General features: G+C 74.4%; 54 protein-coding genes (2 of these 54 only partly in view). 34 read left to right on the top strand and 20 right to left on the bottom strand.

What is annotated here, in order from left to right:
- A protein-coding gene (locus AB0D01_RS26305) for an EF-hand domain-containing protein (RefSeq protein WP_363059374.1) crosses the window boundary here: on the bottom strand, positions 1–431 show its 5' portion. It extends 109 nt beyond the left edge of the window; 431 of the gene's 540 nt are visible here — the first part of the coding sequence; the start codon lies at positions 429–431; the stop codon falls past the left edge of the window.
- A gap of 222 nt (positions 432–653) precedes the next feature.
- Here AB0D01_RS26305 and AB0D01_RS26300 point away from each other — a divergent pair, with 222 nt between their 5' ends.
- The 6 genes from AB0D01_RS26300 (at position 654) to AB0D01_RS26275 (ending at position 6,538) form a co-directional block, all read left to right on the top strand.
- The gene (locus AB0D01_RS26300; protein WP_363059372.1) at positions 654–1,226 is read left to right on the top strand and encodes a dihydrofolate reductase family protein; all 573 of its coding nucleotides are present in this window, start codon (positions 654–656) and stop codon (positions 1,224–1,226) included.
- A 172-nt stretch (positions 1,227–1,398) separates the two neighbouring features.
- Positions 1,399–3,372 carry a copper resistance protein CopC gene (locus AB0D01_RS26295; protein WP_363059370.1) on the top strand — a complete coding sequence of 658 codons (1,974 nt, stop codon included), beginning with the start codon at positions 1,399–1,401 and terminating at the stop codon, positions 3,370–3,372.
- A 279-nt stretch (positions 3,373–3,651) separates the two neighbouring features.
- On the top strand, positions 3,652–3,876 hold the full coding sequence (locus tag AB0D01_RS26290; protein ID WP_363059368.1) for a CbtB-domain containing protein: 225 nt from the start codon (positions 3,652–3,654) through the stop codon (positions 3,874–3,876).
- Positions 3,877–3,897: 21 nt separating this feature from the next.
- Positions 3,898–4,731: a CbtA family protein gene (locus tag AB0D01_RS26285; protein WP_363059366.1), complete on the top strand. Its 834-nt coding sequence runs from the start codon at positions 3,898–3,900 to the stop codon at positions 4,729–4,731.
- 269 nt (positions 4,732–5,000) lie between these two features.
- Complete coding sequence (locus tag AB0D01_RS26280; protein ID WP_363059364.1) at positions 5,001–5,684, top strand: hypothetical protein; 684 nt, start codon at positions 5,001–5,003, stop codon at positions 5,682–5,684.
- A 185-nt stretch (positions 5,685–5,869) separates the two neighbouring features.
- Positions 5,870–6,538, top strand: a complete 669-nt coding sequence (locus tag AB0D01_RS26275) for a thioredoxin domain-containing protein (RefSeq protein WP_363059404.1) — start codon at positions 5,870–5,872, stop codon at positions 6,536–6,538.
- Between the two features lie 154 nt (positions 6,539–6,692).
- Here AB0D01_RS26275 and AB0D01_RS26270 read toward each other — a convergent pair whose 3' ends face one another.
- Both AB0D01_RS26270 and AB0D01_RS26265 read right to left on the bottom strand, forming a co-directional pair.
- The gene (locus tag AB0D01_RS26270) at positions 6,693–7,529 is read right to left on the bottom strand and encodes a hypothetical protein (protein ID WP_363059362.1); all 837 of its coding nucleotides are present in this window, start codon (positions 7,527–7,529) and stop codon (positions 6,693–6,695) included.
- 100 nt (positions 7,530–7,629) lie between these two features.
- A complete protein-coding gene (locus AB0D01_RS26265) occupies positions 7,630–8,487 on the bottom strand; it encodes an alpha/beta hydrolase (protein WP_363059360.1) in 858 nt (285 codons plus the stop codon).
- 195 nt (positions 8,488–8,682) lie between these two features.
- Between AB0D01_RS26265 and AB0D01_RS26260 the strand changes: the two genes are divergently transcribed.
- The 3 genes from AB0D01_RS26260 (at position 8,683) to AB0D01_RS26250 (ending at position 11,786) form a co-directional block, all read left to right on the top strand.
- Positions 8,683–9,225 (top strand): putative immunity protein, encoded by a 543-nt coding sequence (locus AB0D01_RS26260; RefSeq protein WP_363059358.1) that lies wholly within the window; start codon positions 8,683–8,685, stop codon positions 9,223–9,225.
- 198 nt (positions 9,226–9,423) lie between these two features.
- Positions 9,424–10,221, top strand: a complete 798-nt coding sequence (locus tag AB0D01_RS26255) for an ABC transporter ATP-binding protein (RefSeq protein WP_363059356.1) — start codon at positions 9,424–9,426, stop codon at positions 10,219–10,221.
- Complete coding sequence (locus AB0D01_RS26250) at positions 10,197–11,786, top strand: transporter (RefSeq protein ID WP_363059354.1); 1,590 nt, start codon at positions 10,197–10,199, stop codon at positions 11,784–11,786. Before AB0D01_RS26255 ends, AB0D01_RS26250 begins: the two co-directional genes overlap by 25 nt.
- An 83-nt stretch (positions 11,787–11,869) precedes the next feature.
- On the opposite strand, the gene AB0D01_RS26245 is transcribed toward AB0D01_RS26250, so the two are convergent.
- Positions 11,870–12,190: a hypothetical protein gene (locus tag AB0D01_RS26245; protein ID WP_363059352.1), complete on the bottom strand. Its 321-nt coding sequence runs from the start codon at positions 12,188–12,190 to the stop codon at positions 11,870–11,872.
- 265 nt (positions 12,191–12,455) lie between these two features.
- On the opposite strand from AB0D01_RS26245, the gene AB0D01_RS26240 reads away from it, so the two are divergent.
- Positions 12,456–13,349, top strand: a complete 894-nt coding sequence (locus AB0D01_RS26240; RefSeq protein WP_363059350.1) for a helix-turn-helix domain-containing protein — start codon at positions 12,456–12,458, stop codon at positions 13,347–13,349.
- Positions 13,350–13,452: 103 nt separating this feature from the next.
- Here AB0D01_RS26240 and AB0D01_RS26235 read toward each other — a convergent pair whose 3' ends face one another.
- Both AB0D01_RS26235 and AB0D01_RS26230 read right to left on the bottom strand, forming a co-directional pair.
- Entirely contained in the window at positions 13,453–14,550 is a 1,098-nt protein-coding gene (locus AB0D01_RS26235) for a hypothetical protein (protein ID WP_363059348.1), read from the bottom strand.
- A gap of 180 nt (positions 14,551–14,730) precedes the next feature.
- A complete protein-coding gene (locus AB0D01_RS26230; RefSeq protein WP_363059346.1) occupies positions 14,731–15,330 on the bottom strand; it encodes a TetR family transcriptional regulator in 600 nt (199 codons plus the stop codon).
- An 88-nt stretch (positions 15,331–15,418) separates the two neighbouring features.
- Here AB0D01_RS26230 and AB0D01_RS26225 point away from each other — a divergent pair, with 88 nt between their 5' ends.
- The 7 genes from AB0D01_RS26225 (at position 15,419) to AB0D01_RS26195 (ending at position 22,470) form a co-directional block, all read left to right on the top strand.
- A complete protein-coding gene (locus AB0D01_RS26225) occupies positions 15,419–15,856 on the top strand; it encodes a nuclear transport factor 2 family protein (RefSeq protein WP_363059344.1) in 438 nt (145 codons plus the stop codon).
- Positions 15,853–16,797 carry an ergot alkaloid biosynthesis protein gene (locus tag AB0D01_RS26220; RefSeq protein ID WP_363059342.1) on the top strand — a complete coding sequence of 315 codons (945 nt, stop codon included), beginning with the start codon at positions 15,853–15,855 and terminating at the stop codon, positions 16,795–16,797. Before AB0D01_RS26225 ends, AB0D01_RS26220 begins: the two co-directional genes overlap by 4 nt.
- Before the next feature lie 274 nt (positions 16,798–17,071).
- On the top strand, positions 17,072–17,287 hold the full coding sequence (locus AB0D01_RS26215) for a hypothetical protein (protein WP_363059340.1): 216 nt from the start codon (positions 17,072–17,074) through the stop codon (positions 17,285–17,287).
- 69 nt (positions 17,288–17,356) lie between these two features.
- The gene (locus AB0D01_RS26210; RefSeq protein WP_363059338.1) at positions 17,357–19,819 is read left to right on the top strand and encodes a SpoIIE family protein phosphatase; all 2,463 of its coding nucleotides are present in this window, start codon (positions 17,357–17,359) and stop codon (positions 19,817–19,819) included.
- On the top strand, positions 19,816–21,147 hold the full coding sequence (locus AB0D01_RS26205; RefSeq protein WP_363059336.1) for a diacylglycerol kinase family protein: 1,332 nt from the start codon (positions 19,816–19,818) through the stop codon (positions 21,145–21,147). Before AB0D01_RS26210 ends, AB0D01_RS26205 begins: the two co-directional genes overlap by 4 nt.
- A gap of 64 nt (positions 21,148–21,211) precedes the next feature.
- Positions 21,212–21,430, top strand: coding sequence for a hypothetical protein (locus tag AB0D01_RS26200; RefSeq protein WP_363059334.1), 219 nt, complete (start codon positions 21,212–21,214; stop codon positions 21,428–21,430).
- The gene (locus AB0D01_RS26195; RefSeq protein ID WP_363059332.1) at positions 21,427–22,470 is read left to right on the top strand and encodes a TerC family protein; all 1,044 of its coding nucleotides are present in this window, start codon (positions 21,427–21,429) and stop codon (positions 22,468–22,470) included. Before AB0D01_RS26200 ends, AB0D01_RS26195 begins: the two co-directional genes overlap by 4 nt.
- A gap of 30 nt (positions 22,471–22,500) precedes the next feature.
- On the opposite strand, the gene AB0D01_RS26190 is transcribed toward AB0D01_RS26195, so the two are convergent.
- Together AB0D01_RS26190 and AB0D01_RS26185 are read right to left on the bottom strand one after the other, a co-directional pair.
- Positions 22,501–23,370, bottom strand: coding sequence for an alpha/beta hydrolase (locus AB0D01_RS26190; protein WP_363059330.1), 870 nt, complete (start codon positions 23,368–23,370; stop codon positions 22,501–22,503).
- 207 nt (positions 23,371–23,577) lie between these two features.
- Positions 23,578–23,973, bottom strand: coding sequence for a DUF4118 domain-containing protein (locus AB0D01_RS26185; RefSeq protein WP_363059328.1), 396 nt, complete (start codon positions 23,971–23,973; stop codon positions 23,578–23,580).
- A gap of 531 nt (positions 23,974–24,504) precedes the next feature.
- On the opposite strand from AB0D01_RS26185, the gene AB0D01_RS26180 reads away from it, so the two are divergent.
- The gene (locus AB0D01_RS26180) at positions 24,505–27,327 is read left to right on the top strand and encodes an AAA family ATPase (protein WP_363059326.1); all 2,823 of its coding nucleotides are present in this window, start codon (positions 24,505–24,507) and stop codon (positions 27,325–27,327) included.
- A gap of 13 nt (positions 27,328–27,340) precedes the next feature.
- Here AB0D01_RS26180 and AB0D01_RS26175 read toward each other — a convergent pair whose 3' ends face one another.
- The 4 genes from AB0D01_RS26175 to AB0D01_RS26160 all read right to left on the bottom strand — a co-directional run bounded on the left by AB0D01_RS26175 (position 27,341) and on the right by AB0D01_RS26160 (position 31,672).
- Positions 27,341–30,070 (bottom strand): AAA family ATPase, encoded by a 2,730-nt coding sequence (locus AB0D01_RS26175; RefSeq protein WP_363059324.1) that lies wholly within the window; start codon positions 30,068–30,070, stop codon positions 27,341–27,343.
- A 137-nt stretch (positions 30,071–30,207) separates the two neighbouring features.
- Positions 30,208–30,576 (bottom strand): peptidase inhibitor family I36 protein, encoded by a 369-nt coding sequence (locus tag AB0D01_RS26170; RefSeq protein ID WP_363059322.1) that lies wholly within the window; start codon positions 30,574–30,576, stop codon positions 30,208–30,210.
- Between the two features lie 106 nt (positions 30,577–30,682).
- Positions 30,683–31,120 carry a peptidase inhibitor family I36 protein gene (locus AB0D01_RS26165; RefSeq protein WP_363059320.1) on the bottom strand — a complete coding sequence of 146 codons (438 nt, stop codon included), beginning with the start codon at positions 31,118–31,120 and terminating at the stop codon, positions 30,683–30,685.
- Between the two features lie 108 nt (positions 31,121–31,228).
- The gene (locus tag AB0D01_RS26160) at positions 31,229–31,672 is read right to left on the bottom strand and encodes a peptidase inhibitor family I36 protein (RefSeq protein WP_363059318.1); all 444 of its coding nucleotides are present in this window, start codon (positions 31,670–31,672) and stop codon (positions 31,229–31,231) included.
- A 146-nt stretch (positions 31,673–31,818) separates the two neighbouring features.
- Between AB0D01_RS26160 and AB0D01_RS26155 the strand changes: the two genes are divergently transcribed.
- Positions 31,819–32,364, top strand: a complete 546-nt coding sequence (locus AB0D01_RS26155) for an aminoglycoside adenylyltransferase (RefSeq protein ID WP_363059316.1) — start codon at positions 31,819–31,821, stop codon at positions 32,362–32,364.
- A gap of 47 nt (positions 32,365–32,411) precedes the next feature.
- Here the strand turns inward: AB0D01_RS26155 and AB0D01_RS26150 are convergent, their stop codons facing one another.
- From AB0D01_RS26150 to AB0D01_RS26135, 4 genes are all read right to left on the bottom strand, one after another.
- Positions 32,412–33,092, bottom strand: coding sequence for a GAP family protein (locus AB0D01_RS26150; RefSeq protein WP_363059314.1), 681 nt, complete (start codon positions 33,090–33,092; stop codon positions 32,412–32,414).
- Between the two features lie 27 nt (positions 33,093–33,119).
- The gene (locus AB0D01_RS26145; RefSeq protein WP_363059312.1) at positions 33,120–34,982 is read right to left on the bottom strand and encodes a glycoside hydrolase family 15 protein; all 1,863 of its coding nucleotides are present in this window, start codon (positions 34,980–34,982) and stop codon (positions 33,120–33,122) included.
- Between the two features lie 79 nt (positions 34,983–35,061).
- Positions 35,062–35,895 (bottom strand): class II glutamine amidotransferase, encoded by an 834-nt coding sequence (locus AB0D01_RS26140; RefSeq protein WP_363059310.1) that lies wholly within the window; start codon positions 35,893–35,895, stop codon positions 35,062–35,064.
- A gap of 233 nt (positions 35,896–36,128) precedes the next feature.
- Positions 36,129–37,334 carry a lipase family protein gene (locus tag AB0D01_RS26135; protein WP_363059308.1) on the bottom strand — a complete coding sequence of 402 codons (1,206 nt, stop codon included), beginning with the start codon at positions 37,332–37,334 and terminating at the stop codon, positions 36,129–36,131.
- 281 nt (positions 37,335–37,615) lie between these two features.
- Between AB0D01_RS26135 and AB0D01_RS26130 the strand changes: the two genes are divergently transcribed.
- Positions 37,616–38,815 carry a helix-turn-helix domain-containing protein gene (locus AB0D01_RS26130; protein ID WP_363059306.1) on the top strand — a complete coding sequence of 400 codons (1,200 nt, stop codon included), beginning with the start codon at positions 37,616–37,618 and terminating at the stop codon, positions 38,813–38,815.
- 167 nt (positions 38,816–38,982) lie between these two features.
- Positions 38,983–40,494 carry a DHA2 family efflux MFS transporter permease subunit gene (locus AB0D01_RS26125; protein WP_363059304.1) on the top strand — a complete coding sequence of 504 codons (1,512 nt, stop codon included), beginning with the start codon at positions 38,983–38,985 and terminating at the stop codon, positions 40,492–40,494.
- Positions 40,495–40,561: 67 nt separating this feature from the next.
- Here AB0D01_RS26125 and AB0D01_RS26120 read toward each other — a convergent pair whose 3' ends face one another.
- Positions 40,562–41,722 (bottom strand): AI-2E family transporter, encoded by a 1,161-nt coding sequence (locus AB0D01_RS26120; protein ID WP_363059302.1) that lies wholly within the window; start codon positions 41,720–41,722, stop codon positions 40,562–40,564.
- Positions 41,723–42,172: 450 nt separating this feature from the next.
- On the opposite strand from AB0D01_RS26120, the gene AB0D01_RS26115 reads away from it, so the two are divergent.
- Positions 42,173–42,577 (top strand): PPOX class F420-dependent oxidoreductase, encoded by a 405-nt coding sequence (locus AB0D01_RS26115; protein ID WP_363059300.1) that lies wholly within the window; start codon positions 42,173–42,175, stop codon positions 42,575–42,577.
- A gap of 55 nt (positions 42,578–42,632) precedes the next feature.
- On the opposite strand, the gene AB0D01_RS26110 is transcribed toward AB0D01_RS26115, so the two are convergent.
- Positions 42,633–43,214, bottom strand: a complete 582-nt coding sequence (locus AB0D01_RS26110) for a hypothetical protein (protein WP_363059298.1) — start codon at positions 43,212–43,214, stop codon at positions 42,633–42,635.
- A gap of 142 nt (positions 43,215–43,356) precedes the next feature.
- Between AB0D01_RS26110 and AB0D01_RS26105 the strand changes: the two genes are divergently transcribed.
- The 6 genes from AB0D01_RS26105 to AB0D01_RS26080 all read left to right on the top strand — a co-directional run bounded on the left by AB0D01_RS26105 (position 43,357) and on the right by AB0D01_RS26080 (position 48,046).
- Positions 43,357–44,745, top strand: coding sequence for an MBL fold metallo-hydrolase (locus AB0D01_RS26105; protein WP_363059296.1), 1,389 nt, complete (start codon positions 43,357–43,359; stop codon positions 44,743–44,745).
- A gap of 61 nt (positions 44,746–44,806) precedes the next feature.
- Complete coding sequence (locus tag AB0D01_RS26100; RefSeq protein WP_363059294.1) at positions 44,807–45,166, top strand: rhodanese-like domain-containing protein; 360 nt, start codon at positions 44,807–44,809, stop codon at positions 45,164–45,166.
- Entirely contained in the window at positions 45,163–45,918 is a 756-nt protein-coding gene (locus AB0D01_RS26095; RefSeq protein WP_363059292.1) for a sulfite exporter TauE/SafE family protein, read from the top strand. The genes AB0D01_RS26100 and AB0D01_RS26095 overlap by 4 nt, the downstream gene beginning before the upstream one ends.
- A gap of 95 nt (positions 45,919–46,013) precedes the next feature.
- Positions 46,014–46,592: a rhodanese-like domain-containing protein gene (locus AB0D01_RS26090; protein WP_363059290.1), complete on the top strand. Its 579-nt coding sequence runs from the start codon at positions 46,014–46,016 to the stop codon at positions 46,590–46,592.
- A gap of 66 nt (positions 46,593–46,658) precedes the next feature.
- The gene (locus tag AB0D01_RS26085; RefSeq protein ID WP_030010943.1) at positions 46,659–46,925 is read left to right on the top strand and encodes a metal-sensitive transcriptional regulator; all 267 of its coding nucleotides are present in this window, start codon (positions 46,659–46,661) and stop codon (positions 46,923–46,925) included.
- Between the two features lie 329 nt (positions 46,926–47,254).
- Positions 47,255–48,046 carry a methyltransferase gene (locus AB0D01_RS26080; protein ID WP_363059288.1) on the top strand — a complete coding sequence of 264 codons (792 nt, stop codon included), beginning with the start codon at positions 47,255–47,257 and terminating at the stop codon, positions 48,044–48,046.
- An 18-nt stretch (positions 48,047–48,064) separates the two neighbouring features.
- Here the strand turns inward: AB0D01_RS26080 and AB0D01_RS26075 are convergent, their stop codons facing one another.
- On the bottom strand, positions 48,065–48,826 hold the full coding sequence (locus AB0D01_RS26075) for a helix-turn-helix transcriptional regulator (protein ID WP_363059286.1): 762 nt from the start codon (positions 48,824–48,826) through the stop codon (positions 48,065–48,067).
- Between the two features lie 82 nt (positions 48,827–48,908).
- On the opposite strand from AB0D01_RS26075, the gene AB0D01_RS26070 reads away from it, so the two are divergent.
- From AB0D01_RS26070 to AB0D01_RS26045, 6 genes are all read left to right on the top strand, one after another.
- Positions 48,909–49,715, top strand: a complete 807-nt coding sequence (locus tag AB0D01_RS26070) for a TSUP family transporter (protein WP_363059284.1) — start codon at positions 48,909–48,911, stop codon at positions 49,713–49,715.
- A 12-nt stretch (positions 49,716–49,727) separates the two neighbouring features.
- Positions 49,728–49,895: a hypothetical protein gene (locus tag AB0D01_RS26065; protein ID WP_363059282.1), complete on the top strand. Its 168-nt coding sequence runs from the start codon at positions 49,728–49,730 to the stop codon at positions 49,893–49,895.
- Positions 49,892–51,172 (top strand): amino acid permease, encoded by a 1,281-nt coding sequence (locus AB0D01_RS26060; RefSeq protein ID WP_363059280.1) that lies wholly within the window; start codon positions 49,892–49,894, stop codon positions 51,170–51,172. The genes AB0D01_RS26065 and AB0D01_RS26060 overlap by 4 nt, the downstream gene beginning before the upstream one ends.
- Before the next feature lie 165 nt (positions 51,173–51,337).
- Positions 51,338–53,635: an MMPL family transporter gene (locus AB0D01_RS26055; protein WP_363059278.1), complete on the top strand. Its 2,298-nt coding sequence runs from the start codon at positions 51,338–51,340 to the stop codon at positions 53,633–53,635.
- A 5-nt stretch (positions 53,636–53,640) separates the two neighbouring features.
- A complete protein-coding gene (locus AB0D01_RS26050; protein ID WP_363059276.1) occupies positions 53,641–54,822 on the top strand; it encodes a sensor histidine kinase in 1,182 nt (393 codons plus the stop codon).
- 1 nt (position 54,823) lies between these two features.
- Entirely contained in the window at positions 54,824–55,495 is a 672-nt protein-coding gene (locus AB0D01_RS26045; protein WP_363059274.1) for a response regulator transcription factor, read from the top strand.
- Positions 55,496–55,533: 38 nt separating this feature from the next.
- Here AB0D01_RS26045 and AB0D01_RS26040 read toward each other — a convergent pair whose 3' ends face one another.
- Positions 55,534–55,539 carry the 3' portion of a DUF4246 domain-containing protein gene (locus AB0D01_RS26040; RefSeq protein ID WP_363059272.1) on the bottom strand. Its footprint extends 1,491 nt past the window's final position, so the window shows 6 of its 1,497 coding nt (coding positions 1,492–1,497); its start codon lies off the right edge, out of view; the stop codon is at positions 55,534–55,536.

The raw sequence follows: 55,539 nt of genomic DNA, 5'->3' as shown, positions 1-55,539 counted from the left end.
ACGTCCAGCTCGTTGAACGCCTCGTCGAAGGTCTCCCGGGGCAGGCGGAACATGCCGTGGAGCAGGGAGGTGTACTCCTCGCGGGTCAGCATGCCGTCGCCGTCGCGGTCGGCGAGCTCGGTCCAGGCGTTGCTCATGTTCCTGATCCGCTGCCAGATCCGGTTCTGGTCCGAGACGATCCGCGCGCGGAACGCCGCCCGGAACTCCTGCCGGTCGACCTCTCCGTCGTCGTTCCTGTCCATCGCCTGGAAGACGGTGTCCCAGAGGTCCGCGAGCGAGTTCCGCAGTCCGGCCAGGGTGTCCGGGGTGTAGGCGTGCGACTCGGCGAGCCGGTCCGACAGGCCGATGACGTCCGACTTCCGCAGCCGTCCGTCACGGTCCGAGTCGAAGACGTCGAAGGCCCGCTCCAGCTTGATGTCCAGCACGCTCATGACGACATCCCTTCACTGTGGGTGGTGAGTTGATCACGCTCCGAAGCGGGCCCAGGAAACCACAGATCCGGCCGCGCGCGCAGGGAAGGGGCGGCCCGACTGGGCGTTCCGGGTGACGGTCGGCCCGCGCGCCGCGAACCGGAGCGCCGTCCACGGGCCCGTCGGCCCCCGCGGCGGCGGCCGGAGCCGTAGAGTCGGACCTCTCCCCGAGGAGGACTTCCGATGCGCGACGTGACGTACTCGATGGGCGTTTCACTCGACGGCTACATCGTCGGCCCCGACGGCGGCTTCGACTGGACGGGCCCCGATCCGGAGGTGTTCCGCTTCTGGATCGACGAGATCCGCGACGTCGGCGTCCACCTGCTGGGGCGCAAGCTGTACGAGACGATGCTCTACTGGGAGACGGCCGCCGAGGAAGGAACGCTCGACGAGGCCGAACGCGAATGGGTCGCGCTCTGGAACCCGCTCCCGAAGGTGGTGTTCTCGACGACCCTGACCACCGTACGGGGCAACGCGCGCCTGGCATCGGGCGATCCGGCCCGGGAGATCGAGCGCCTGCGGGCCGAACCGGGGGAGGGCGACATCGCGATCGGCGGCGCGCACCTCGCCGCCCAGGCCGCCGCGGCGGGCCTGATCGACGAGTACCGGGCCGTGGTCCACCCCGTGCTGGTCGGCGGTGGGATCCCCTTCTTCCCCCGGGAGGAACGCCGGGTCGACCTCGAACTCGTCGAGACGCGCACCTTCGGCGGGCAGTTCGTCTACCTCCGCCACCGCGTCACCCGCCGCGAATCCTAGGCTCAAGGCTCCTCCGGTCCTCCCATACAGCGAACGCGGGACGAGTCGAACCCTTTTCGCGGTCTTTAGCCGAAGTTGCCAATCGGCCGGTCCCGCCGGCCGACGGCAGTATCGTCCGGATCTCCCGGCGGCGGTGCCGCCGCTCGCGACTGCCGCTTCGGAGACCCTTCCCATGCCCAGTGGATCGCCTCCCGCGAGGAGGTCCTCGACCGTCCTCACCCCGATCGCCGCCCTCCTCGCCCTGTTCGCCGCACTCGCCCTGCTCGTCGGTGGAGCCGGCCCGGCCTCCGCGCACGCCGTCCTCAGCGGCTCCGACCCCGCCGACGGCGCCGTCCTGACGACTGCGCCCCGGCAGGTCACGCTCACCTTCACCGAGTCGGTCGGACTCTTCGACGACTCGCTGAGAGTGCTGTCACCGCGCAACGAGCGCGTCAACCCCCGCCCGGCGCGGCACGCGGACGGCAAGGACGACACCGCGCGGGTGGAACTCTCCGACGACCTGCCCCGGGGCACCTACACCGTGGCGTGGCGCGTCGTCTCCGCCGACGGCCACCCGATCTCCGGCGCGTTCGTCTTCTCCCTCGGCGAGCCGTCCGGGACCGCCGCGCCGGTGGCGACCGGAGCACCGGACGACACCGCGGCCGGGCTCCTCCACGGCGCCGCGCGCCACGTCGCCTACAGCGGTCTGGCCCTGCTCGTCGGCGTGGGCGCGTTCGTCCTCGTGTGCCTGCCCGCGGCGGTCGCGGCCCGCCCGTTGCGCAGGCTCTTCGCGGCAGGCTGGGTGGCACTGGCGGCCTCCACGGTGGCCCTGTTGCTGCTGCGCGGCCCCTACGAGACGGCCGCCCCGCTGCTGTCGGCGTTCGACCCGGCGCAACTGGGCCGGACCGTCACGTCGAGACCCGGGCTGGCGCTGATCGTACGGCTCCTGCTGCTTGCCCTCACCGCCCTGTCGGTCCGGCGGTGGGCCCCGGGCCTCCACGGCCTCGACGCCGCCTCGGCGCGGGAGGCCGGGGCCCGCGTCCGGTCGGCCCGCGTCCGGTCGGTCGCCGCCCTGCTCGCCGTGGGCCTGGCGGGCACGTGGGCCGCGGCGGAACACGCCTCCGCCGGCGTTCAGCCGGCACTGGCGATGCCCGTCGCCGTCCTGCACCTGCTGGCGATGGGGGTCTGGCTGGGCGGCCTGGCGACCCTCCTGCCGTTTCTGCGGCGCGGGGAGCGCGCCGGAGGCGACGTGCCCGCGTCCGCGGTCGCCCGCTTCTCGACGCTGGCCTTCGGCTCCGTCCTCGTCCTGGTCGGCACGGGGGTGTACCAGTCCTGGCGGCAGGTCGGCTCCTGGACGGCGCTGACCACCACCCCGTACGGCAGGACCCTGCTCGTGAAGGTCGCAGTCGTGGCGCTGGTGCTGGGGGTCGCCCGGTACTCCCGCCGCCGGACGGTCCTCCTCGTCCACGCCGCGCCGCCGGGCGCCCGGATGTCGAAGACCCCCGAACCTGCGCGGGTCGCGCAGCCCGTCGGCGTAGGTCCCTCCCCGTCCGGCACGGACCCCGACTCGCCGCCCGCCGGCCCGCCCGGGGAGGAGCCGGGCGACGGGACCGAAGGGGCCGACCGCACCGGGCCCGACGCGCACCGGCCCGACGCGCACCGGCCCGACGCGCACCGGCGCGCCCTGCGCCGCACGGTGACGGCCGAACTCGCCCTCGGCGCGGCCGTCCTGATGGTCACCACGCTCCTCACCGGCACCCAGCCCGGCCGCGCCGCCCACGAGGAGGCCCTCGCGGCCGGCGCCGCCGCCGAACCGCAGCTGAAGGAGGTCACGGTGCCCTTCGACATGGGGACGGCCAACCGCCGGGGCACGGTGCGCCTCACGTTCTCGCCGGGCCGCGTCGGCGAGAACGCGGTGGAAGCCGTCGTCCACACCGCCGACGGCGGCCTCGCCACCGTCCCCGAACTGCGCCTCGCGCTCACCCTGGAAGACGTCGAGATCGGTCCGCTGGACGCGGGACTCCAGAACCGGAAGGGGTACTGGGGCACCTCCGACCTCCGCCTGCCCATGCCGGGGGTGTGGACGTTGGACCTCACGGTGCGCACCACCGACATCGACCAGGTGACGGTGCGGGAGAGCGTGCGCATCGCGGCGGCGACGCGGTAGACGCCCCGGCGGGCCGCCCCTCCCACGTCGCCGAAACCCGGCTGTGACGGTTATCTCAGCAGGTGAGAGCACTTGGCGGGGTGGCATGTGCACGGTACGTTTCGCTGCGACAACAACGACGGCACGACGGAAGCCCGGTGAGATTCCGGCACGGTCGCGCCACTGTATAGCCGCGTCTGACGCCCTCCGGAGCGATCAGGGCCGGTCAGTCAGACCCGAGGGCCGTCGTCCGAGCTCCACCGTATTGGGACGCGCCGTTCCCAGGGAGGTCCTGCCGCCATGGCCCAGTCCACCGTTTCCGCTCCCGTCACCCCCGCCCTCGGGTCCGACGCCCCGCTGCCGGTTCGCGCCGTACTGCCCTGGGCCGTCTTCGTCGGCCTGCTCATGATCATCGCCCTCTACTTCGTCGGCGCCGAGCAGGGCGCCACGGCCCTCTTCGCCGGCGAGGGCGTGCACGAATGGGTGCACGACGGTCGCCACCTGCTCGGTTTCCCCTGCCACTGACCTCGTAGGGACACCGATCTCATGCACGCAGCAACCGTACGCAAGCTCCTCGTCCGCGGCATGATCGCGGGCCTCCTGGCCGGCCTGATGGCCTTCGCCGTCGCCTACGTCCTCGGCGAACCGTCCGTCCGTTCCTCCATCGCGCTGGAGGAGGCCGAGGCGGCCGCCGCACCGGCCGCCGGGCACGGCGGGCACGGCGCCGGCGACGCCGCGGCGGCCCCCGCGGCGGAGGAGGAAGAGGAGGAACTGGTCAGCCGACCGGTCCAGTCGACCTTCGGTCTCGCCACCGGCACGCTCGTCTACGGCGTCGCGCTCGGCGGCATCGCCGCCCTGGCCTTCGGCTTCGCCCTCAACCGGATCGGCCGGTTCAGCCCCCGGGCGACGGCGGCGTTCACCGCCGCCGGGGTCTTCACCACCGTCTACCTGGTGCCGTTCCTGAAGTACCCCGCGACCCCGCCGGCCGTCGGCAACCCCGACACCATCGGCAAGCGCACCACCCTGTTCTTCCTGATGATCCTGCTGAGCGTCCTGCTCGGCCTCGGGGCGGTCGTCGTGGGCCGCCGCCTGGCGCCGCGCCTGGGCAACTGGAACGCCACCGTCGTGGCCGGCCTCGGCTTCGCCGCGGCCGTCACGCTCGCGTTCGTGTTCCTCCCGGACAACGGCGACGCGGTCCGCGAGAGCTTCCCCGCCGCCCTGCTGTGGGAGTTCCGGATGGCCTCCCTCACCGTCCAGGCGGTGATGTGGGTCGCCTTCGGCCTGATCTTCGGGGCGCTCGCGACCCGGGTCCTGGAATCCCGGGCCGCCGCGCCCGAGAGCGGCACGGCGACCGAGCCGGTGGCCACGTCCGCGGTCTGAGCCAAGCGGTGGGGAAGGGGTTCGACGGCCGGCGCCGTCGGACCCCTTCCGCGTTCCCGTGGCCCGCGCGCGCCGGCCCCACCGGACGATCCCGGACCGGGTGCGAGGCCGATCGGGGCCCCGGGATACCCTGCGACGGTTCCTCGGGTGCGGTGCGCGAAGCGCGACGGGGCACGGGGCACGGGGCACCTCATGACCCGTTCCTGACCGCTCCCCTCGCACCCCGACGCCCACGACACCCACGACGCCTCCCGAAAGCGCAGCGCACCGTGCCCGCCACCTCCGCCCGGCCGCCGGCCCCGTCGCCGTCGCGCCCGGTGGTGCCCGGCCTGCGGGCCGCGGTCCTGGCGGCGTTGTGCGTACTGCTGCCGTGGGCCGGGCACCTCCTGGCACAGGGGCACCTGCCGCGTTGGGCGCCGCTGCCGGTCATGGCCGTCCTCGCGGTGCCCGTGATGGTGCCGGCGAGCCGCCGCGAACTCTCCGACACCCGGCTCACGGCCGCGCTCGCCGGCGCCCAACTGGCCTACCACGCCGCGTACGTCCTGCCGGGCGCCTGCGCCGCCGTGGCCGACGCGCGGGAGCCCGCCGGCATCCTCGCACACGTCTCGGCCGCCGGCGTCCCGCCGGAGGTCTTCTTCGCCGGGCACCTGGTCATGCTGGTGCTCGCCGCGCGCGTGCTCGGACCGACCGAACGCCTGGCGCGCTGCGGCAGGCCGGTGCTGGAAGCCCTACGTGCCGCGCTGACGTTCCTCCGGCCGCTTCCGCACCCCGACACCGGGCCGGGGACCACCCTGCGCACCACCGGGACGGACGCGATGCCGCCGTCCGCTCTCGTGGTACGGCTCAACCCGGGCCGGGCACCGCCGAGGTCCGGGCGCACCCCGCTGTGGTGCGCCCTCCTCCCCGCGCCGGGGCCGATGCCCGGCGGGGGCCCCTGCCCCGCGCACCCCTGAAGACGGGTACCGCCACCGGTTCCACGATGGTTCGGACGCGCGGGAACGGCGGGCCGGCGGCGACAGCCCCGTGCCGATCGCCGTGGCGACCCCTGCCCGCGCGCACGCGGACCCGGCGATCCTCCACGCCCGTGACGAGACCGATGGAGTCGACGCGACCCATGGAACCGAAGAAGAACACCCACATGACGAAGTCCCGGAAGAACCTGGCGGCGTTCGCCGCCGTCCTCGCGATACTGGCCGCCGCCTTCGGCACCTTCCTGCTGGTCAAGCCGGAGGATCCGGCCACGGCCGCGCCCCCGGCGCCGGCCGCCGGTGAGGCGCGGGTCGTACGCGACGACAGCCACCGGTTGACCGCACCGACGCGCAGCGAGCTGACCGTGGTGGAGTTCCTCGACTTCGAGTGCGAGGCGTGCGGAGCCGTCCACCCCACCGTCGAGCGGCTGCGCGAGGAGTACGGCGACCGCGTCACCTTCGTCGCCCGCTACTTCCCGATGCCCGGCCACCGCAACAGCCGCACCGCCGCCGTCGCCGTCGAAGCGGCGGCGCGGCAGGGAAGGTTCGAGGACATGTACGAGAAGATGTTCGCGACCCAGAAGGAATGGGGCGAGCTGCGGGACTCGCAGGCCGACGTGTTCCGCGGCTACGCCGGACAGCTCGGGCTCGACCTGGACCGCTACGACGCGGCGGTGCGGGACCCGGCGACCGAGGAACGGGTGAAGGCCGACCAGCGGGACGGCATGGGCCTGAACGTACAGGGCACGCCCACCTTCTTCCTCGACGGCGAGCGGATCCCGACCCCGCGCACCCACGAGGCGTTCAAGGCGCTCATCGACGCGAGGCTCGCCCGCTGACGCGACCGCGCGCGGGCCCGCCCGAGGGCGGGGGACCGACGCCGCGGCGCGCCGCCCCGGGATCCCCCGCCCGCCGGGAGGGGGTCCCGGGAAGCCCGCTCCGGGCCGTCGGGTGATCCGACGGGCGCGGCGCCGCGCGCTCGGGTCGGGCCGTTCAGACGCCGGCCGGGGCGTCCTCGGTGCTCGCGGTCGCCCCGGTTGCCCCGGTCGCTGCGGTCTCCTCGGCCGCCTCCCGTGCCACGGGGACGGCGGCCGGCTCAGGCACGGGCCAGGTGTAGAGCACGACGCCCTGGCGCCGGTCCCTTTCGAGGGCGGCCTTGGCGACGAGCCGTTCGAGGGCGCCGCGCACGACGGGTTCCGAGGTCTCGCGCTCGGGGTGGGCCGCCTGGAACTCGCTGTGGATCTCGCTGACCTTCAGGGGCTGACCGGGCTGCTTGGACAGCAGCTCCGCGAGGAGCCCGCCGAGCGCGGGGGCCGCCGGCTTCGCGACGACGGGCGTCGGCTCGGCGGCCTTCGGCTTGACGGCCTTCGGCGCGGCGGTCTTCGTCTCGACGACCTTCGGCTCGGCGGGTGCCTGCTCGGCGGGTGCCGTCTTCGCGGCGCTCTTCCTCGGCGCCGCGGGCTTCTTGGACGTGGTGCCCTTCCGGGACGCGGAGGCGGTCTTCGCCGGTGCCTTCCTGGCGGAGGGCCTGCGCACCGGGGTCGTGGCGGCCTTGGCCTTCTCCGCCCTCGGTTGCGGCACCGCCGCCTGCCGCTCGACCTCGGCCTCGACCGCGGGGGCCGCCGGGACGACCGCGTCAGCGGCGGACCGTTCCGCCACCGTCGCACGCGGCATGGACTCCAGCGCCTTGACGAGCCACTTCTCGTCCGCCTGGAGCCGGTTCAACTCGGTGACGAGATCTGCCTGCTCGGCCTGATTGGAAGCGAGGTCGGCGGCCAACTGCTCCGCGTACTTGTTCTGGATCGAGATGTTCACCGGCTCGTTGGCCACGACGGTCCACGCTCCTTACGGCGGATGTGTGTTGCTGCCGGATGCTACTCGTCGCAGGCCGGAAGCGGTTGGCGTATCCCCGGTCCGGCCTCGAAAAACATCAGGGAGCGTCGACCGCGCCGTCGGAGTCGTCGATCAGCCACGCGAGCAGCGCGGGGGTGGCGTCGAAGTGACCGGCGTGCCCGGCGTCGTCCTGCCTGACCAGGGTCGCGGTCGGTATCCGCGCGGCGAGCCACTCGCCGTGCGCGGGGGGCACCAGGGTGTCGAGCCCGCCGTGCCACATCCGGGTCGGGACCGTGATGTCCGCGGGGTCGAACCCCCACGCCGTGCCGAAGATGGCGGTGACGTCGTCCACCCAGCCGTCCAGCCCTGGTCGGACCGCCTCGGCGAACGCCGGGCCCATCATCGCGCCGACCTCCGGCCGGGACAGGACCGCCTGTTCGACCTCCGGCAACGGCGGGAACGAGGCCGTCCCGAGGTTGCCCAGGTGTTCCGCGACGGCGGCCCGGCCCCGCAACGCCACGGCGGCGCTGTGGCGGTTCCCCTCGCTCATGTCGGCGGTCCAGTCCAGGCCCGCGGCGTCACGCGGAGCGGGGCTCGCCAGCGTCCCCAGACGTGTCACTCGTTCGGGGTACCGGGCGGCGAAGGCGAGGGCGTGCGGGCCGCCCCCGGACACTCCGAACAGGGCGAAGCGGTGCAGACCGAGCGCGGTGGTCAGGGCGGCCACGTCTTCGGCGGCGTCGACGACGCGACGCCCCGGGTGCGCGGTGGAGCGACCGAAGCCGGGCCGGTCGTAGGTGAAGAGCCGTACGCCGAGCTCGTGGAACAGGGTGTCGTCCGGGTACCGGGCCAACCGGCTCATCGGACTGCCGTGCAGGTAGACGACCGGAGTTCCGGTGGGGTCGCCCCATTCCTCCACGGCCAACGTCCGACCGTCGTCGGTGATCATCTCGCGCATGGCGGCAAAGCTAGCCCCGCCACCGATCGACGGCCAAAGCTTTTCATCCACAGCGCAACACGGCCCCCTCACCGCCTCCCGCCACCGAACACCGGCCGGACGCACCAGGCTTCGCCCACGACGCACGTCCGCCCGCCGCGCACACCACGCGCGGGGCCGCCGCGCACCCCGCCGGCAGAGGTGCAGAATGGCTCCGTGACGGCGACACCCGGTGACTTCGAACTGACCATGGACGAGCTGCGCGTCGTCGCACGCTACGTCGTGGAGAGCGCACAGGAGGTCCTCCCGGTCTTCGAGGCCGGCAACCCCGACGACCCCCGTCCCCGTGCCGCCGTCGACGCGGCCCTCCGGTTCGCGGACGGGGCGCGGCGCACCGCACTCCAGCGCGTCACCTCCCTGGACGCCCACCGCGCGGCGAAGGAGGCGGCCACCGAGGCCGAACGGCTCGCCGCGCGCGCCGCCGGCGACGCCGCCGCGGCGGCCTACCTCCACCCCATCGCCCGGGCCACGCAGGTCGGACACATCCTGCGCGGCGCCGCGTGCGCGGCCCGCGTGGCCGAACTGGTCGCGGGCGACGACCCCGAGGTCGGACTCCGCAGCATCGAGGAAGCCCGCCGCCGCGCGACGCCGACACTCGTCGACGTCCTGAACCGCTACCCCCTCGCCCCCGCCGGCAAGAACCGCACCGCCCACCTCATGACCCTCCTGGACGCCTCCCTGCGCACCCCCGGCGCGTAGCGCCGCCGCCGGTACGGGCGCCCGCCGGACGCACCGCGAACCCCTGACATTCGTCACTTTCCCCTCCGCCCGACCGGCGCGAGTCTGGGAGAGGAAACCGGCGCGACGATGACGCACGGGGACAGCGGACGGCGCGAGCCGTCCCGGCACGACGCCGGCACGCGGCCGGCACACGAGAACATGAGAAGGCAGAGCACCATGCACCGACCCCCCGAAGGGGATTCCGTCCCGGCGGCCGTGGAGGCGCGCCGGCTCCGCAAGGAGTTCGACGGCAAGGTCGCCGTCGACGGAGTCGAACTCACCGTCCCCCGGGGCAGCTTCTACGGTCTGGTCGGCCCCAACGGCGCCGGCAAGACCACCAGCCTGTCGATGATCACCGGCCTGCTCCGGCCCGACGCGGGCACCGTACGCGTCGCCGGGTACGACGTCTGGCAGGACCCCTACGAGGCCAAGCACCGCATCGGCGTCCTGCCCGACGGCCTGCGCCTGTTCGAGCGGCTGTCGGGGCGGGAACTGCTGCGCTACACCGGACGGTTGCGGGAGCTGCCGCCCGCCGACACCGAGGGCCGCGCCGAGGAGCTGCTCGACGTCCTCGGACTCACCGGGGCCGCCGACAGGCTGGTCGTCGACTACTCCACCGGCATGCGCAAGAAGATCGGCCTCGCGGCGGCGCTGCTGCACAACCCGCCCGTCCTCTTCCTCGACGAACCCTTCGAGAGCGTCGACCCCGTGTCGGCCGAGACCATCCGCGAGGTGCTGCGCCAGTACACCGCGACCGGCTCGACGGTCGTCTTCTCCAGCCACGTCATGGAACTCGTGGCCGCGCTGTGCACCCACGTCGCCGTCCTGGCCGAGGGGCGCGTCGTCGCCGACGGCACGCTCGACGCGATACGGGCCGGCCGGAGCCTGAACGAACGGTTCATGGAGTTGGTCGGAGCCCCCGCCGGGAAGCCGAAGGGAGGCACCCTCGCATGGTTGGGGTCTTCGTCGCACTGAAACTCACCCTCCTGCGCAACAGCCTGCGCCGCAGCACCGCCCGCGCCATCGGTTTCGTCACCGTCACGGCCATCGGCCTGGTCGGCGCCTGCTCCGCGGCCGTCGGCCTGGCCCGGACCCAAGGGGACCCGCACGCCGCCGACTTCGCCGTCCTGACCTTCACCGCGCTGGCCGTCGCCTGGGCGGCGCTCCCGCTGTCCTTCGGCGCGGGCGGCGACGAGACCGCCGACCCCACCCGGCTCGCCCTCCTGCCCGTCCGCCCACGCCGGCTGATCGCCGGGGCCACCGCCTCCGCGCTCATCGGCCCCGGCCCGCTGTGCACCCTCGTCGTCGTCACCGGAGCGGTCGTCGGCGCCGCGGAGGGAGCCTTCGACAGCCTGGCCGGCGTCGCTGTCACCGCCCTCGCCGTACCGCTGACCCTGCTGCTGTGCGTGGTCGCCTCCCGAGCCCTCCTCGCGGCCTTCGCACGGGCGCTCACCGGCCGGCGCGGCAAGGACGTGGCCACCCTCGGCGGCCTGCTGACGGCGATCGGAGGCTACGCCGCCTACCTGCTGCTGAGCGCCCTCGGATCGGGCCCCGCCCTGCCGCCCGTCGTCGTACGGGTCCTGCGGTGGACCCCGCCGGGTTGGCCCGCCGACGCCGTCCGCGCCGCCGCCGACGGCCGCACCGCCGTCGCGCTGCTCGAACTGGCCGCCACCGCCGCCCTGATCGCCCTGCTCATGGTGGGGTGGCACCGCTCCCTGGCCCGGCTGATGACCACCGCCGACGCCTCCACGGCCGGAGCGGCCGAGGTCGGCTCCGGCCGGGCGACGGGCCGGCCGGACCGCCTCCTCGCCCGCCTCCTCTCGCGCAGCCGCACCCTGCTCGTCGCCCACCACCAGGCCACCGCCTTCGCCCGGTCGCCCCGCCACCGCATGACGATGATCGCGGCACTGGCGTACGCCCTGCTGTTCCCGGTCGTGATGGTGCCGGTCGGCATGCGCTCCCCGTACGCCGTCGTGGGCGGCGCCTGGGTCTTCGGACTGACCGTCCCCGGGGTGCTGTTCGCCCTCGACGGCTCCGCGATCTGGAGCAACGTCGCCACGCTGCGCACCGTGGCACAGGCCCGCGCCGAACTCGTCGGCCGGTTGCTGCCCCCACTCGTGCTCATCGTGCCCTGGCTCACCCTCGTCGGCGCCGGCATCGCCCTGGCCACCGGGAGCGCCGACCGGCTCGTGCCCGCCCTCGGGGTCGCCTTCGCGCTGCTCGGGGTGACGTGCTCGATGGGCATGGCCATCAGCGTCCACCACCCCTATCCGTACCCCGAGGACCGGTGGAGCGTGAGCGCTCCCGGCCAGAGCGGCGGCTACCACGTGGCGAACCTCTGCTGCGCGGTCCTCAGCGTGGTGGCGATCGCCCCGGTCATCGCGGTGGCGGTGCTCCTGGACGGCTCGGCGCTGTCGTGGCTCTCGCTGCCGCTGGGGACGGCGTACGGCCTGGCGGCCGTCCTGGTCACCCTTGCTTCCATGGGCCGACGGCTGTTCGACCGGGCACCCGAGATCCTCACCACGCTGCGCCTGTCCTGACCGGGCGCCCGGGCGCGCACGGGCGTCGCCCGGCACGGTGCGTGCCGGGCGACGGCGTGCGTGAGCGGGGACGGACGGGGGTGTCAGCAGGGCGCCGTCACGTTCCCGCAGTAGATCCAGCCCCAGCGCGGGGAGTTCAGCTCGTACCAGACGTTCCCCGCGCTGTTGGTCTCGACGTTGTACCACTCCAGGGCCTGCCCGGCGTAGGCCGTGCGCCAGAGCGGCGCGCAGCTCGCGCTGGGGCAGGACCTGACCGGAGCACCGGCCTTGATCGCCTCCGTCCATTCGGCCGCGGCGGCCGGGGCGGGAGCGGTCTCGGGCGCCGCCTGGGCCGGAGCGACGATCCCGCCGGCCAGGAGGGCGGCGCCGACGGTGACTCCCGCGAGAAGGGTGCGCATGCGCATGGTGATGTCTCCATCCGTATCGGTTGACCGGTGAGTGCTTCGCCCGCGGCGCCGGTGACGGCCGCGACGCTTCCGCACGCCGCACGGAAGCGACGTCCGCCCGAACGGCGTCCGCCGCGCGGTGGGGTGGGCCGGCTGCCGGTCCGCGGCCTGTTCTCGCCTTCACCGGCTGCGGTGTAGGCAACAGACTGCGGGAGAGGCCGTCCGGGCGTCTTGTACGAACGCGCACCCCGGGCGGACGCCGCTCACGGGGTGGGGGAGCGCGGTGGAGGGGTTCGAGGAGGGCGCGGCGACGGCCGAACGCCACGCGCGGCCGGCGCCCCACCGGCTGCGGGCGCACGTGGTGAAGTACGTCGGCTACCGGCTGCGCTCGGTGCCGCCGCAGCGCAGGCTCAGCGTGCCGGCGGCGACGGTCACGCTGTTCCTGGGGTGGGGCGAGCCCCTGCGCGTGGTGGGGCCGAGCGAGCGGCAACGGGACGCCGAGGACTGGTGGGCGATGGCGGTCGGCCTGCACTCCCGCGCGATGACCAGTGAGATCTCCGGGACCGCCCATGGCGTGCAGGTGGAGTTCACCCCGCTCGGGGCGTATTGCCTGCTCGGTCTGCCGCTGCGTCACCTCGCGGACAGGGTGGTCCATCCCGACGAGATCATGGGCCGGCGGTGGGTCGTACGACTCACCGAGCGGCTGGCCGCCACCCCGGACTGGGCCGGCCGCTGCGCCCTCCTCGACGAGGCGATCGCCGCGCGCCTCGCCGACGGGCGCAGGCCCTCACCGGTCGTCATGGAGGCGTGGCAGCGCCTGCGCGCGACCGGGGGCCGGGCGAGCATCGGTGAACTGGCCGAAGCGACCGGCCGCAGCCGACGCCGCCTGGAGATCCTCTTCGGTGAACAGATCGGTCTTCCCCCGAAGGTCCTGGCCCGGGTGCTGCGCTTCCAGAACGCCGTCACCCTGCCCCCGGTCCCCGGCCGCTCCCTCGCCGAGACGGCCGCCCTCTGCGGCTACTACGACCAGGCCCATTTCAACCGGGAGTTCCGCGCCCTGACGGGGCTGACGCCCACCCGGTTCGGCAGGCTCTCCGCGACCCTCCCCGAACCCGCCCACGGGCGCCTGACCTCGGTGCTCACGAGCCCGCCCGTGCGCGGACGCCCGGCGCGGTGACACCGTACGGACATGAGGACGGGGTCCGCGCGGGTGAGCGCGGACCCCGTCCTCATGGGGGTTCCACGGGTGCCACGGGTGCCGCCGGGGCTGCCGGGGCGGGTTACGCGGTGGGGCGGCGGCGCTTGCCGGTGCCCGCGATCAGGGCCGCGCCCATGGCGAGGGCCACGCCGGCGCCGCCGAGCGCCCAGCTGGTGGCCGCGTCGGTGCCGGTCTCGGCGAGCTCGCCGCCGGTCTGCGCGCCGGTCCCGCCGCCGTTGCCGGTCCCGCCGGTGGTGGTGTCGTCGATCGGCTTGGCGCCGCCGTTGGGGGTCGGGTCGTTGTCGCCGCCACCCGTGTTGCCGCCGGTGTTGCCGCCCGTGTTCCCACCGTTGCCGCCGCCGGTGTTCCCGCCGGTGGCCGCCTTGGTGATCTTCGACTCGTAGAACGAGGGCTCGGACTCGACGCTCGCCTCCTCGTCCATCGTGCCGCCGGCCGCGATGAACTGGATGTCGCCGGCCGGCGCGCTCTTGGTGAAGCGCAGGCGCAGGTCCAGGGTGAAGGTCTCGTTCGCGTCGACGGACTCGACCTGGAAGAGGCGGCCCGCGACGCCGAACCCGCCGGCCTCGCCGCCCATCGCGTCGGCGAAGGTGCTCGCGGGCACCCACTGGTCGCCGTCGAGGACCTCGACCTGGAGGTGCTTGTCCTTCAGCTTGCCGAACTCGTCCATGACGAGCAGTCCGAAGCCGTAGTCCGAAACGGTGGGGCGGCCGGAGTTGTCGACCTTGAACTTGATCCGCTGCCAGTCGCCGCCCGCCGCGAAGCCGGCCTTCGGCAGGCCGGAGACGGAGACCTTCGGGCCCTCGGCGGCGACGTACTCGTCGTCGAAGTCGTCGTGTTCGTGGCCGTCCGCGATCGGGGCGGGCGGCTGCGGCTTGCCCTTGTTCGACTGCGGGGCCGGCTTCGCGGCCGGCGCCGACGGCTCGGCGGCCGGGGCGGGCGCGGTCGCCGGGGTCTCGGCCACCGGCGGCGTCACGGAGGCCTCGTCGGCCGGAGCCGGGGTCTGGACGGCCGGGGTCTGCGCCGGCGCGGTGTCGTCCTTCGGCGCGGCGTCCGGGACGATCGCGGCGGGCTTCTCGTCGGCCATGGCGGGCGTGGCCATGAGGACCGTCGGGCCGACCACGGCGGCTGCGGCCACGACGGCCATGCGCTTGAGCTTCACGTGCTGTTCCCCTATGTGCGTTCCGGGCCCGAGACCCGACCCCACCCCGACATCAATGTTGTTCGAACATGATCAGGCTAATGGTGGGCAAAGATTCGGCCAACCCATTCAGGTCACAAGTTGACACCGGAGTCTGCGTGGTAAAGGGGCGAGCCGCGGTGCGGTGCGCCGCGCCCGGCCTCATCGCTCGGGGCGCGGATCCACCACCCTCTGCGCGAACCGTGCCAGTTGGGCCCGCAGTCGCTCGCGCGGTACGCCCTCCCGACCCGTCAGGCGCTCGACGAGGTCGGCCCGGGTGGCGGCGAGCAGGGCGTGCGCGGTGAAGTCGGCGTCCGTTGCGTCCGGATCGCGTTCCAGCGTGGAACGCAACAGGCCGTGCCAGTAGTCGTAGTGCCCGGCCCGGTACGGGCTACCGCTCCCGGTCTCCTCCAGGGCCAGTGCGAGGGCGCGGTTGTCGAGCTTGAAGCACAGGAGGGCGTCCAGCAGGGCGGGTACGCGCTCGCGGGGCGGCGCGGTGGGTCCCAGGGGCGCGGGGCCCGCCTCCACGGCCTCGCGGAGCGGTTCGAGCCGGGCCGCGTACAGCGCCCGGAGCAGGCCGGCGCGGTCGCCGAAGGCGCGGAACAGGGTCCCCTTGCCGACCCCGGCGGCAGCCGCGACGTCGGCCATCGTGAGGTCTTCGGGGCTCTCGGAGCCGGCGAAGAGGGCGTCGGCGGCGGCCAGGAGGGCCTCCTGGTTGCGGGCGGCGTCCTTGCGGCTGCGGCGCTCGGGCTGGGTGGGCAAGCGGTACCTCCGATTGAAAAACGGACCGGCGGTCCGTATTGTCGTTGAAGCGGACCCCGGGTCCGTATTCTTGAGAGGGAGGATACCCATGTCCGTACCCGTTTCGACCGCTCCGGCGGAGCTGTACCGCCACGGCCTGCGACTCCTGCTCGCCAAGGACGTGCCCGGCTGGGTCGACCTGTGGGCCGGGGACGGGGTGATGGAGTTCCCGTTCGCCCCGCCGGGATGGCCCCGGCGCCTGGAAGGCCGGGCGGAGATCGCGGCCTACATGGCGCCCTACCCCGACCGCGTCGACCTGCACGACTTCCCCGAGGCCGACCTGCGGATCCACGAGACGGCCGATCCGCGCACCCTCGTGGTCGAGATGCGCGGCGTCGGCAGGCTGCTGGACGGCGACCGCCCCTTCGACATGACGTACATCGCCGTGGTGACCGTCGAGGACGGCCGCTTCACCGCCTACCGCGACTACTGGAACCCCCTCGCCGCCCACGGGATCGACGCCGACTTTTCCGGGAGCGCCCGATGAACGCCACCGGGACCGCGACCACGCTCGTCATCGGCGCCACCGGTACCACCGGCAGCCGGACCTGCGCGCGCCTGGCGGCGGCCGGCCACGCGGTCCGGGCCGCCGCCCGCCGGGTTCCGTCCGCGACCTCGACGGCCTCGGGGGCGATCGGGGCAACCGGGGTGACCGGGGCGGCCGGGGCATCCGGGCCGGGAATCGAGCCGGTCGTCTTCGACTGGTACGACACCGACACCCACGGGCCCGCCCTGCGCGGAGTCGACCGCCTCTACGTGATCCCGCCCGTCGGCGATCCCGACCCCGCCCGGGTCGTCCTGCCCTTCCTGCGCCGGGCCCGGGCGGGCGGCGCACGGCGCGCGGTGCTGCTCAGCGCCTCCTCCATCCCGGAGGGCGGGCCGGCCGCGGGGCAGGTGCACCGGGCCCTGCCGCAGATCTTCGACGAATGGGCGGTGCTGCGGCCGTCCTGGTTCATGCAGAACTTCACCGGCGGCCACCTCCACGCGCGGAGCATCCGCGACGAGGGCGTCATCCGCACCGCCACCGGGACCGGCCGCGTCGGCTTCGTGGACGCCGAGGACATCGCGGCCGTCGCCGCGCGCGCCCTGACCGACGTGCGCGCCCCCGACACGGACCTCGTCCTGACCGGACCCGAGGCCCTCGGCTACGACGACGTCGCCGCCGTCGTCGCGGAGGTCACCGGTCGCCCCGTCGCCCACCGATCCCTCACCCGCGAGGAACTCCGCGTCCGGCTCGCCGCGCTGATGCCGGAAGAGTTCGCCGCGATCCTCGCCGACATGGACCGGGCCATCGCCGACGGGGCCGAGGACCGGGTCACCGATGCGGTCCTGCGCGTCACCGGCCGCCCCGCGCACGACTTCCGCTCCGTGATGCGGCGGGAGTGGGAGCGGGCGAGCAAGGCGGGGGCCGCGGCGACGGACGGCTGACGGCGGAGCCCGACGGATCCGGTCGGGCGGTCCCCCGGGGTGGTGGGCACCTGCACAGTGGGGGAGGGGCAGGTGCCCACCGGGCGGCCGAGGGCCGCTCACCGGCACGGCCGCCGCCTTCCAGCGTAGGCCGCCGCCCCGACCCCTGCCCCACTCCCCGCTTCCACCCGGAGAGCGCGGCGGGCACGCCACCCGTGTCGGCCCGCCTCCGGGGCCGCCGCACGTTCGAGCGCGGCGCGACGGGGTAGACGCCGGGCACGGATCGGAGCGCACCATGAGCGACACCCGGCACACGCAGCACACCCCGCACACCCCCCACACCCGGAACCCCGACCCCGCCGCGCCCCGGCACCGCGGCGACACCGAGAGCCCCTGGAGGGACTTCGCGGACGTGACCCGGCGGATGGAACGCCTCCTGGAGCGTGCGAGCGGTCGCTCCGACCCCGCCGAGGGCGCCGGAGAGCCGACGGCCGGCGGGGGAACCGCGTGACCCACCCCGGCGCGACGTCGGCCCGGTCACAACCGGTCCGACGGGCCCCGCACGTGGCATGCTCGACGCATGGAGGGCGATTTCGTGCTTCCCGACGCCCGTGTCGAGCAGGAGCCCGACGCGGGAGCGTCCCCCGAGGTGCTGGCGTTGGCCAAGGTCGTGTCCCGGCTGCGTGCCGAGGTCGTGGACCTCGAAGGCGTTGCCGCGATGACCGCCGTCCTGGAGCGCGCCAAGGGCGTCCTCATGGCCCGGGAGGGCCTGACACCGGACGCCGCCCACCAACTGTTGGTCCATCGCGCCGCCCGGCACGGCCGCACCCCCCTGGAGGAGTGCTGGATCACCCTGGGCCGGACCGGCAGGGACCCGGCGGGGCCGGCGCCCCGCCCCGCCGTCCCCCGTCCGGCGCCCACCGGGTCGACCGGACCGCCCGGTCCGGCCGGCTCGCCCTTCAGCGCGAGCCGCTACGTCGTCCCCGAAGGGGGCCGCCCGACGGGGCACCGTACGCTCCTCGCCGGTCTCGCCCGCGACCTCGCCGACGCCGGTACTCCGAAGGAGACCGCCCGACTGCTGCGGGCGGTCCTGGGCGAGGCGGCGGGCGTCGACGCGGTGATGATCTACGCCGTGGCCACCGCCGGGAACCTGAAGATGGTCGGCCACGACGGCATCAGCGACGCCATGGCCGAGCAGTGGAGCCACATCCCCCCGCTCAGCGGGGTCGCCGCCATGGAGGCCATCGCGGCCCGGGAGGCCGTGTGGCTCGAAGACCCCGAGTCGGACGCCGCCCGCTACCTCCTGATCGGCGACCCACCCGAACGGTGGCCCTCGCGCGCCTGGCTGCCCGTCCCCGGCGGCGGTGGGGTGACCGCCGTCGTCGGCTTCTTCCGCACCCGGCCGGGCCCCTTCGACGTACGCACCCGCACCCTGCTCCGGCGGGCCGTGCGCCTGTGCGGCGGCCTCCTCAGGGCGGACCGGGGTCCCCGCTGCGATGACCCGCCCGCCACGGACGTCGAGGCCGTCCAGACGGTCTTCGACACCCTGTCCGCCCCGGTCGTCCTGCTGACCCCCCTGCGCTCGCGGACCGGCGAGGTGGAGGACTACCGGATCGACGCGGCCTCGCCCGAGTCGCTGGACGTGGCTGGCCGCCACGGCCGGGACCTGATCGGCCGACGGGTGCTGGAGACCTATCCGACGGTGGCGGGAACCGCCCTGTGGGAGGGGTACCTGGACGCGCTGACGGTGGGGGAACCGTACGAGGGGGAGCCCTTCGTCTACGAGGAGGTGATCGCCGGCGTACCGAGGCGCTCCGTCTACTCGGTCCGCGCGTCCCGGCTGGGCGAGCGCCTGGTGGTGTCCTGGATCCGGCACGACACCACCGACCGCGAGACCCGCCGCCTGGACGACCTGCAACGCCTGGGCAACCTCGGCTGGGCGAGCTGGAACCTCGTCTCCGACACCATCACCTGGTCCGACCAGGTCTACGCCGTCTTCGACCGCGACCCCGCCCTCGGGCCCGTGCGGCTGGAGGAACTCCCCCGGCACCTGCTCCCGGAGGACCTGCCCGCGATGGGCGCGGCCGTCCGGCGGCTGCTGGGCGACGGCACCCCCGTCGACCAGCCCTTCCGCATCGCCACCCGGCACGGGGTGCGCCACCTGCGGATCGTCGCGGAGGCGGGGCGGGACGCGGACGGCGCCACCTTGGAGGTGCACGGCTTCTTCCAGGACCTGACCGAGCTGCGCGGCGCCGAACTCGCCCTGCTGGAGAGCGAACGCGCCAACCTCGTCCAACGCGGGATGCTCAAGGCCGAACAGGCCCTCGCCACCCGCCTCCAGGACACCCTCCTGCCGATCCCCGAACAGTCGGTGGAACTGGCCGGTCTCTGCGTCGACGTGGCCTACCTCCCCGCCGAGAGCGGCCTGAACGTCGGGGGCGACTGGTATTCGGCGATCGAACTCCCCGACAAGAGCGCGCTGTTCGTCGTCGGGGACGTGGCCGGCCACGGTCTGGCGGCCGTGGGCACGATGGCCCAGTTGCGCTTCACCGCCAAGGGCATGAGCATCACCGGCTCCCCGCTGCCCGACGTACTGGAGCGACTCAACACCCTCCTGCTGCACACCGCCGTCGACCACCAGGTCGCCACCGCCACCCTGGTCATGGGCCGCTACGACCCACGGGACCACCGACTGACCTGGGTGCGCGCCGGCCACCTGCCGCCCCTGCTGATCCGCGCGGGCGAGGCGAGCTACCTGCCGCAGCCCGAGGGAACCCTCCTCGGCGCCGCGTACGACTCCACGTACGGGCACCACGTGACCGACCTCCTCCCCGGCGACCACCTGCTCCTCTACACGGACGGCCTCGTGGAGGTCCCGGGCGAGGACATCGACGAGGGGCTCGCGCACCTCGCCGCGACGGCCGCCCGGCTCGTGCGCGAGGGCCGGGGCGGCCCGCTCGCCAAGACTCTGGCGGGACTTCGGCCGGGCAACCGCGACGACATCTGCGTCCTGGAGATCCGCGTGCCCGAGGAGCGCGCATGACGGGCGGGCGGCACGGGCGGGCGGCGGCCCGGCCCCTGGCGCGCCTGGCCGTGCTCGCGGCGATCGGCTCCGTGGTCGTGTTGGTGTTCTCGGTGGGGGAGGGAGGCCTGGCGATCATCGGCGCGGGGCTGCTCGGTCTGGTCCTGTGCGCGGCCGGCACGTGGTGGTTCCTGGCGCACCGGGGCGTGGTGCGCCTGTGCGGGGGCCTGGTCGCGGCCGCCGCGCCCGCCGCGGTCCTGGCCCTCTACGCGCACGACGGGCTGTGGCGGACCGCCCTGCTGTTGGCCCTGTGCTGGGGCGCGGCCCTCGCCTGCGGCAGGGCGGCCCTGCGCCGGGCCCGCCCCCGGAAGCCGAGTCGAGCGGTCGCCGCGCCGGGGCCGCGGCGGGCGTTCCTGGTCATGAACCCGAAGTCGGGAGGCGGGAAGGTCGGCCGGTTCGGACTGGTCGAGCGGGCGAGGGCGTCGGGCGCGGACGTGTTCCTGCTCGACCCGTCGGCCCCGGTCGACGTGGCCGCCCTGGCCCGCGAGGCGGTGGCGCGCGGCGCGGACCTGCTGGGGGTCGCCGGCGGGGACGGCACGCAGGCCCTGGTGGCGGCCGTGGCCGCCGACCACGACCTGCCGTTCCTCGTGATCCCCGCCGGCACCCGCAACCACTTCGCGATGGACCTCGGCCTCGACCGGTCCGATCCGGCGCGCTGCCTCGACGCGCTGACCGACGGCGAGGAACTGCGGATCGACCTCGGAGACGTCGCCGGCCGGCCCTTCGTCAACACCGTGTCCTTCGGCGTCTACGCGGACGTCGTGCAGCGTCCCGAGTACCGCGACGACAAGGCGGGCACCATCTTGACCCTCATGCCCGACCTGCTGATCGGCGAGGGCGTACGGCGGCTGGACGCGCGACTCGACGCCACCGCGCTCTCCTCCCGACAGGCCCTGCTGATCAGCAACAACGCCTACGTGTCTCCCGACGACATCGGCGGCGGTGGGCGCAGGCCCCGGCTGGACGACGGCGAGCTGGGCGTGCTCGCGATCCGGGTCGAGAGCGCCGCCGAGGCCGCGGACCTGGCCGTACGGGGCTCCCGCTCGGCGGCGCTGACGGTCGCGACGGCGCAGCGCGTCGAGGTGACCTCCGACGCGGACGAGATCCCGGTGGCGGTGGACGGCGAGGCGCTGCGGCTGGCCACCCCGGTCGTGTGCACGCTGCGGCGGGGCGCGCTGCGGGTGCGGGTGCCGCGCGAGCGGCCGGGCGTCGCGGATCCGGCGCCGCCCGTGGACTGGCGACGCCTGTTCGGCCTCGCGTTCGGCCGGGAGGGCCGCACCGGCGCCTGAGGAGGCGGGCCCCTTTCCTTCAAAGGGGCTTCAAATCCGGGCAAAGCGGACGTAAAGTCAGTACATGTACGAAGAAAAGCACCCCGCGGCGACTCGACCCGGACACGTCTGCCCGACCTGCAAGCAGCCGCTGCCGGCGACGGTGCGGCGGCACAAGACCATGGGCGTCTACGTCCCCCTCTACGACGACGCGCCCTGCGCGAACCCCTCCTGCCGTGAGAGCGGCCCCGCCGAGCGGCGGGCGAGCGAGCCCGACGCGTCCGGACGGAGCCCGGGCCCGTGACGCTCGACGTCCCGCTCTGGCTGTGGGGGGCGTTCGCCGTGACGGTGGTGGTGTCGCTGGCGGTCGACCTGCTGGCCCACCGCGACGTCCACGTCATCGGCTTCCGGGAGGCCGCGGCCTGGAGCGGCGTGTGGGTGGGCCTCGCCCTGACCTTCGGCCTGGTCGTGTTCCTCGTGCTCGGGGTGACCGCCGGCACGGAGTACACCACGGCCTGGCTGCTGGAGAAGAGCCTGTCCGTCGACAACCTCTTCGTCTTCGCGGTGATCTTCGCCTACTTCAAGGTGCCCCGCGCCTACCAACACCGGGTGCTCTTCTTCGGCGTCATCGGCGCCCTCGTCTTCCGCGGGATCTTCCTCTCCCTCGGCGTCGCCGTCGTGAACCGCTTCACCGCCGTGCTGTTCGTCTTCGCGGCCGTGTTGTTCTACAGCACCTACAAGCTCGTCCGGGACGAACAGGACAGCTTCGACCCCGGCCGCAGCCTCGCCGTACGCCTGCTGCGCAAGGTCGTCCCCGTCCGCGACGAGTACGCCGGAGCCAGGTTCTTCGTCAAGGAGGCCGGCAAGCGGGTGGCGACCCCGCTGCTCGCTGTGGTCGCCGCCATTGAGGCGGCCGACCTGATCTTCGCCGTCGACAGCGTGCCGGCCGTCCTCGCGGTCAGTGACGACGCCTTCATCGTCTACACCAGCAACGCCTTCGCCATCCTCGGACTGCGGGCCCTGTACTTCATGCTCGCGGGACTCCTGGACCGCTTCCACTACCTCAACCGGGGCCTGGCGATCATCCTCGGCTTCATCGGCGTCAAACTCGTCCTCCAGGCGTCCCACAAGCTGATCAGCCCCGCCGTCCCGGAGATCCCCTCCCCGGTCAGCCTGGCCGTCATCGTCGTCGTCCTGGCCGGATCGGTGGTGCTCAGCATCAGGAGGCCGGCTCCCACGGGCGGGGACGAGCCATCGCCCCCACCCGCCGAAGCCGCCACTGCCGAAGCCGCCGCCCCCGAAGCCTCCACCCCCGACCCCCCGGGCCCGCCCGAACGGGGCTGAGGGAGCGGCGGCGGCGGGCACCCGTCGGCGTCAGGCCAGCTCGGCCAACAGGTCGGCGAAGAGCCGCGGACGGCCGAACCAGCCGACGTGGGAGGCGGCCAGGGTGCGCACGTCGAACGGATTGTCCGGGGTCAACGCGTCCGCCGTGCGGATCATGTGGTCCTGGACGGCCGGGGCGATGCCCCGGTCCTCGGAGAGACGGACGTAGGTGTGCGGGACGCGCCCCCACCCGTCGGCCCGCACCAGCGCGGCCGGTTCCCACACCGCGTGGTTCTCGTCCGGATCCAGGCAGTCCAGCAACAGCCGGAACCGGTGGTCCGACGCATCGGCCATGACGGCCGCCTTCAACGCGGCGAACAGCTCCGGATCACCGTGCGCGGCACGCCAGTTCAGCCGGACGACACCGGGGTCGGGCAGGTCCGTCGGCACCACGATCCGGGCCGCCGCGTCGTTCAGCAGGTTGTCGTCGACCACGCCCCACGGCTCGGTGAGCATGGCCGGGTCGCCCAGGCACAGGGCGGAGAGGTGCACCACCCGCCGCAGCAGTTCCGGCGCGGCGTTGGCGACGGCGCTGATCGTCAGACCGCCGAGGCTGTGGCCGACCAGGACCACCGGACGGCGCGCGGCGACCCGGCGCACGATGCCCAGCACGTGCGTGACGTTGTCCCGCAACGTCACACCGCACATCGGGGAGGGCGCGGCGGCCAGGGCCACCGGATCCTGGGGCAGACGGTGGTAGGCGGCGGGGCCGTCGGCGTGTGCCCCGTGGCCGGGCAGGTCGACGGCGTACGAGAGGTGGCCCAGCAGGGCCAGTTCGTTCTGCAACGGTTCCCAGGTCCGGGCATTGCCGGAACCGCCGTGCACGAGCAGGAACAGGGGGCGGCGCGCGTCGGTGCGCATGGTGAGGATCCTCGTCATCCGGAGGCGAACGGTGGACGTGCGGGACCCGGTGCCGACCGCCAGGAGGGCGACACGGGGTCAGACGGCCGACCGGGGGCGCAGGGACTGCCGGTTGTGGATGACGGAACACATGACGCGGACGCTAACAGGCCGGGGCCGCACCGCTCCAACGGTTTTCGCGCCCCGGCGCGCACGACCTTCGCACCGTCACGGCGCCAGTCGGTGGTAGGCGGCGCGCGCGTGGGAGAGACGGGCCGCGGCCGTGCCGGTGGCGGCGGCCGTGAGCAGGCACGCGATGCGGGCGAGGTCGTGCGGGGCGGTCCAGGTGAGCTCACCGATGGGCGGGGCGCCGAAGGCGTTGAGGACGGCCCAGCACAGCAGGGCGGTGCCCGGCGCGGCGGCGAGGCGGGCGCCGGTGCTGGCCGCGGCGACCATCAGCGACAGGACCAGGAGGCCGGCCGTCGTCAGGCTCTGGTGTCCCAGGAGGTTGAAGGCGATCACGACGAGCAGGGCGGCCGCGGCCGCCGACGCCCACACGGAGACGGTCGCGGCGGGGTCGGGGACGGGGCGGCGCCCGGTGTCCAGGGGTTTCCACTCGAGCATCGCAGCCTCCTTCCACGGCGGCTTCCCCGTTGAAGCCCCCGTCATGGTGCACCACCGCACGGCGACCCTGTCCAGCCGTCCTTCTCTGGAGCGGGGATGATTCGGTACGAACGCCATGAGATGCCCCCACCGCTTTCGGCCCGATCCCGCCCGGGACCGCCGCCCGGGGCCGGCGCTCCCACGCCGGAGTCGTGAACGTGTTCCACGGGAGTGACGGCCGGTACCCGGAGATGACCGACAGCGGCACCGAGGTCTTCGCGGACGTGCTGACGCTCGCCGCCTCCGCACTCGCCCGCGACGGCCTCCTGCGTACGCCACCGGGTTCGGCCGCGCCGCCTGTTCTGCACGGCCGGGGCCTGAGGGGGACCGGCCAGGGTGCGGGGCCCGGGTACCGGCCAGGGCACGGGCCCGGGACGACCAGGGTTCGACACCGGCTCGACGGCGCCCGGGCCCGGGGATCGTGAGGGACGGACGCGCGGCCGTCGGAGCCGGCGCACGCCACGGGCGAGACCGGCGGGAGACAGGACGGGCATGGAACCGATCACCACGGCGATGGTGGGCCGCGAGCGCGAACAGGCGGAACTCGCGGCGTTCGTGAGGTCCGACACCGGCCGGGCCCTCGTCCTGCGGGGGGACGCCGGGGTCGGCAGGAGCGCGCTGCTGCGCCACGCCGCCGCGACGGCCGAACGCGAGGGACACCGCGTCCTGCGGGCGACCGGAGTCGAGGAGGAGTCCGCGCTGCCCTACGCCGGGCTGCACCAGCTCCTCCACCCGCTGCTCGCCGACACCGCGCGCCTGGACGAAGCGAGCCGGGCGGCCTTCGACGCCGTGTTCGGCGCGGCACCGGGAGACCAGCCCTCCGTCATGACCCTCGGCATCGCCGTCCTCGGCCTGCTGTCCCTCACCCGCGGCGGGACGCCCCTGCTGGTCCTCGACGACGCCCAGTGGCTCGACGACGCCTCCGCCGACGTCTGCGGCTTCGTCGGTCGGCGCCTGACCGGCGGCCCGGTGAAGCTGCTGGTCGCCGTACGCACCGACACCACGTCACGCTTCGACACCCCCGCACTGCCCGAACTGCCGGTCGCCGCCCTCACCGACGAGGACGCGGCGCACCTGCTGGACCGACGCCACCCGGACCTGGACCGACGGCTGCGCCGCGTCGTCCTCGAACAGGCCCGCGGCAACCCACTGGCCCTGCTGGAGCTGCCCGCCCACCTCGCCCACCTCACCGGCAGGCCGGACGCGCTCGCGGTCGACGACCTCGTCGACCGGCACGGCCTGCCGCTGCCCCGCAGGCTCCAACGCCTCTTCGGCGCCCGCGTCGAGGCCCTCGACGACCGCGTGCGGACCGAGCTGCTGATGGGCGCGCTCGACGGAGCGGGCACCACCGGCGCCGTCCCCACCGCCAGCTACGTCATGCGCGACGCCGACGCGGCCGTGGCCGCCGGGCTGCTCGACGTCGGGGCGGCCGGCGACGACCTCGTCTTCCGCCACCCCCTGGTGCGCTCCACCGTCGTGCAGATGGCCGCGCCGAGCCGGCGCCGCGCCGCCCACCTGGCCCTGGCGCGCTTCCATGCGGGCGACCTCGAACGGCGGGCGACCCACCTGGCCGCGGCCACCGTCGACCCCGACGAGGACATCGCCGCCGCCCTGGAGGCGGCGGCCGACCGCGCGACCCGGCGCGGCGGCGCCCTGGCCGCCGTGAGCCGGCTGACCCGCGCCGCCGAGCTCAGCGAGAGCCGAACCGACCGGTCGCGACGCCTGGCCGAGGCGGCCTTCGTCGCCGGCCACGCCGCCCGCCCCGGCCGGGCGCACCTGCTGGTCCGGGCGGACCCCGCGCCCGGCGCGGACCGGTCGCCGGCCGCGGTGCTGGCGACCGCGTACCAGGCGCTCTACCAGGACGGGGACGTCCGCTCCACCCACCCACAGGTCACCGCCGCGATCGAAGGGCTCCGGGACGGCGCACCGGGGGCCGCGCCCGACGACGCGCGCGACGCACCCGACGGACGCGAGGATCCCGACCGGCGGAACGGACGCGGCGAGGTGCTCGACCGGCTGGTGATTCTCCTCCTGGCCATCAGCCAGTACAGCGGCGACCGCGCCACGTGGGAGAGCACGCACGCCCTCCTCGCCTCCCTGGGCGGCCTCGTCGGCGAACGCGCGCGCATCTACAGCGGCACCTGGAGCGACGTGAACCGCCACGGCGCCCGGTGGGCCGAGCCGGTGCGCCGCGCCGCCGCCCACCTGCCAGACCTGGAGCCCTGGGACGTCACGCGGTTGGGCGTCGCCGCCTACCACCTCGACCTCCTGAACCGCTACCGCCCCCACCTCCAGCGCGTCGTGGAGCGGGAACTGGAGACCGGGGCCCTGGCCACCGGCATGGTGATGCTGCACCAGATCACGCTCGACCGGATGGCGGTCGGCGAGTGGGCCGAGGCCGAGGAGAGCGGCCGGCGCGGACTGGAGCTGGCCGTCGAACACGGCCACCACCTGTTCGCGCACCAGAGCCGCGCGTACCTGGCCCAACTCGCCGCGCTGCGCGGGGAGGTCGACCGCTCCCGGGACCTGCGGGCCGAGGTGGAGGCCTGGGCCCGCCCGCGCGGACTGGGATTCCTCACCCAGGTCGCCGCCTCCGCGGCGGCGACCGCCGCGCTCGGCCGCGGCGACCACGAGGAGGCGTACCGCCACGCCACCGGCATCACCCCGCCGGGCAGCTTCCGACCGTACGCGTACCAGGCGCCGCGCACCCTCCTCGACCTCGTCGAGGCCGCCCTGCACACCGGACGCGCCGCGCAGGCCCGGGCGCACGCCCTGGCCGCCCGGGACGCCGGTCTGCCGGCCGTCTCGCCCCGCCAGGACCTGATCACCCACGGCGCGCTGGCCATGACCGCCGGGGACGATCGGGAGGCCGCCGAGATGTTCGCGCGCGCCGCGTCCCACCCGGACGCGGACCGGTTCCCGTTCGAGTCGGCCCGGATCCGGTTCGCGTACGGACTGCGGGTACGTCGCGTCGAGGGCAGGGCGGCGGCGCGGCGCCACCTGCTGCCGGCGGCCGAGGCGTTCGAGCGTCTCGGCGCGGCCGGCTGGACCGACAGGGCCCGCGCCGCCCTGGGCGGGACCGGGACGCGGCCCCGTGCCTCGACCCCTGCCGCGCCCGCGCTGACCTGGCAGGAACGCCGCATCGCCGACCTGGCCGCGAGCGGCCTGACCAACAAGGAGATCGGCGAGCGGACGCACCTGTCGCCCCGCACCGTCGGCTCGCACCTGTACCGCGCCTTCCCCAAACTGGGCATCACCACCCGGGCGGGGCTGCGCGACGCGCTGAGCCGGACGGAGGAGGTCCACGAGGTCTGAGGAGGGCACGTGGTCAGCGCGCGGGGAGGGCGCCCTCGATCTCGCGACGCGAGGAGACCCCCAGCTTGGTGAAGACCTTGCGCAGGTGCCACTCGACCGTGCGCGGGCTGAGGAACAGCTGCGCCCCGATCTCCGCGTTCGGGTGCCCGGTCGCCGCGAGCCGGGCGATCCGGGCCTCCTGCGGGGTCAGGACCGGTGTGCCGGGCTTCCGTTCGCGGACGGTCTCACCGGTGGCGAGCAGCTCCCGCCGGGCCCGCTCGGCGTACGCCTCCATGCCCATCGCCGACGCCGCCCCGTGCGCGGCGCGCAGTTCGGCACGGGCCTCGGTGCGCCGGCCCCGACGCCGCAGCCATTCGCCGAGCAACAGCCGGGTCCGCGCCTCGAACACGCCGAGCCCGCCCCGGCCGAAGTGGTCGAGGGCCTCGCGGTAGCGGTCCTCGGTTCGCGCCGCACCCGAGGTCAGGGCGTCGGCGACCGCCGACGCGCCGAGGGCCCAGGGCGTACCCGCGCGCGCCCAGTCGGTCAGCCGCTCGCGGGCCCGTGCCGCCACGTCCGGATGCCCGGCCCGCGCCGCGGCCTCGACCAACTCGGCGCAGGTCCAGTGGTGCACGACCATGTCCCGGTACTCCCCGCCCCGCAGCGCCGCCTCCATGGCGCGCGGGTAGTCGCCCAGGCCGTTGTGGAGCACGGCCCGCGCACACGCCGCCATGCCGGTGAGCCGGCCGAGCCCCCGCTCCTCGCCCTCCCGTTCCATGGCCCCGATCCGCTCCAGGGCCGGTCGTTCCCGCCCTCGGTAGGCGCTGAGCAGGGCCGCCGAGACCATGCTCGTGGCCGCGCCCGCCGCCTCCTCGACGGCCGCGGCCTCGTCCAGCAGGTCCCAGGCCTCGTCGAAGCGCCCCGCGAAGCCCAGCGAGGCCGCCCGGTAGGGCAGCGCCGTCGAGAGGATCGACAGCGTCCCCGTCGTCCGGGCGAAGCGGACCGCCCGCCCGGTGATGTCCAGCCACGCCCGCAGGTCGCCCAGCTCCACGGCCGCGTTCGCGGCCGGCCACAGCACGGCCAGGTCCTCCTCGGCGGTGAGGGAGCGCACCGCCCGCGCCAGCAGCGGGAAGGCGGCGACCGGCCCGTCCGAGGTCCACGCCATCAGGGCCCGCAGGAAGACCCCCGCCGTCTCCTCTCCGGGCGGCAGGAGACGGGCCGCCTCCGCGGCCCGCCGCAGTCCGCTCGCGTCGTAGCGGCCGGCCCAGATGGCCGCGCCGAACGCCGCGAGGCAGGTCTCCCGCGCGGCGGCCGGATCGAGGCCCGCCAGCGGGCCCGCCGCGTCGAGCAACGGCTGTACCGCGCCGAGCCCCGGATGGGTCATGGCCGAGGCCTTGGCCCGCAGCCGACCCGCGTGGGCCGACTGCAACGGGTCCAGCGGTCCGAGCTCGGCGGCGGCCAGCAGATCGGGTACCCGGGCCGGTACGGCCGCCGCGAGGTGGGCGCCCGCGGCGGCCAGGGCCCGCCGGGCCCGTTCCCCCGGGTCGGGGGTGAGCGCGGCGGCGCGTTCGAGGAAGGAGGCGGCGGCCGCCCGCCCGCCGCGCGCCAGGGCGCGGTCGGCGGAGCGTTCCAGCGCGGCGGCGACCGGCTCGTGCGGGCCCACGGCGGCGTGTGCCTCGTGCCAGGCCCGACGGTCGGGGTCGCGGTCGGCGTCGGTGGCCTCGGCCAGCGCGCGGTGCGCCGCGCGCAGCGCCGGCGCGTCCGCGCCGCGCCAGACGGCCGAACGCACCAGCGGGTGGCGGAAACGCACCGGCGCCCCGAGGGTGATCAGGCCCGCAGCCTCGGCCGGCGCGGCGGCCTCGATGCCGATGCCGAGCAGGCGCAGCGCGTGCCACAGCACCGGCGCGTCCCCGACCGGTTCCAGCGCCGCGACCAGGAGCAGGGCGCGCGTATCGGCCGGCAACGCGTCGACGCGCCGCCGGAAGCCGTCCTCGACCCGGGTGGTCAGCGGGCCGGCGCCGGGGCCCGCGAAGCCGAAGGCCTGCTCCACCGGCGACAGGACCCGGGGCAACTCCATCAGGGCGAGCGGGTTCCCGCCGGTCTCGGCGATGATCCGGTCCCGCACGCGGGGGTCGACCGGCCCCGGCAGCACGCTGTCGAGCAGCGCCCGGGCGTCGGCGTCGGCCAGCCCGCGCAGGGTGAGGTGCGGCAGCCCGGCGAAGGCCTCCCCGGCCTCCCCCTCCTCGCCGTCGGTGGTCCGCTCGGCGAACACCAACGCCACCGACTCGGCGTCCAACCGGCGCCCGACGAACGCCAGGATCCGCCGGGACATGAGGTCCAGGCACTGGGCGTCGTCGACCAGGCACACCAGCGGGGAATCGGTGGCGGCCTCGGCGAAGAGCCCGAGGACCGCGATCCCGAGCAGCAACATCTCGGGCGGACGCCCCGCGCTCAGACCGAACGCGACGCGCAGGGCGTCCTGTTGCACCGCCGGCAGCCGATCGAGGTGCGACAGCAGCGGGGCGCACAGGCGTTGCAGGGCCGAGTAGGCGAAGTCGGACTCCGCCTCGACGCCGGCCGCGTACACGGTGCGCGCCGGCGCGGCCCGCTCCGCCAGCCGGTCGAGCAGGGCCGACTTGCCGACGCCGGCCTCGCCGCGCACCACCAGCACCCGACTGCGGCCCTCGCGGACGTCGCGCAGCAGCCGCTCCAGTGCCTCCAGTTCCCGGTTCCGTCCGAGCAACCGGCGAGGGGGGTGGTGCGGCATGTGACCTCCGGGACAGGTGCCTCCCGGAGGAGCTGCACCCATCCTACGAAGATCCGCGCCCGCTGACCTGCATGGATTCGGTCAACGCCGGCCGCCGGACGCTCCGCTCCCGCGAAGCGTCCGGCGGTGCGGCCCGCTCAGCAGAACGTGAAGGAGCTGATCCTGTCGTTGATCCACGAGGGGACGGAGAACCACTTCTCCCACGGCCCGATCCTGAACTGCGCGCCGCCGTAGTTGTTGTGCTCGTAGAAGCACACGGCGGCGCCGGTGTTGTTCAGCACGGACGACGTGACGTCCTGCATGCCCGTCCACAGGGCTCCGTCCTTCTTCAACTTCCCCATGTCGGTGACGTTCTGGTCCGAGGCGATCGCACCGAACTTGTGCCCGCTGGAGGGTCTGACGAAGTCGTTGTCGGACCACAGGCACACGTGGTTGGCGGGGCACGCTCCGGCGCCCTGCCCGATGCCCAGGATCACGTTGGCGCTCGCGGACGTCGCCGCGGTCATGAGCAATCCGGTGACGGCGACGGCACACAGTCCGATCCTCGCCCTTTTCCTGCCGGCCATTGCGGTTACCATCCGTTCGGTTCGAGAAGAGGTCAGTGATTGGTGGTCAGCAGCGCTTGAAGGAGCTGATCTTGTCGTTGATCCACGAGGGGACGGAGGGCCAGTGCTCCCGGGGGCCGATCCTGAACTCCATGCCGCCGTAGTTGTTGTGCTCGTAGAAGCAGACGGCGCTGCCCGTGTTGTTCAGCACGGACGAGGTGACGTCCTGCATCCCCTTGTCGCCGGCCGAGTCCCGACCGAGCTTGCCCATGTCGCCGACGTTCTGGTTCGACGCGACGGAGGAGTACTTGTGGTCGTTGGCGAACGACCTCTCGATGAAGTTGCCCTCCGGCCACAGGCAGACGTGGTTGTCGGGGCACGACCCGGCCCCGTGGCCGATGTTGAAGACGTTGGCGGCGCTCGCCGACGAAGCCAGCGTCATGACCAGCGTGGTCGCGGCGGCGGCGCACAGTCCGAGCCTCGTCGTCCTGCTCTTCGCGAACATGGTCCCTCTCTCGCGGATCCGGGCGGATGCGCCGGTCCTGTGGTGTCGGTGGGGTGTGGGTGGGGTGGGTGGGATCCCGCGGTCCGGGGAGGACCGGGCGGGGCCCGCTCAGCAGAACTTGAAGGAGCTGATCCTGTCGTTGATCCACGACGGGACGGAGGCCCACTTCTCCCCGGCCCCGATCCTGAACTCCAGCCCGCCGTAGTTGGTGTGCTCGTAGAAACAGACGCCGCCGCGGGTGTTGTTCACGACCGAGGAGGTGGCGTCCGGCATGCCCTTCCAGCGCCAGTACTTGGAGTCGAAGGCGAACTTGCCCATGTCCGCCTGGTTCTCGTCGGAACCGACGGCGCCGAAGTCGAAGCCGTTCCCGGCGGCGCCCTTGATGAAGTTGTTCTCGCTCCACAGGCACACCCAGTTGGCGGGGCACTTGCCGGACCCGGTCTGGATGTCGGTCAGGATGGCGGCGTTCGCGCTCGTCGTCGTCGCGACGACCACCGTCGTCAGCGTGGCGGCGCCCACCGCGATCCTCGAAACCGTTCTGCGCAGGTCCATCGGGAGACTCCTCTGTCCTCGTGTGCCACGGGTGTCGCTCCGACTGCCCTGTGCGCCGGAGCAAGCCCACTGTGCCGCCGAGGACGCACGCGGGACATCAGTCATTCGACTGCTCCCTCGACCCGCGTCGCGTAGCCTGCCTCGCCGTGGACACAGAACGCGCCGACCGACAACTGCGCCTGATTGCCGAGACCCTGGGCATCGCCGAAGCGCTGGGGGTTCCCCTGTGGCTCCGCGGCGGGTGGGCCATGGACTTCTTCCTCGGCGAGGTCACGCGCGACCACGAGGACGTCGACTGGTTCGCCCGGTCACACGACGCCGAGGCCCTGGCGAAGGCCCTCCCGGACCACGGCTGGCGACCGGTGCCGGGACCGCCGCCCGACCTGCAACTCGACTTCGCCAAGCAAGGGCTCGACAGCAGCTTCACCCTCCTGGACCGGGACGCCGCCGGCCGCGTGGTGGTCGCCGGGGGCCCGTGGGCCGGCGCGCCCTGGCCCGAGGGCATGCTCGATGCCGCCGGGCCCGGCCGCATCGGCGGACTGCGCTGCGCGATCGTCGCTCCGCGGGCCCAGATCGAGATCAAGCGGATGATGCCGGTCTGGGACCCCTCCCGACCCCGACGCGCCAAGGACGCCGAGGACATCGCCCGACTGGAGGCGGCCCTCGGCGCGCAGGGGCACGGTTCGGGCTGAGGGCTGAGGGCTGAGGGCTGAGGTCCGGGGGGCGCGCGGCGGAGGGGTCAGCCGGTCAGTTGGTACAGGCTCCTACCCACGAGCCACAGCCCCAGCAGGAGGCAGACGAGGATGATCGCCGGCTCCTTGTGGCCCTCCAGCCACCCGCGCAGGCGCAGCAGAGAGCGCTGCGCCCGCTCGGGCGAGAACACCATGTACAGCTCCATGGCCAACAGGGTGGAGGTGGCCAGGAAGCAGAAGCCCATGAGGGACAGGAACGAGGCGGCGTGCGAGAGGTCCGCCCGTACGACGGTCGCCGCCGCCGCGCCGACCATCCCCCACGGTTGCAGGAGCACCGCGAGGACCGCCGCCGACCAGGCGCTGATGTCGTCCGTCCGGGAGCGCCGGGGGCGCTTGCGCACGGTGGCCCCCGTGGCGCCGGACTCTGTGGCGGGGGAGGCGTGCCGGCCGCGGCGGCGCCTGTACTCGCCGTAGGCGACCAGGCAGACACCGATGACCAGGGTGGCCGAGAGCGCCGCGACGGACGGCGGTGAGCGGGGCGGCGGTGGCTGCCCGTCGGTGAGGAGCAGGACGACCGCCATCACGGCCACGAGGCACGCCAGCCAGGCGAGGACGAACGCCAGGCCCTTGCGGGCCCCGTGGGGCGAGGAGACGACCAGGACGAAGGCCATGACGGGCAGCGGGAACAGCGTGACCGCCAGGCCGATGAGCAGCAGGTCGAGCACCATGGCGCGCACTCCCTCGAAGGGCAGCCGTCAGGCGGCGCCCGCGGCCCCGTCGAGTTCGGTGTCGAGGGCGAGCGCCGCGGTGATCAGGGCAAGGTGGGTGAAGGCCTGGGGGAAGTTGCCGAGCTGTTCGCCGGTCAGGCCGATCTCCTCGGCGAACAGCCCCACGTGGTTGGCGTACGTGAGCATCTTGTCGAAGGCGTAGCGGGCCTGGTGGCCACGGCCGGCCCGGGCGAGGGCGTACACGTACAGGAACGTGCACAGCGAGAAGGTGCCCTCGGAGCCCCGCAGACCGTCCGGGGAGGCCGCCGGGTCGTAGCGGTGGACGAGGCTGTCGGACACGAGGTCGCACTCCATGGCGTCGAGGGTGGACAGCCAGCGCGGGTCCTTGGGCGCGAGGAAGCCGACCAGGGGCATGAGCAGCAGGGAGGCGTCCAGCACCTCGCTGTCGTACTCCTGGACGAACGCCCGGCGTTCCGCGCTCCAGCCGAGGTCCATCACCTGTTCGAGGATCGCGTTCCGCGCGGCGGTCCAACGGGGGAGGTCGCCGGGCCGGGCGGTGGCCGTGGCCTGGCGGATCCCCCGGTCCAGGGCGACCCAGCACATGAGTCGGCTGTAGGTGAAGTCCTTGCGCCCGCCCCGGGTCTCCCATATGCCCTCGTCGGGGCGGTCCCAGTGCTCGCACAACCAGTCCAGCAGGGCGGCGCAGTGCCGCCAGTCGTCGAAGCCCACCAGGTCGCCGACCTGGCCGACCTGGGAGAGCCCGTAGACGGCCTCCCCGTAGATGTCCATCTGAAGCTGGTCCGCCGCGCCGTTGCCCACGCGCACCGGGGCGGATCCCCGCCACCCCTCCAGGTGGTCGAGCACCTCCTCGTCCAGGTACGGGTCCCCGTCGACCCGGTACATGATCTGCAGGGGTTCGCCGTTCGGGGCCCCGCCGTCCCTCAGCCGCCGGATCAGCCAGTCGCGGAAGGCGTGCGCCTCCTCGGTGAAGCCGAGGTCGCGCATGGCGCGCACGGCGAGGGAGGCGTCACGGATCCAGGTGTAGCGGTAGTCCCAGTTGCGCTCGCCGCCCTCCTGCTCGGGCAGGCCCGCGGTGGCGGCGGCGATGGGCGCGCCGGTCGGGGCGTAGGTCATGAGCTTGAGGGTGATCGCCGAGCGGTTGACCATCTCCTGCCAGCGTCCCCGGTAGGTGCAGCGGGCGATCCAGCCGTGCCAGTACGCGCGCACGGCGTCGAAGGCCCGCAGTACGTCGTCCGCGCTCACGGGCGGTGGGTCCTCGCCGTCCGCGTCGCAGACGGTCAGCACGACGGCCGCGCGTCCGCCCTCGGCCAGGGTGACCTCCGCCCGTACGTCCGTCCCGTCGGCCTCGAAGACGACGGGGCCCAGGGCCTGGAGGTGCGCGGTGACGCCGGGGCCCTCGAAGCGGGCGGAGGTACCGTCGCAGCCGAGTTCGTGCGGCGCCCGGCCGTAGTCGAAGCGCGGCCGGCACTCCAGGAGCAGGCGCGCGGTGCCGCGCACCACCCGCATGACGCGTACCACCACGTGCCGGTCGGTGGCGGTGTGCGGGGAGTCGACGGGCATGAAGTCGATGACCTCGCAGACGCCCTCCGGGGTCAGGGAACGGGTGATGAGCACCGCGGTGTCGGCCAGGTAGAGCTGGCGGGTGACGACGTCGCGGGGGTGCCCGGCCCCGTCCCGATCGGCGCTCGTGGTGTCCGCGGTGATGGCGAACCAGCCGCCGCGGTCGGCGTCGAGCAGGCTCGCGAAGATGCTGGGGGAGTCGAAGCGCGGTGAACAGAACCAGTCGATGACCCCCTCGGACGAGACGAGGGCGCAGGTCTGGAGGTCCCCGATCAGACCGTGCTCGGCGATGGGAGGGTAGGGGCGCATCGGCTCTCCACCGGGAGGTCGGGGAAACCGCCGCCCGGCCGGGCGGCGGCCGAGGGACGTCGCGGTCCCGGGCCGGCCCTCACGGGGCGACCGGCGCGAAGGGGAACAGCTCGTCGGCACCCGACTGCACGACGCCGTAACTGCTCTCCGGTACCTCGTGCCACGCCCCGGGCAGATCACCGAGGGGTTCGGACACGATGAGGCGGGTCTCCTCGCCGATGTCGCGCAGGAACGCCACGTCGGGGTGCAGCCGGCGCAGGGTGTCCACCCGACTGCTGTAGAACAACGACCGGGACGCCCGCGCGCTGGAGTAGCGGAAGGCCCAGACGCGCTCGCCGTCGGTGATCGCGAGCGTCATCTGGAGCGGGAGTTCCACCCCGTGCTCGTGCCCGACGCGCTCCACCACTCCCGCCATCCGGGCCACGGCGGCCGGCGGGTCCGCGTCCAGGCCGAAGGTGAGGGCCAGGTGGAACATGACCTCGGAGTCGGTCGTGCCCTCGATGTGCGGGTACAGCGCCGGGTCGACGAGCAGGGTGAGGTCCCGGCGCATCAGGTGGAAGTCGGCGATGGCGCCGTTGTGCATGAACATCCAGCGGCCGTGCCGGAAGGGGTGGCAGTTCGACTGTTGCACCGCGGTGCCGGTCGAGGCGCGGATGTGGGCGAAGAACAGGTGCGAGCGGACGTGGTCGGCCATCTCCCGCAGGTTGCGGTTGTTCCAGGCCGGGCCGACGTCCCGCAGGAGCGCCGGCGTGGGGTTGTCGTCCGAGTACCAGCCGACGCCGAACCCGTCGCCGTTCGTGGTCTCCACGCCGAGCTTGGAGTGCAGGCTCTGGTCGATCAGGGAGTGGGCGGGCCGGTAGAGGATGGTGTCGAGCAGCAGGGGTGTCCCCGAGTAGGCGAGCCATCGGCACATCTGCGATCACCTGGGTCCTTTGCGCGTCCGGGGAGGGAGGCGCGCCCCCGGCGTGCCCCGCGCACCGCCGCACCCGCCGCTCCGGGCGGGCCGGGGCGGTCCGGGCGGGCGCCTCGTGCGGGCGGGCGCCTCGTTCCGGGCGGGCGGCCCCGTCACCCGTACGGCCCCATCCCATTCTCGGCCGCCCCTCGGGGCCGCGCCACACGGGGCCGCGCCGGGGCGGGCCCCGCGGCTCAACAGTCGTTCTCCACCGGCCGGCCCTCGATGCGGTCCGCCAACCACCCGACGGTCGCCGGGGCGGCGGCGTAGAAGGCGGCGATGTGGGTCGGCACCAGGTACGTGTCCCAGTCGACGGACGCGCCGAGCCCGCACAGGCGGTCCTTGAGCCCGGTGCCCACCCGGTAGGGGATCACGTCGTCCAGGCGCGAGTGGTACAGCCGCACCGGCACCGCCGGGCGTTGCCGCCCGGCCCGCTGCTCGTCGAGCCGGCCGCGCCAGTCAGCCCGCGCGAACGGGTCCTCGGTCGTCAACCTGTCCCAGCGGTGCATCCCGTACTTCGTGGCGATCTCCAGCGTGCAGTCGTCGGCGATGTCGGCCAGCAGCGCGCGGCCGTGGTCGGTGAACAGCTCGTCCAGCGGCAGCTCCGGGTAGGCGTGCCCGAGGCCCACCGCGGCCGTCAGGCCGAAACCGAAGGCCGGGCTGCCGTCCACCCCCCGGGCCACCGCGAGGAGGTCCGCGGCCGGCGCTCCGACCGAGGCGCCGCGCAGCCTCAACTCCGGCGCGTACGAGGGGTGCAGCTCGGCGGCCCAACTCGCCGCCTGGCCGCCCTGCGAGTAGCCGGCGACGACGACCGGCGCGTCGGCGGCGAGCCCCGCCTCGGGCAGCCGCTGGGCGGCGCGCACCGAGTCCAGCACGGCCTGGCCCTCGGCCCGCCCGTTGACGTAGCTGTGGCCGCCGGGGGTGCCGAGCCCCTGGTAGTCCGTGGCGACCACGGCCCAGCCGCGCTCCAGCATGGCCTTGATGACGACGCCCTCGTACTGGGTGCCCTCGGCCAGCGCCCGCGAGGGGGCGCACCGGTCGCCCAGGCCGTGGGTGCCGATGGCGTGCGCGACCACGGGGCGCGGGCCGGGTCCGTCGTACGGTGCCTCGGGGACGAGCACCGTGCCGGAGACGGCGATCGGGCGGCCGTCGACGTCGAGGGAGCCGTAGAGCACCTGCCAGGAGCGGACGCGCTGGTCGAGCAGGCCCGTCGGTTCGACGCGGAACGCGGCGGCGCGGCGCCGGATCACCTCGCCCGGTCGGGCGGTGATCTCGCCGGGCGGGGGTGCGTAGAAGGCGTCGTGGAGGTCACCGTTTTCCACGGCGGCGGCCGGGGTGGTGGTCACGAGGGCGGTCAGCAGTGCGGCGAGCGCGGGTAGGGCGGCGCGCGGGAATCGCATGAGTGTCCCTGGAGATCGGTGGGGGCGCGGAGGGGGTCGCCGGGGCCCGGCGGGGGGGCGGCGGAGGTTCGCCCGGTGTCCGGCAAGGCTCGGCGGGGGTCGGCAAGGGTCGGCAGAGGTCCGGCGGTTTCCTGCGGAGCCGAGAAGCTCCTGCACGATGATCTGCGGGACGGTGCGCGCCCGGTGAGGGAGCGTCGGACAGGATCCGCGGCCGGATCGTGTGATCGACGACAATGACATATGTCGTTCGACAATGTCGGACACGTCGTTAAGATGCGGCCATGCCCGACCACCCCGCCACCCTCCACGCGACGGATCGGCGCATCGGCTTACTGGCCACCGCCCTCAACGGGCGACTGACCGACCTGAGCGAACGCGCCGCCGACCGGATCCTCGCCCCCTCCGGCGCCGCCGCCTACCGCCGGCTGGTTCCCGTCGACGAGCTGCGGGGCTCCTGCCGCGCCCACCTGACCTTCGCCCTGCGCGCCCTCGCCGGTCTCTACAGCCCCGCCCCGGCCACCGCCACCGCACGGCGACGCGCCGGCCAGGGCGTCCCGCTGCCCGCGCTGATCGCCGCCTACCACGCGGGGGGACGGTTGCTCCTGGAGGAGCTGACCGACGAGGCGCGCGGAGCCGGCCCCGACGCGCTCGCCGCCCTGCCCGACGGCGCCGCCCGCCTCCTCGCGCTGATCGAGACGGGCGCCCACGAGATCACCGCCGCCTACCGCAACGCGACGACCGCGGCCGACGAACCCGACGGCCCCCGGGCCCCGGCCCTCACCGAACTCCTCGACGGCACCGCCCGCACCACGGAGGCCCTCTGGCGGGCCGCCGACACCCTGCGCCTGCCCTACGACGGCCCGTTCGTGGTGCTCGTCGCCGACCCGCCGGCCGGACCGGCGCCCGAGCTCGGCAACCGGCTCGCCGCCCACGGCATCGCCTCCGCCTGGAGCCGCACCGCCGGCCTCCTGGCCGGGCTGGTGGCGGTCCGCGACCGCTCCACCCCGGACCGGATGTCGGACGTGCTCCAGCGGTCGGCCGCCCTCCGCTTCGGGGCGAGCCCCGTGTTCACGAGCCTCGCCGACTGCGCCACCGGCCTGCGACTGGCCCGTCTCGCCCTGGCCACCGCCGACCCCGCCGGCCCCCCGGTCGCCACCTTCGACGACGGCCCGCTCGCCGGACTCGTGGCGCACTCCCCGGACGTCGCCGCCCGCATGGCCCGCTCGGTCCTCGGCACGCTCCTCGACCTCCCCGACGGGCAGCGCACCGTACTCATCGGCACGCTCACCGCCTGGTACGCGGCCTCCGGCTCCACCGAAGGGGCCGCACGGGCCCTGCACTGCCACGGCAACACCGTGCGTCAGCGCCTGCGCCGGATCGGTGAGCTCACCGGGCGCACCGTCGCCGATCCCGTCGGCGCGGCCGAACTGTACGCCGCCCTCCAGGCCGTCCGCGCGCTGCCGTACTCCGTCCTGCGCTGACGGCTCGCCCGCGAGCCCTTCCCCGCCGGGCGCGGAGCGGCAAAATGGTTTGAGCCCGGGCGGCGGCACCGACAGGATCGGGGGGATACCGATGAGTTCTTCCCGGCGCCGAGGTCTGTCAGTGTGACCCGCCGAGCGCGGAGGACACTCACACGACGGAAGGCACCATGCCCGCACCACAGGCAACACCCACACCAGCCCCCACCACCTCACCCGCCCGCGTCACCGCCGTGCTGCGGATCCTCGTGCTGTCCACGTTCGTCGTCCTCCTCAACGAGACGATCATGGTCAACGCGATCCCGCGGCTCATGCGCGAGTTCGAGGTCACCGCCGCCGCCGCGGGATGGCTGTCCACGGCCTTCATGCTCACCATGGCCGTGGTCATCCCCGTGACGGGATGGTTCCTCCAGCGCGTGACGACCCGGACCGCCTTCAGCCTGGCCATGGCCCTGTTCCTGGCCGGCACGACCCTGGCGGCCGTCGCGCCCGCCTTCCCCGTGCTGCTGGTCGCCCGCGTCGTCCAGGCCTGCGGCACCGCCGTCATGGTGCCCCTGCTCATGACCACGCTGATGACCCTCGTGCCGCCACAGGACCGCGGCCGCGTCATGGGCAACATCACCCTGGTCATCTCCGTCGCGCCCGCCCTCGGCCCGGCGGTCTCCGGGGTGCTGCTCCAGCTGGGCACATGGCGCCTGCTGTTCCTGGCCGTGCTGCCCATCGCCGCGGCCATGGCCATATTCGGGCGGCGCAAACTGGTCAACGTCGGCGAACCGCAGGCCGCCCCCATCGACTGGCTGTCCGTACCCCTCGCGGCCCTGGGCTTCGGAGCCCTCGTCTACGGCCTGAGCGGCCTCGGCGCCGGCGAGGCGGACCGGGCCCCCGTCCCCCCGGAGATCACGACCCCGGTCGGCGCCCTGCTGGTGGCCCTGTTCGTCTGGCGACAGCTGGCACTGCAGCGCTCGTCCACCCCGCTGCTGGACCTGCGCACCCTGACGTTCCGGCACTTCTCCGTCGCGCTGGGCCTGATGTGCCTGTCCTTCATGGCCCTCATGGGGGCCTTCATCGTGCTGCCGATCTACCTCCAGGAGGTGTGCGGCCTCACCTCGCTCCAGACCGGCCTGCTCCTCATCCCCGGCGGCCTGACCATGGGCCTGCTCGGACCCCAGGTCGGCAAGCTCTACGACCGGATCGGCGCACCGCGCCTGGTCGTGCCGGGAGCCGTCCTGACGGCCCTGTGCCTGGGCCTGTTCGCCCTCACGGGCGAGGAGACCTCCCCGTGGCTGGTGCTCGCGCTCCACGTGGCGCTCAGCGCCGGCATGGCGTTCGTCTTCACCCCGGTCTTCACCTCGGGCCTCGCGGTCCTGCCGCCGCACCTCTACCCGCACGGCTCCGCCATCCTGGGCTCGCTCCAGCAGGTCGCGGCCGCCGCCGGTACCGCCCTGGTCATCAGCGTCATGACGGGACGCGCCGCCACGGCGGCGGCCGACGGGGCGGACGCCACCGCCGCCCTGGCCTCCGGCATCCGGTGGGGGTTCGGCGTCGGGGCCATGCTCGCGGTCCTGGCCGTGCTGGTGGCCCTGCTGGTCCGCACCCCGCCGGTGCCGCAGCAGCCCGCCGCACCGCAGGACCGGGACGACGAGGCCGCCACGGCCGACAAGAGCGCCCACACGTCCACGTGACGTCCCGGCCGCCCGCCGCCCGCCGCTCCCGCACCTCGGCGGGGTCGGCGGGCGGTCCGTCGCCCGGTCAGGACAGGGCCGGTACCGGGGCGAGGTCGTCGGCCGGGCCTTCGGGTCCTTCCGGATCGGCGGGGCCGTCGGCGCCCTCGGCGGTCGGGTCCGGGCTCTCCTCGGTGAGCTGTTCGCGCAGGTAGTTCCAGAACACCGCGATGATCGCGGCCAGCGGGACGGCGAGCAGGCTGCCCACGATCCCGGCCAGGCTGCCGCCCAGCGTCACCGCCAGCAGGACGACGGCCGCGTGCAGCCCGAGTCCACGGCTCTGGATCATGGGCTGGAAGACGTTCCCCTCCAACTGCTGCACCACGACGATGATCGCCAGGACGATCAGCGCGTCCGTCAGGCCGTTGGAGACGAGCGCGATGAGCACCGCGACCAGACCGGCGAACAGCGCGCCCACGATCGGCACGAACGCCGAGACGAAGGTCAGCACCGCCAGGGGGAGCACCAGGGGGACGTCCAGGAACCACAGACCCAGGCCGATGAGCACGGCGTCCAGCAGCCCGACGAAGGCCTGACTGCGCACGAAGGCGCTCAGGGTGTCCCAGCTGCGCTCCGCCACGATCGGGACGTCGACGGCGAACCGTCCGGGCAGCTGGCGGGCGAGCCACGGCACGAACCGGGGGCCGTCCTTCAGGAAGAAGAACATCAGGAACAGGGCGAGGAACGCCGTGACCACGCCGTTGAACACCGTGCCCACACCGGTCGCGACCGCGGTGACCATGCTGCCGACGCTGTCCTGCACCCGGGCCATCGCCTTGTCGAAGGCGCCCGAGATCTCGTCGGCGCCGATGTTCAGCGGCGGCCCGGCGGCCCACTCGCGCAGGCGCTGGATCCCCTCGACCACGCCCCGGGAGAGCTCCCCGGACTGGGAGGCGACCGGCACCGCGATGAGGGCCACGATCCCGGCGACCACCAGCATGAACGAGACCGTGACAACCCCCGCCGCCAGGGCCGGCGGCCAGCCGTGCCGCCGCAGGAAGCGCGTCAGCGGCCACGTCAGCGTCGTGAGCAACAGCCCGACGATCAGCGGCCAGACGACCGACCACATGTGACCGACGATCCACAGGGACACGCCGGCTATCAGCAGGACCAACAACGACTCGGCGGACACGCGGGCCGCTGTGCGCAGCGCGGCGGCGGCCTTCGTGGAACTCAACGTGGCAGACATGGGCCTCACCCTATGGACCGCCGGTCCGCGCCCGGGGCCCGCCCCCACCGTCGGGCCGACGCTTCCGGTCCCGGCGTCGACGTCCCGTCAGGAGGGGCCGGCGGGCCGGGTGTACGAGGCCACCGGGTGGACCGCGGTCAAGGCGCGGGCCGCCCTTCATCCGGACGAGGATTCGGCGACGGGGCCGCGGCCGGCTCGACTACGGTGAAACCGGGCAGGGGGTGGAACCAGTCGGAGATCTCAGGCCCCGGCGGGTGACGGCCCCGAACCGTCACCCGCCCCCGTGGCCCCGGCGACACGGCCGGGGCCACCCGTGCGTCGCGGGTCGTCCGCCTCGCGGGCGGGGTCCGGGCGGGTGCGGCTGGGGCTCCCGGCCGTTTCGGTGCGGCGCGGTGGCCGGTGCGGTGCGGTAGAGATGGGGCGTTACGTCACTGTTCGGAGGGATTCCCCATGTCTGCTCACCTCAGCGAGGGCCTGAAGTCACTGCTGGACACCCCGGTGTTCGTGTCCGTCGCGACGATCCAGCCCGACGGCAGCCCGCAGGTATCCCCGGTCTGGGTCAAGCGGGACGGCGACGACGTGCTGATCTCCACCACCGTGGGACGGCAGAAGGAGAAGAACCTGCGCCGTGACCCCCGGGTGACCGTGCTCCTCCAGCCGTTCGACGCCCCGTACACGTACGCGGAGATCCGCGGCACGGCGGAGATGACGACCGAGGGCGGACAGGAGCTGATCGACGAGCTCTCGGTCAAGTACACGGGCAAGAAGTACGCGGAGTTCAACCCCGCGTCGGACCAGGACAGCCCCCGCGTCGTCGTGCGCATCTCCGCGCGCAAGGTCGTCGGCCGGATCTGAGCCGCGCCGGGTTCGCGCGAGCGGGCGTCCGCCCGCGCCCGCCCGCACCCGACCGTCAGCCGACGATCTGGTCCCCGTCCGGTACGTCCTCCACCGTCACGAGGTCGCGGGGCTGTCCGAGCCCCCGGGCCACGGCGTCGGCGAGTCCCTCGGGGTCGGGGTGCGCGGGGTACGGCGGCTGCTCCCCGTCCCCGTAGGCCTCGATCGCCTTCACGAAGTAGCTCGGGTGCCAGGCGCCCACGGCCCCCATGACCCGCACCTCGCTCACCGGGCGGTCCCCGACGAGCTGCCCCAGCCGGGCGAGGATCTCGTCCGATCGCAGTTCGCCCGGCACGCGGAACAGACTGGCGTGGGCGCCGACGAGGCCGCCTTCCCGCAGCCGTACGGTCACCGTCAGGCAACTGGTGACGCTCGGGTAGGTGAGCACGCCGCCGGGCGCCACCTCCCGTACCTGCCCTTCCGTGACGGTCGCCCTGTCGCCGTTCGCCCTGTCGTGGGCCACCGGGGCGCCGGCCGCGTGCGCCGCCGCACGGTCGGGCCCGCGGTCGGCGGCGGCTGCCGCGGCGGGTGAGGTGAGGGCCGCGCCGCCCACGAGGGCGACGGCGAGGACGGCGATGGCGCGCTTGAGTTCGATCACAACCCCGAATTGTCCGTCATGATCCACGGTCCGGTGCTTCCGGTGCCTCGACCGTGCCTCGAAAAATACCCCCGGGGGTACCCGTGCTAGTCTCGAAAATACCCCCGGGGGTACCCGGGTCGGCGACGAAAGGAACAGCCACGTGTTCTTCATCGACACCATCGAGACCGAAGGCCTGGGAAACCGCAGCTACCTGGCGGGCGGCGCCACCACCGCCGTGGCCGTCGACCCGCCCCGCGACATCGACCGCATCCTCGCGGCGGCGGCCGTACGCGGCGTGCGCATCTCCCACGTGGTGGAGACCCACCTCCACAACGACTACGTCACCGGCGGCCTGGACCTGGCCCGACTGACCGGCGCCGCCTACCTGGTGCCGGCCGCCGCCCGGGTCGCCTTCGCCCGTACACCGGTGGCCGACGGCGACACGGTCGACGTCGACGCCGCGGACGCCCTGACGCTGCGGGCGCTCGCCACCCCCGGCCACACCCCCCACCACACCTCCTACGTCCTGGAGGAGCGCGGCCGGCCCGCGGCGGTCTTCACCGGCGGTTCGCTGCTGATCGGCTCGGTCGGCCGCCCCGACCTGGTCGAACCGCGCCTGACCGAGGCGCTGGCCCGCGCCCAGCACGCCTCCGCCCACCGTCTGGCCGCGGAACTCCCCGACGCGACACCGGTGCTGCCCACCCACGGCTTCGGCAGCTTCTGCTCCTCGTCCCCGGCCGAGGGGGAGGCCACCACCATCGGCAGGGAGAAGGCGGCCAACGAGGCCCTGGTCAAGGACGTCGACTCCTTCGTCGCCGCCCTGTTGGCCGGTCTGGAGGACGTGCCCGCCTACTACGCCCACATGGGCCCGGCCAACGCCGCGGGCCCCGACCCCGTGGACCTGAGCACACCGCCCCTGACCGACGCCGCCGACATCGCCGCGCGGCTGGCCGCCGGGGAATGGGTGGTCGACCTGCGCAACCGGATCGCGTTCGCCCAGGGGCACGTGGCCGGCTCCTTCAACTTCGAGGCGGAGGGGAAGATCGCCACCCACCTCGCCTGGATGATCCCCCGGGGCAAGCCCGTCACCCTCCTCGCCGACTCGCCGGAGCAACTCGCCGCCGCCCGGCGCGAACTGGTCCGCGTCGGCATCGACCACCCCGCCGCGGCGGCCACCGGCACCCCCGCCGACTGGATACCCGACGGCGAGAGCCCGCGCTCCTTCCCCCGCGCCGGCTTCGCCGAGCTCGCCGGGCGGACCTCGCGCGCCCCGCGGTCCACCGACGCCCCGACCGTCGTCCTGGACGTACGCCGGGCCTCCGAGCGCGCCGGGGGCGCGATCGCCGGATCCGTCCACATCCCCCTGCACGAACTGCACCGCCGACTGGCCGACGTGCCCGCCGGAACCGTGTGGGTGCACTGCGCCGGCGGCATGCGCGCCGCGATCGCGGCCTCCCTCCTGGACGCCGCCGGCCGTGACGTCGTCGCCGTCGACGACTCCTTCGAGGCCGCCTCCCGGGCCGGCCTGACCGTGACCACCGGCAGCTGAGCACAGCACTGTCCGCGGCCACCGCGGTCACCCCGACACCGAGACCCCGAAGGAAAGACGCATGTTCCTCTTCCGTCGCGGCACCGCCCGCGTCACCCCCGCCCAGGCCCGACGGCGCACCACCGAAGGCGAAGCGGTCCTCCTCGACGTGCGCGAGCGGTCCGAGTGGGACGCCGGCCACGCCCCCGGCGCCGTCCACCTCCCCCTCTCCCGCCTCCTCGCCGGCGCCGACCTGCCCCCGGCCGCCCGGCGCGGGCCCTTGGTGGTGATCTGTCGGTCCGGGCGCCGCTCCCGACAGGCCACCGAACTGCTCACGGCCCGCGGAGTGGAGGCCGTCGACGTCAAGGGCGGCATGAGCGCCTGGGCGGCGGCCGGACTGCCGGTCCTCGACGCGCGCGGCGACGGCGGCCGGACGGCGTGAGCGCGCTCGTCCTCGCCCTCGCGGCCGGGGCCGTCACCGGCGTGACCCTCGGGGCGCTGGGCGGCGGCGGCAGCGTCCTGGCCGTCCCCGCCCTGATCTACCTGCTCGGCTTCACCCCGGCCGCCGCGACCACCGCCTCCCTGATCATCGTCACCGTCACCTCCGCCGCCGCCCTGCGCCCCCACGCCGCCTCGGGCAACGTCCGGTGGGGGACCGGCGCCCTGTTCGCCGCCGCCGGGATACCGCCCGCGATCGGTGCCGCCACCCTCGCCGCCCGCCTGCCCCCGGCCGTGCTGACCGCCGCGTTCGCGGCCGTGGCCGCCCTCGCCGCCCTCGCGCTGTGGAGGGCCGCGGCCCCCGAGCCCCCCGAACGGCGCCCCGCGCCGGTCCGGCCCGCGAGGGCGGCGGGCGCGGGCGCGGGCCTCGGCGCGGTAACCGGCTTCCTGGGCGTCGGCGGAGGCTTCCTCGCCGTCCCCGCCCTGGTCTCGGTCGTGGGCCTGCGCGTACGGGCCGCCGTCGGCACCAGCCTCCTGGTCATCACCGTCAACTCCCTCGCCGCGCTCACCGCCCGCGCGGGCGCCCCCACCCCCCTGGACTGGGCGGTCATCGCCCCCTTCACCGGCGCGGCCGTCCTGGGGGCCTGGGACGGCAGACGCCTCGCCGCCAGGATCTCCGGCCCCACCCTCCAGCGGGTCTTCGCGACGGTCCTGCTGGCCGTCGCCGCCGTCATGCTCGTCGACGCCCTCCGCTGAACCCCACCCCACACCCCCGCCCGCCCCCACCCCGTACGCACCCCCGGGGCCACCGGGGGCCGGATCGCCCTCCCGCAAGGACGGAACACAGCGCCATGACCCACCACCCCCGTGCCCTCGACGCCCGCCAGGCCCACGGCCGGCTGCCCGACCTGATCGTCCTCGACGTCCGCACCCCCGGCGAGTACGCCGCCGGACACCTCCCCGGGGCCCTGAACATCCCCCTCGACCACCTCACCCGCGCCCTGCCCGACCTTCGCGAGGCCGCCGCCCACGGCGAGATCCTCCTCGTCTGCGCCTCCGGCGCCCGCTCCGAGAGCGCCCGCGAGGCCCTCGCGAGCCACGGCGTCCACACCGTCACCCTCACCGGAGGCACCCGTGCCTGGACCGAAGCCGGCCATCCCCTCGACCACCCCGAGAACCACCCCGACCGGACCGCCTGGAGCATGGAACGTCAGGTCCGCCTCACCGCCGGCTCCGTCGTCCTGACCGGTCTCGCCCTCGGCCGGCTGCGCCCCGCCTTCCGCCTCACCGCCGCAGGCGTCGCCGGCGGACTGGTCTTCTCCGCCCTCACCGACACCTGCGGCATGGCCTCCCTCCTCGCCAAGCTGCCGCACAACCGCCCCCGCCGAGGGGCCCTCGACACCACCCTCGCCGCCCTCCGCGACCGCTGAGCCCCGCCGGGTCGCATACCCCCTGGGGTACCATGGACGGACCGCGGACCATTCCAGGAGGCATCGGTGAAAGTCGACGACGACGCAGTCAACGCAGTCCTCAACCGGCTGCGCCGCGCCCAGGGCCAGCTCGCCGGCGTCATCGCCATGATCGAGGCGGGCCGCGACTGCAAGGACGTCGTCACCCAACTCGCCGCCGTCTCCAAGGCCCTCGACCGCGCCGGCTTCAAGATCGTGGCCAGCGGCATGCGCCAGTGCATGACCAACGCCGACGAGAACCAGGCCCCCATGACCGAGGAAGAACTCGAAAAGCTCTTTCTCGCCCTCGCCTGATCCGCGCACGCCCCTCGGCCCGGCCCCCGCATCCTCGGGGGCCGGGCCGAGGTCGTTCCGACGCCTTCGGGAGGCGGGGGCGTGAGGCCTGTGTGGCCGGCGCGTTCTGTGTGATGACAGAGGCGCGTGTGACGCGTGCTTCGTAGCATGTGCGGTGCTCGAAGTCGGCTCCCCGCCACCGCCGTTCCGGACCGGCGGCGAGGGGCGGACCCGTCACCCGCCCCGCCGCGCCTCGTCCCGTTCCGTCCCGTCCCGCTGTCGGGAACGGCGGACGACGCGCACGTACGCAGAATCGAGGAGCCTTGACGACGGTCGGTACCCGAGAACCGATGACCGACGAACGGTACGACGACGTGCTGGGACACCTGGATCCGCGCGAGCGGGCCCGGCTGGGCGCCTTGACGGCGGCCTTCGACCCGGGCACGAAGCGCCGGCTGGACGCACTGGGCATCGGACCGGACTGGTCGTGCCTGGAGGTGGGAGCCGGGACCGGGAGCATCGCCCACTGGATCGCGGACCGCGTGCCGCGGGGCCGGGTGGTCGCGACCGACCTCGATCTCACCCTTGTGCGGCAACCTCTTCCGGCCAACCTGACACTGCTGCGGCACGACATCACCCACGAGGGGTTTCCCCCCGGATCGTTCCACCTGATCCACGCCCGGACGGTCCTGATGCACCTGCCCGACCGGGAACGCGTGGTGGAACGGATGCTGGAGTGGCTGGCACCCGGCGGGGTGCTGTCGGTGGAGGAACTGGTGCACTTCCCCCGCCACGGCATGCCCGACTCCAACCCCTTCCGGCGCGCCGTCGACGCCTGGTGGACCATGCTGTCCGAGTCCTTCGGGATGGACGACGCCTGGGGGACACGGGTGGCGGGCGTCATGCAACGGGTCGGCTACGAGGACGTGGAAGTGGACGCGGACCTGCCCGCCCTGCGCGCGGGCACGGCGATCGCGGAGTTCTCCGGGCTGACGCTGGAGGTCATCGAGGACCGCCTCGTCCGGGGCGGGTTCCTCGCGGCGGGCGACGTGCGGGCGGCCCGCGAGGAGATCGCGGAGCCCGGGCACCTGTCCTTCCCGATGGCCGTGATCGCCACCCGGGGCCGCCGCCCCACCGACTGAGGCCGGCCCGGCTTCCGCTCAGCGATGCCGCATGGCGGACGGCGGCAGCCCGAACGCGCGCGTGAACGCGTAGGAGAAGGCCGCGGGGGAGGCGTACCCGAGCAGCGTCGCGACCTCCGTCACGGTCCGGTGGCGCAGGAGGGGGATCGAGGCCAACAGCCGGGCCCTGGACCGCCAGGCCGCGGGGCTCGTCCCCGTCAGGAGCCGGAAGCGCCGGGTGAACATCCGTTCGCTCATCGCGGCGGCGCGCGCCCAGTCGGCGTTGCCCACCGCCAGGTCCGGGGTGGCGAGGTAGTCACGGCACAGCCGTGAGAACGGCTGGTCGTGCGGGAGCGGCAGGTGCAGGGGAACCTCGGACAGGCCCGCCGTCTCCAGGAGGATCAACGCGATCACGGCGCTGTCGCGCCGGTCGCCCGCGTAGTCCGGGCCCAGGTCGGCGGCGGCCAACAGCAGTTCCCGCAGCAACGGCGGGACCTCCACGACCCGGCAGGCGGCGGGCCACCACGGGACGGCCGACGGCTCGACGTAGAGGCTGGAGGTCCGGGTGTCGAGCATCCTCACGCGGTGGAGGGTTCGGGGCGGGATGAGCACCGCGCGCTCGCCGGGGACGGTCCACGCCCCGTCGTCGGTCTCCACGAGCATCGTGCCGGTCGCGGCGTACAGGAACTGCGCCCGGCGGTGCTCGTGCCAGTCGAGGAGGGTGTCCGGCGGGTAGTCGGTGGCGATCGGCAGCACCTCCGCGGGGAGGTGGTCGACACGCGCGAGGGGCACGTTGCGCATGGCACGAGCCTATGGCCGGAACTCGAAAGGTCCCGACCCACGATCGATCGTCGGCGCGCGACTTCTCGACTGGACTGGCCCCATGAGTCCTTTCGTTCTTGTCGCCGTCGGAGTCCTGACCGGCGTGACCACCGTGCTGTTCGGCTTCGGAGGCGGATTCGTCACCGTCCCCGTCATCGTCTGGGCGAACGCCGCCGCCGGGCCGGCCGCGGCGACCGTCGCGGTGGCGACCTCGTCGGTGGTCATGGTCGTCGCCGCGGTGGTGGCCACCGCGACCACCCCCCGGCCCGTGCTGCGCCGGCTGCGGGGCGCGGCCCCGTTGTCGCTCCTGCTCGGCGTCGGGGGATGCGTCGGCGCGGTCGTCGCGGGCCACGCTCCGGCCCCGCTGATCCACTGGGGGTTCGTGGCCTACCTGGCGATCACCGTCGTCGACGCGCTCGCCCGCCCCGGGTTCCTGAGCCCGGTCTCCGCCGCCCCGGGCGCCGCCGGGGAGGGCGGGTTCGCGGTGCCCGCCGCGTCCGGCGTGCCCATCGGCGCGGTGGCCTCGTTCCTGGGCGTCGGCGGGAGCGTCATGACCGTACCGCTGTTGCGGCGATCGGGGCTCCCGATGGGCACCGCGGCGGCCCTGGCCAACCCGCTCACCGCCTGCGTGAGCGCCCCGGCGTGCGTGGTCTTCCTCACCGCCGCCCCCGAGGCGCACCCCCGCGCCGCGCTGCTCGCCGTCGGATCCGTCGACCTCGGTGCCGCCGCCCTCCTGCTCCTCGGCGCCCTCCCGATCGTGGTCCTCCTGCGCCGAAGGCCCCCGCGCGTCGCGGACCGCCTGCACGCCGGGGGATACGTCGCCCTGCTGTGCCTGGTGCTCGCCGCCATGCTGCTCCGAACCCCGTGAGGGGGCCGTCACGTGTCCACGCGCGTACGCGTGTTCACGTCGGTGCCCTATCGTGTGCGCGCCGATCGACGGCCGGGCGTCGCACCGGCCGGCGCGACGGCGACCGTGTTCCCGTTCCTGTTCCCCTTCCCCTTCCCCTTCCCGTTCCTGTGCACGACCGTCGAGGAGCCACCGGCTTGAGTCACGTTCCCGCCACCCCCGCGTCCGGTGCCCCGGACGAGCTCCGACGGCGCCTCGGGGTGACCGACGCGGTGATGATCGGCCTGGGGGCGATGCTCGGCGCCGGGATCTTCGCCTCCCTGGCCCCGGCCGCGCGCGCCGCCGGTTCCGGGCTGCTGATCGGCCTCGGCTGCGCCGCCGTCGTGGCCTACTGCAACGCGACCTCCTCCGCGCGACTCGCCGCCCTCCACCCGGAGTCCGGCGGCACCTATGTCTACGGGCGCGAGCGACTGGGCGCGTTCTGGGGCCACCTGGCCGGCTGGGCCTTCGTGGTGGGCAAGACCGCCTCGTGCGCGGCCATGGCCCTGACCGTCGGCTCCTACCTGTGGCCGGAGCGGTCCCACGCCGTCGCCGTCGCCGCCGTGGTGGCACTGACCGCGATCGACTACACCGGCGTGCGGAAATCGGCCCTGGTGACCCGAGTCGGCGTCGTCATCGTCCTGACGGTGCTCGCCGCCGTCGTCGCGGCCTCCCTGACCTCGGACGCCGTGGACGCGGCCCGCCTCGACGTCCGGGGCGACGCCACCCCGGGCGGGATCCTCCAGGCCGCCGGGCTGTTGTTCTTCGCCTTCGCCGGCTACGCACGCGTCGCCACCCTGGGAGAGGAGGTCCGGGACCCGGCGCGCACCATTCCGCGCGCCGTCCCGATCGCCCTCGGGATCACCCTCGTCGTCTACGCCGCCGTCGCGGTGGCCGTGCTCCTCGTCCTCGGCCCCGCCGCCCTCGCGGCGTCCGACGCCCCGCTCACCGACGCCGTCCGGGCCGCCGGCGCCGACCCGCTCGTGCCCGTCGTACGCGTCGGAGCCGCGGTCGCCGCCCTCGGCTCCCTGCTCGCGCTCATCCTCGGGGTGTCACGGACCGCCTTCGCCATGGCGCGCGACCGTCACCTGCCCCACGCCCTGGCCGCCGTACACCCGAGGTTCAAGGTTCCCCACCGGGCCGAACTCCTCGTCGGCGCGGTCGTCGCCGTCGGCGCCGCGACGGTGGACGTGCGTGCGGCGATCGGCTTCTCCTCGTTCGGCGTCCTCGTCTACTACGCCATCGCCAACGCCTCCGCGTGGACGCTGACCCGGTCCGAGGGACGGCCGCCCCGGATCGTCCCGGCGATCGGGCTGGCCGGCTGCCTCGCGTTGGCCTTCGCCCTCCCCGTCGCCTCCGTCGTCACCGGGGCGGCGGTACTGGCCGTCGGGGCGGCCGCGTACGGGCTGCGCCGCGCGTCGGCGGGCGGCGGTGCGTAGGCGGCGGCCGTACGCCGAAGCGGCCGCCCCCTCGGGGCGGTGGCCACCCGCCCGGCGGCCCTGACGGGACGCCCCCGCTCGGGGCGGGGGTCCACCGACCGGTGGACACGGGGTTCAGTCCGTAGGACGTCATGGGGGACGCACCCCGCCGCGCATGATCGCCACATGACCCGACTTCCCGTCCGCATAGCCCGTTGGAGCGCCCGGCACGCCGGGCGGGCCATCGCCGGCTGGTTCGCCTTCGTCTCCCTCTGCCTCGCCGCCGGTCTCACGGTCGGCACCCACCAGGCCACCTCCGCCGACTTCCGCGTCGGCGAGGCCGGCCGCGCCGAGGAGATCGCCGCGGCCGGCGGCCTGGAGCGCCGCCCCACCGAGCAGGTCCTGATCCGCGCCCGGTCCGGGGCCCCCCTCGACCCGACGGCCGCCGACGCGGCCGCCCGCGACGTCACCACGCGCATGCGCGCCCTGCCCCAGGTCGCGCGGGTGACCGAGCCGCTCCTTTCGAAGGACGGCACGGCGCTGATGGTCGCGGTGGTCATGAACGGCCCCGAGCTGGAGGGGAGGAAGAACGTCGGCCCGCTCCTCGAACAGACCGCGGCGGTCGCCGCCCTCCACCCGGGCCTCGTCGTGGAGGAGACCGGGTCCCCCGCCATCAGCAAGGGGGTCAACGACCAGCGGGGAGAGGACCTCGCCCTCTCCGAGCGGATCACCCTGCCGGTCACCCTCGTCATCCTGCTCGTCGTCTTCGGCTCGGTCGTCATGGCCGGTGTGCCGCTGCTGCTCGCGCTCTCCTCGATCGCGGCGGCCCTCGGACTGTCCATGACGGCCTCGCACCTCCTGCCCGACGCCGGCGTCGGCACCAACATGATCCTGCTCATCGGACTCGCCGTCGGCGTCGACTACACGCTCTTCTACCTCAAGCGGGAACGTGAGGAACGGGCCCGGGCCGGCGGCTCCGTCGGCGCCGACGCCGCGGTCGAACTCGCCGCCGCGACGGCCGGCCGGGCCATCGTGGTCTCCGGACTCGCCGTGATCGTCTCCACCGCCTGCCTCTACCTCGCCACCGACGTCATCTTCTCCTCCCTGGCCACCGGCACGATCCTCGTCGTGGCCGTCGCCGTGGCCGGCTCCCTGACGGTGCTGCCCGCCCTGCTCGTGAAGATCGCCCGCGGCGCGGAACGCCGGGAGGCCCGCAGGGCCGCCCGCCGGGCACGCCGCGGCACCCCGGGCCGCACGCCCGCGACGCCACCGCGCCGCCGCCGCAGCAGCGCCGCCGCCGACGACGTCGGCCGGATCGGCGCCGCCCTGCTCCGCCCCGCCCGCCGCCACCCCGTGGCGACCCTCTGCCTGTCCGTCCTCGCCCTGCTCGCCCTGGCCGCCCCGGGCCTCGGCCTGAGGCTCGTCGACCCCGGCCGCGACACCTTCTCCCGGGACATCCCGGCCCTCCAGGTGTACGACCGGTTGAACGCCGCCTTCCCCGAGCTGACCTCCCAACACCGCGTCGCCGTCCGCGCCGCCCCCGACCGCGCCCCCGAGGTCCGACGGGCCCTGATCGCGCTCGAACGCCGCGTCCAGGACGACCCCCTGTTCACCCGGTACGCCGAGCCGGCCGTCCTGACCTCCGCCGACCGGCGGATCACCGTACTGGAACTGCCCGTACCGTTCCCCGCCACGTCGAAGGAGGGCGCCGCCTCGCTGATCCACCTGCGCCAGGACCACCTGCCCGCCACGGTCGGCGCACTGGACGGGGTCGAGAGCGCCGTGTCGGGGGACATCGCCCGAGGCCGCGACTACGTGGCCCACGAGAAGGCCAAACTCCCCCTGGTCATCGGGTTCCTGGTCCTGACGGCCTTCCTGATGACGCTGTGGGCGTTCCGGTCGGCCGTCGTCGCCCTGATCGGCGTGGTCCTCAACCTCCTGTCGGCCGCCGCCGCCCTCGGCGCGCTCGTCGCCGTCTTCCAGGGAACCTGGGCGGAAGGGCTCCTCGCCTTCGACTCGCTCGGCGCGATCGCCTCCCGCGTACCCCTCTTCCTCTTCGTCATCCTCTTCGGACTGTCCATGGACTACCAGGTGTTCGTCGTCAGCCGGATCAAGGAGGCACTGGACGCCGGCATGCCGGCCCGCGAAGCGGTCCTCCACGGCATCGGCCGCTCGGCCAAGGTGGTGACCAGCGCGGCCGTCGTCATGGTCACCGTCTTCGGGGCCTTCGTCGCCCTGCACCTGACCGAGATGAAGCAGATGGGCTTCTGCCTCGCCGTCGCCGTCCTCCTCGACGCGGTCGTCGTCCGGCTCATGGTGCTGCCCTCTCTCCTGCTCCTGCTCGGCGACCGCGCCTGGCGCCCGCTGCGCGCCGCGTCCCAGGCGTCCCGGGCGTCCCGCGCACCCCGGGCGTCCCGGGCCTCCCGCGCACGACGGGAGGACGACCCCGGTTCCCCCGGGCGCCACGCCGAGAACGTAGGCTGAGGATCATGCTTCAACGGCCGCGGCGCGGCGACCCGTTATGGATATGGACGCTCCACCGGTGGGACCAGGGATCCTGGGCCGTCATCGGCCTGATGGCGCTGATCACCTGCTTCTCCGACCTCAACGCCACCGCCCGGTACGGGTCGCTCGCCCTCCTGGCCGCGGTGGCCCTCTCCGCCCTGACCGTACGCCGCCTGCCCGGCAACCCGGTGCGCGCCGGCCACGTCCACCTCGCGCTGCTGGTGGCCTGCCTGTCCGGCCTGTCCTACCTGCGCGACGGCTACGGGGTGCTCTACACGCTGGCGCTCCCGCAGTTCGTCCTCTACGCGGACTCCCCGCGGGGCGCGCTCGTGGGCAGCGGGCTCGGCGCGGTCGCCATCACGGTCGGCGGATCGCTGCGTGAGGGCTGGACCGTCGCCACCCTCACCACCAACGCCGTGTCCTCGCTCGCCGTCTGGGCGGTCGGCGCCCTGATGATCCTGCTCACCCCGCGGGCGCTGGCCGCCCGCGACGAACGGGCCCGCCTGCGCGCGGAGTTGGTCACGGCCAGGCTCGACCTGGCTGAGGCGCACCGGCTCCAGGGCGCCGCGGCCGAACGCGAGCGGCTGTCCCGGGAGATCCACGACACCCTCGCCCAGGGCTTCGCCTCCATCATCGTGCTGGCGGGCGCGGCCCGTTCCGCGCTCGAAACCGACCCGGAGCGCGCCGACCGGCAACTGCTGTCGATCGAGCGGACGGCGCGCGAGAACTTCACCGAGGCCCGGGTGCTGGTCGGGGCCGCCCCGCGCGACGGACTCGTCCCCGGCTCCATCGCCACCACCCTGCGCCGCACCCTGGACCGCTTCGCCGAGGACACCGGGATCACGGTGACCGCGGACCTCGCGGAGGCGGCGTGCGACCAACCCGGCAGGATCGCGCTGCTGCGCTGCCTCCAGGAATCCCTGGCCAACGTCCGCAAGCACGCCGGGGCCTCGGCCGTGGACGTCGTGCTCCGCTCCCACCCGTACGGGGTGGAACTGGAGGTCACCGACGACGGCCGGGGGTTCGTCGTCGCGCAGGCGCGCGGCTTCGGTCTGGGCGGCATGCGCGACCGTCTCGCCGAACTCGGCGGCGAACTCCACCTCACCAGCTCGCTCGGCGACGGCACCCGCGTCCTCGCCCTCATCCCCACCGACGCCGAGGAATGACATGACCGTTCAACCACCGCCGGTGCCGCACGCGTCACCGGCACGGCCGCTGCGCGTCGTCGTGGTCGACGACCACACCGTGATGCGGGCCGGAGTCCTCGCCCTGCTGGCCGACGAGCCCACGATCGAGATCGTCGGGGAGGCCGGCGACGGGCGGGCCGCGGTGGACCTCGTCCGGACCCTCGATCCCGACGTGGCCCTGGTCGACCTGCGGATGCCGGTCCTCGACGGGGTGGGCGCCACCGCCGAGATCGTCGGCGGTGGACACCGGACCCGGGTGCTGATCCTGACCACCTACGACACGGACGAGGAGATCGAGCGTGCCGTCGAGGCCGGCGCGATCGGCTACCTGCTCAAGGACACCAACCGCGAGCAGCTCGTCGACGCCGTCCTGCGCGCCTCCCGGGGCGAGACCGTGCTCGCCGCGAGGGTCGCGCAGCGACTGGTGGCCCGCATGCGGCGGCCGGCCTTCGTCCCGTTGACCGCCCGCGAGCAGGACGTGCTGAACGCGGTGGCCGACGGCCTGTCGAACATCGAGATCGGCCGCCGGCTGGTCATCGCCGAGGCCACCGTCAAGACCCATCTGCTGCGCGTCTTCGCGAAGCTCGACGTCGGCGACCGCACGCACGCCGTGGTCGTGGCGATGGAACGGGGCCTGCTGGTCCGCCGCTGAACGCCACCGGCGCACCCGAGGGCCGGTCCGCGCCGGGCTCAGTG

It is taken from the genome of Streptomyces sp. NPDC048606, from assembly GCF_040650855.1.
GTDB lineage: Bacteria > Actinomycetota > Actinomycetes > Streptomycetales > Streptomycetaceae > Streptomyces.
The sequence above is the reverse complement of the archived record's forward strand: the minus strand, read 5'-3'. Positions and strand labels throughout refer to the sequence as shown.

What these genes read in the sequence shown, in the direction of transcription:
- AB0D01_RS26300 (WP_363059372.1), top strand. Translation starts at nt 654, where the DNA reads ATGCGCGACGTGACGTACTCGATGGGCGTTTCACTCGACGGCTACATC.
- AB0D01_RS26295 (WP_363059370.1), top strand. Translation starts at nt 1,399, where the DNA reads ATGCCCAGTGGATCGCCTCCCGCGAGGAGGTCCTCGACCGTCCTCACC.
- AB0D01_RS26290 (WP_363059368.1), top strand. Translation starts at nt 3,652, where the DNA reads ATGGCCCAGTCCACCGTTTCCGCTCCCGTCACCCCCGCCCTCGGGTCC.
- AB0D01_RS26285 (WP_363059366.1), top strand. Translation starts at nt 3,898, where the DNA reads ATGCACGCAGCAACCGTACGCAAGCTCCTCGTCCGCGGCATGATCGCG.
- AB0D01_RS26275 (WP_363059404.1), top strand. Translation starts at nt 5,870, where the DNA reads ATGACGAAGTCCCGGAAGAACCTGGCGGCGTTCGCCGCCGTCCTCGCG.
- AB0D01_RS26265 (WP_363059360.1), bottom strand. Translation starts at nt 8,487, where the DNA reads ATGCGCGAGATGATCACCGACGACGGTCGGACGTTGGCCGTGGAGGAA.
- AB0D01_RS26255 (WP_363059356.1), top strand. Translation starts at nt 9,424, where the DNA reads ATGCACCGACCCCCCGAAGGGGATTCCGTCCCGGCGGCCGTGGAGGCG.
- AB0D01_RS26250 (WP_363059354.1), top strand. Translation starts at nt 10,197, where the DNA reads ATGGTTGGGGTCTTCGTCGCACTGAAACTCACCCTCCTGCGCAACAGC.
- AB0D01_RS26245 (WP_363059352.1), bottom strand. Translation starts at nt 12,190, where the DNA reads ATGCGCATGCGCACCCTTCTCGCGGGAGTCACCGTCGGCGCCGCCCTC.
- AB0D01_RS26225 (WP_363059344.1), top strand. Translation starts at nt 15,419, where the DNA reads ATGTCCGTACCCGTTTCGACCGCTCCGGCGGAGCTGTACCGCCACGGC.
- AB0D01_RS26220 (WP_363059342.1), top strand. Translation starts at nt 15,853, where the DNA reads ATGAACGCCACCGGGACCGCGACCACGCTCGTCATCGGCGCCACCGGT.
- AB0D01_RS26215 (WP_363059340.1), top strand. Translation starts at nt 17,072, where the DNA reads ATGAGCGACACCCGGCACACGCAGCACACCCCGCACACCCCCCACACC.
- AB0D01_RS26210 (WP_363059338.1), top strand. Translation starts at nt 17,357, where the DNA reads ATGGAGGGCGATTTCGTGCTTCCCGACGCCCGTGTCGAGCAGGAGCCC.
- AB0D01_RS26205 (WP_363059336.1), top strand. Translation starts at nt 19,816, where the DNA reads ATGACGGGCGGGCGGCACGGGCGGGCGGCGGCCCGGCCCCTGGCGCGC.
- AB0D01_RS26200 (WP_363059334.1), top strand. Translation starts at nt 21,212, where the DNA reads ATGTACGAAGAAAAGCACCCCGCGGCGACTCGACCCGGACACGTCTGC.
- AB0D01_RS26190 (WP_363059330.1), bottom strand. Translation starts at nt 23,370, where the DNA reads ATGCGCACCGACGCGCGCCGCCCCCTGTTCCTGCTCGTGCACGGCGGT.
- AB0D01_RS26185 (WP_363059328.1), bottom strand. Translation starts at nt 23,973, where the DNA reads ATGCTCGAGTGGAAACCCCTGGACACCGGGCGCCGCCCCGTCCCCGAC.
- AB0D01_RS26180 (WP_363059326.1), top strand. Translation starts at nt 24,505, where the DNA reads ATGGAACCGATCACCACGGCGATGGTGGGCCGCGAGCGCGAACAGGCG.
- AB0D01_RS26175 (WP_363059324.1), bottom strand. Translation starts at nt 30,070, where the DNA reads ATGCCGCACCACCCCCCTCGCCGGTTGCTCGGACGGAACCGGGAACTG.
- AB0D01_RS26170 (WP_363059322.1), bottom strand. Translation starts at nt 30,576, where the DNA reads ATGACCGCGGCGACGTCCGCGAGCGCCAACGTGATCCTGGGCATCGGG.
- AB0D01_RS26165 (WP_363059320.1), bottom strand. Translation starts at nt 31,120, where the DNA reads ATGTTCGCGAAGAGCAGGACGACGAGGCTCGGACTGTGCGCCGCCGCC.
- AB0D01_RS26160 (WP_363059318.1), bottom strand. Translation starts at nt 31,672, where the DNA reads ATGGACCTGCGCAGAACGGTTTCGAGGATCGCGGTGGGCGCCGCCACG.
- AB0D01_RS26150 (WP_363059314.1), bottom strand. Translation starts at nt 33,092, where the DNA reads ATGGTGCTCGACCTGCTGCTCATCGGCCTGGCGGTCACGCTGTTCCCG.
- AB0D01_RS26145 (WP_363059312.1), bottom strand. Translation starts at nt 34,982, where the DNA reads ATGCGCCCCTACCCTCCCATCGCCGAGCACGGTCTGATCGGGGACCTC.
- AB0D01_RS26140 (WP_363059310.1), bottom strand. Translation starts at nt 35,895, where the DNA reads ATGTGCCGATGGCTCGCCTACTCGGGGACACCCCTGCTGCTCGACACC.
- AB0D01_RS26135 (WP_363059308.1), bottom strand. Translation starts at nt 37,334, where the DNA reads ATGCGATTCCCGCGCGCCGCCCTACCCGCGCTCGCCGCACTGCTGACC.
- AB0D01_RS26130 (WP_363059306.1), top strand. Translation starts at nt 37,616, where the DNA reads ATGCCCGACCACCCCGCCACCCTCCACGCGACGGATCGGCGCATCGGC.
- AB0D01_RS26125 (WP_363059304.1), top strand. Translation starts at nt 38,983, where the DNA reads ATGCCCGCACCACAGGCAACACCCACACCAGCCCCCACCACCTCACCC.
- AB0D01_RS26120 (WP_363059302.1), bottom strand. Translation starts at nt 41,722, where the DNA reads ATGTCTGCCACGTTGAGTTCCACGAAGGCCGCCGCCGCGCTGCGCACA.
- AB0D01_RS26115 (WP_363059300.1), top strand. Translation starts at nt 42,173, where the DNA reads ATGTCTGCTCACCTCAGCGAGGGCCTGAAGTCACTGCTGGACACCCCG.
- AB0D01_RS26100 (WP_363059294.1), top strand. Translation starts at nt 44,807, where the DNA reads ATGTTCCTCTTCCGTCGCGGCACCGCCCGCGTCACCCCCGCCCAGGCC.
- AB0D01_RS26090 (WP_363059290.1), top strand. Translation starts at nt 46,014, where the DNA reads ATGACCCACCACCCCCGTGCCCTCGACGCCCGCCAGGCCCACGGCCGG.
- AB0D01_RS26080 (WP_363059288.1), top strand. Translation starts at nt 47,255, where the DNA reads ATGACCGACGAACGGTACGACGACGTGCTGGGACACCTGGATCCGCGC.
- AB0D01_RS26075 (WP_363059286.1), bottom strand. Translation starts at nt 48,826, where the DNA reads ATGCGCAACGTGCCCCTCGCGCGTGTCGACCACCTCCCCGCGGAGGTG.
- AB0D01_RS26070 (WP_363059284.1), top strand. Translation starts at nt 48,909, where the DNA reads ATGAGTCCTTTCGTTCTTGTCGCCGTCGGAGTCCTGACCGGCGTGACC.
- AB0D01_RS26055 (WP_363059278.1), top strand. Translation starts at nt 51,338, where the DNA reads ATGACCCGACTTCCCGTCCGCATAGCCCGTTGGAGCGCCCGGCACGCC.
- AB0D01_RS26050 (WP_363059276.1), top strand. Translation starts at nt 53,641, where the DNA reads ATGCTTCAACGGCCGCGGCGCGGCGACCCGTTATGGATATGGACGCTC.
- AB0D01_RS26045 (WP_363059274.1), top strand. Translation starts at nt 54,824, where the DNA reads ATGACCGTTCAACCACCGCCGGTGCCGCACGCGTCACCGGCACGGCCG.